Here is a 57,671-nt window from a genome sequence, read left to right on the forward strand (position 1 = left end):
GCTGGAGATCTCCACCGGCAAGGACGGCGGCGTCATTTTTAAGAAGTATTCCCTGATGGGCGGCCTGGGGGATTTCTCCGGGCAGATGTGCGAGACCCTGAACAAGACCACCGGCGAGATCGCCGTGATCACCGACCGGGACGCCTGCATTGCCGTGGCCGGCCTGTCCCGGCGGGAGCTGATGGACAAGCGCATCTCCCCCGAGCTGGAGCAGATCATGGAGGGCCGGCAGATCTACCAGTACCAGGGCGGCTCCGCCCCGGTGCCGGTGTGCGACGGTGAGGACAAGTACCTCATCGCCTGCGCCGCCCCCATCCTGTCCGAGGGGGACGTGCTGGGCTGCGTGCTCTTTGTGGGCACCGAGGGCGCCCTGAGCAGCAGCGAGACCGACTACAAGTTGGCTCAGACCATTGCGGGCTTTTTGGGGCGGCACATGGAATCGTGATTCAAATGGAAGGGGGCATCCTTATCAGGATGCCCCCTTCCATTTGAGAAAAGCTGCACGCAGGGCAGGCCTCGATTTCTGGCGAAAAAGTCGGCCTGCCCTGCGTGAGAAGTGTCATTTCCGAGGCACATGTCCCCGGAAATGACGGATTTTGATTTTATTCCGCCGCCTGCGGGCGGCGGAACTCTGTGAGACAGAAGGGGCCCCTGCCGGCTACACGCCGGCAGGGGCCCCTTTTTCGTTTGTCTAGCCGCCCAGGGTCATGCCGCTGCCGCCGGACAGGCCGTCCTTTTCCAGCATCCGCTCCAGCACCTGCACGTCGGTGGCGATGTCCATGGCATCGTCCTGAAACAGGCGGTCCAGCTGCTTTTCGAAGCCCTCCACCACCTTGTCCATCATGCCCTCGATGCGCTCCTTGGCAGAGCGGATGTTCTCACCCTCCACGCCCTGCTCCTCCATGCGGGCATAGGCCTTGAGGATCTTCAGGGTGGTAGGCAGGTAGTAGCTCAAAAAGCTGCGCAGCTGCCCGGCCCGGTTGGGGTTCTGCTTCTGGTAGGCGAAGATCTTGCCGGTGATCTCCCCGATGCGGTCGATCTTCTGGCTCATCATCTCGTCGTCGATGTCGTCGTTGAGCTGCCGGATGGCGGCGAGCACCGCGTCGTCGTCGGTCATATCCAGGGTGTCCTCTTCCTTCTCGGACTCCTCCTCCGGCTCGGGCGCGGGGGGCGCCTCCTCCTGGAGGCCCTCGTCGCTGAGGATCAGCCGGCCGGTGGACATGTCCAGATAGCCCTTCTCCAAAACCCCGCTGTCCAGCATATCCTGGAGATCGTCACAGGCCTTGTGGACGGACACGGGCATGGCCTGGGCCAGGGTGGTGATGGAGATGCTCTCCCGCTTGCCGATGAGGGCCAGGTACTTGCGGAAGCGCTTGGCCTTTTTGGTGCGCTGGGTGCCCGCCCAGATCATGGCCAGGCCGCCGCCGAAAAAGCCGATCACCGGGCTCATGACCGCCAGGGCGTTGAGGAAGCCGCTGCCCATGGCCACCGCCGGGAAGCCGGCGGTGAGGGCGATGCCGAAGACCACCGCCAGCACGATGCCCCAGATGGTCAGGCCCTTGCCCCTGTCCAGGTTCACCGGCTTGCCCTGCCGGGGGCTGCGGCCGGTGTAGGCCTGGCCCGCCGGGGGCGTCTGCCGGCCCATGCCCTGGGTGCCGGGGGCCGCCCCCTCCCGGCGCATGTCGTATGGATGGCGGGAAGTCCGGCGGCGGGAATCCCTGGTGAGCTTGCGGAAGAGCAGAATCAGCCCGACGGGCCAAAATGTCATTAAGAAAATAATCGTGATTATCCAAGAAAGAAGTTCCTTAAAATCAGACCAATTTTCGTCTTGGAAATTCGCCATGGGCCAGTCCCCCTGTTTCGTGATCGGTTCTCCTGTCTGCTATTCTATCACAGAAGTGTTAAAGTTTCGCTGGATAAGTCCTTTAAGAAAGATGAAAAATGATTCTGTCCCCTCAGATCCCGGGCCTTTTTATCATACTGCGAATTTGCCCCGGTGTAAAGCGGTTTCCGCCGGTTTTTCCGGCAAAGGCATCCGGGCCGCGCCGCGCGCGGATGTAACCGTTCTGTAATTGCTTTTTGCGGATGAAAGACCTATAATGAAACTCGGTTATAAACTTCTCACACAGTTGGAGCTGATTGATATGGAAAAGCAAGCGGGCCGGCGTGTGGCGGAGCGCCCTCCCAAGCAAAAGCGGAGCGGGAAGAAGCTCGCTCTGATCGTCCTGTTGGTTGTGGTTCTGGCCCTGGGGGCCGGATATACCGGGCTGTGCGCCGCCGCGGGCGGCGGCACCCTGCTGCCCAACACCAGCATCGCCGGTGTGGACGTGGGCGGCATGGGCCGGGACGCGGCCTCCGCCGCCCTGGAGGAGGCCCTGCCGGGCCTGCTCTCCGGCAGCAGCGCCCAGTTTCTCTGCGACGGGAAAACATACACCGTCCAGGGGGATGATCCCACCGTCCAGGCGGACGCCGCCGCCGCGGTGGACGCCGCTCTGGCGGAGCAGTCCTCCGGCGGCTTCTTCGTCCGGGGCTGGCGGTATCTGTCCGCCCTGCTGGGCGGGCAGCGCCTCCCCCTGACCGTCACCATCACCGGCACGCCGGCGGCGGTGACCCAGGCGGTGGAGGAGTGCGCCGATCCCGAGGCCCAGACCACCTGGGAGGTGACGGACACCGAGCTGGTGCTCCACAAGGGGGTCACCGGCCGCACCATCGACACCGCCGCCCTCATCGACGCGCTGGAGGAGCGGCTGGGCCAGTCGGTCTCCGTCACGGACGCCGACGCCGCGCCCATTGAGGCCCAGGTCACCACCGCGCCCCCCGCCGACCCGGACTTTGACGCCATCCGGGCCGAGATCGCCGTGGAGCCCGCCGACGCCTACTTAGACAAGGAGACCCGGGAGGTCGTCCCCTCGGTCACCGGCGTGGACTTCGACACCGAGGCCGCCAAGGCCGCCCTGGACGCCTCGGACGAGGGCGGAACCGTGGGCGTGCCCCTCACCCTTACCGAGCCCAGCATCACCACCGCCAAGCTGGAAGACAACCTGTTCAAGGACGTGCTGGGCACCGGCACCACCTCCTGCGCCGGCCCGTCCAACCGCTGGTTCAACATCGACCTGGCCGCCGACCGGGTGAACGACACCATCCTCCTGCCCGGGGAGACCTTCTCCTACAACGACACGGCGGGCCCCTACACCCTGGCCAGCGGCTACAAGGCCGCGGGCACCTACCAGAACGGCCAGAGCGTGGACGCCACCGCCGGCGGCATCTGCCAGCTGTCCTCCACCCTGTACTGGGTGACCCTGAAGGCCAATCTGGAGACGGTGGAGCGCCACAAGCACCAGTTCAACGGCGGCTATATGCCCGTCATCGGCACCGACGCCACCGTATGGAGCAATCAGCTGGACTTCCGCTTCAAGAACAGCACTGAGTATCCCATCAAGATCGAGGCCTATCTGGACAGCAGCCACAAGCTCCATGTGACCATCCGGGGCACCGACACCACCGGCATCCACGGGGAGCCCTACAGCGTGGTCATCTCCAGCGTACCCTTCAAGAACACCTACAAGCCCAAGGACAGCATCCCCGTGGGCAGCGAGCCCGTGCGGGACACCAACTACTCCCGGTACAACGGCTACACCGTGGACGTGTACCAGAAGCTGGTGGACGCCAGCGGCAACACCGTGGACACCATCTTCCTCTACCGGAACACCTATAAGGCCTCCGACGCGGTGTACTACTACAACCCCGCCGACGCGGCCCGGCTGGGCATCGACACCTCCACCGGCCTGAAAACCCTGACGCCGGTGACGCCCACGCCGTCCCCCTCCGCCAGCGCGGAGCCGTCGGCCACCCCGTCGGCCACGCCCGGCACATCCCCCTCCGCCCAGCCCACATCCACCCCGACGCCGGAGGCCACGCCGTCGCCCACCCCGGCCGCCACGCCGGAGCCGGCGCCCATGCCCACCCCGGAGTCCGTGCCCAGCGCCGAACCCACGCCGCCGGCGGAGACCTCCTCCGAACCCTCCACCGGCCCCGGCATGATCCCCCTGGAGTAATTTCCGCAGCAGGCCCCCCGTAACCCGGGGGGCCTGCGTTTGACATCGCAGAGAGAAAGAAGGTTTTTCCCGTGTTCCAAGGCTTTCCCCAGTCCGTTGTGGACTTCATGTGGGGCATCCGCTTCAACAACGAGAAGAGCTGGTTTGAACAGCACAAGCAGGAGTATCTGGACACCTTTCAGCGCCCCATGAAGGCCCTGTGCGACGAGGTGTACGAGCGCTTTACCGACCGGCACCCCGATCTGGATCTGATCGCCAAGGTGTCCCGCATCTACCGGGATGCCCGGCGGCTCTTCGGCCGGGGGCCCTACAAGGATCACCTGTGGCTGAGCATCCACCAGCCCCTGGAGCATCCCGGCTCCCTGCCCACCTTCTGGTTTGAGCTGGAGCCGGAGGGCTACTCCTACGGCATGGGCTTCTGGGAGGCCCCGGCCCTCACCATGGCCAAGCTGCGGGCCCGGATGGATCGGGAGCCCAAGCCCATGGAGAAGCTGGCCCGCCGCCTCAACCGGCAGGAGGTCTTTGCCCTCACCGGCACGGACTACAAGCGGCCCAGGCCCGCCCCCTCCAAGCTGCTGGAGCCCTGGTACCGCAAAAAGAACTTTGTCCTGAGCCACGAGGCCGCCCACGAGGAACTGCTCTGGGGCCACGGGCTGGCCGACACCCTGGTGGAGGGCTTTGAGTTCCTGCTGCCCTACTACGAGTACATTCTGGCGGTCAGCGCCGACCCCGATCCCCGGTCGCCGGAGTCCTGACAGAATTTACAGCGAAAGCAAATCCGCCCACCGCGCATACTAGGGCCGAAGGCTCTGGAAAGGCGGTGGGCGGGTTTGTTATATGGAAAGCTGCGGCGGCTGGCGGCGGCCGCGCTGGCGCTGGTTCTCCCCCTGTCCGGCTGCGGCCCGGCGGTGGAGACGGACGCGGCCGCGGAGCTGCCGGAGGGGCAGAAGCTCATCGCCCTCACCTTCGACGACGGGCCCCGCCGCTCCACCACCACCCGCCTGCTGGACGGCCTGGCGGAGCGGGGGGTGAAGGCCACCTTCTTCCTCATCGGGGCCCAGATTGAACACAACGAGGACGTGGTGCGCCGCATGGATGAGGAGGGCCACCAGATCGGCATCCACACCTTTGACCACGTGAAGCTCACCGGTCTGAACCAGACCGACTTCGACAGCCAGGTGGAGGAGTCCCGGGACGTCCTGAAAGCCGTGCTGGGCCACAATGACTTTCTCCTCCGCCCCCCTTACGGCATGCTGGACGAGGGGGTCAAGGCCAGGGCCGGCTGCCCCATCATCCTGTGGTCTATCGATCCGGAGGACTGGCGGGATCAGGACACCGACCGGGTGGCGGCCGAGGTGACCGCCGGGGCCAGGGACGGGGGTATCATCCTCCTGCACGACATCTTCCCCGAGTCGGTGGACGCCGCCCTCCAGATCGTGGACGCCCTCCACCAGCAGGGCTACCTGTTCTGCACCATTGAAGAGCTCTTTGCCGCCCGGGGCATCCCCCTGGAGGCGGGGGAGAGCTACTGGAACGCCTATCCGTAGGGGCGTGCCCCTTCACACCAGATAGCTCCCCGCCAGGAGCAGAAAGAGAGCCAGGAAGCAGAGCATGCCCGGGTTGGCCAGAAAGCACCTCCACGCCTCCCCGGCGGTGAGGCCCTTCCAGCCCGGGGCGGGGGAAAACTCCCGCCTCATGGCCGGCAGGAAGGCCAGCCCCACAAACATGGCCGCCAGCACCAGGAGGGTGAGCAGCCAGTCCCCCGCCTCCCCCAGGCCGGACAGCAGCGGGATCAGCCCCGTGCCCACGAAGTTGATCAGGGCGTGGAGGAGCATTGCCTGCCGGAGCCGGCCGGTTTTCAGCACCACCCCGGCAAAGAGCACGCCGATGGCGCAGGCATAGAAAAACTGGCTGAAATTGCCGTGGAACAGGCCGAAGCACAGGGCGGAGGCCCAGACGGCAAACCGCTCCCCGTAGGGCCGCAGGCGGTTCAGCAGCAGGCCGCGGAACAGGTACTCCTCGCACACCGGGGCGATGACGCACCCCAGCAGCAGGTTGAGAGCCAGCGGGTAATCCGCCATATTGTCCACCGGGTTTTCCACCGTCTGCCCCCGCAGCAGGCCGACGAGGCCCATCAGGGCCAGGGTGGCCAGGTTGACCAGGTACATCAGCCCCAGCCCGGCAAGATAGCTCCGGAAAAACCGCCCCGGCCCCAGGGGCGCCCCCGGCTGGGGCGGCGCCTCCTCGGTGCCCCGGAGCACCAGCCAGGCGGCGGGCACCCCCGCCCCGTAGGCCGAGAGCACCGACACCAGCCACAGGAACACCCCGCTGCCCGCCAGCGCGGGGGCCAGCGCCTGGGCCGCCAGCAGCAGGGCCGTCTGAACGGCCAGCATGGCGGCCATCTGCGCCGCCAGGGCCCACCCCAGGCGGGAGAACCTCTCCCGGTGCCCCCGCAGCCGCAGGGCCCGCTCCGCCCGCTCAGATCGCTCCATTTCGCACCTCCCTAAATTTGTACAAATTATTATACCGATTTTCTATCTCTCCCACAAGCGCCAAAATGTTGACAAGCTGTGACAATGCGGATACAATATCTTGTGTTCAAATACAACTCGGAGGAGAGATTTCATATGCCCATTTCGGAAAACGCCCGCGCCGTGCTGGAGCGGCGCTACCTGGCCAAGGATGAGGCCGGCCAGCCCACCGAGACGGTGGACGGCCTGTTCCACCGGGTGGCCAACGCCATCGCCGAGGGGGATCGCCACTTCGACCCCAAGGCCGACGTGGTGGCCACCGCCAGGGAGTTCTACGACCTGATGGTCAACCTGGACTTCCTGCCCAACTCCCCCACCCTGATGAACGCCGGCCGCCCCCTGGGGCAGCTCTCCGCCTGCTTTGTGCTGCCGGTGGCCGACTCCATGGAGGACATCTTTGATGCCATCAAGAACGCCGCCCTGATCCACAAGAGCGGCGGCGGCACCGGCTTCTCCTTCTCCCAGCTCCGCCCCAAGGGCTCCACCGTCAACTCCACCGGCGGCGTGGCCTCCGGCCCCATCTCCTTCATGAAGGTGTTCAACTCCGCCACCGAGGCGGTGAAGCAGGGCGGCACCCGCCGGGGCGCCAATATGGGCATCCTCCGGGTGGATCACCCCGACATCCTGGAGTTCATCACCTGCAAGAACGACACCAGTGAGATCACCAACTTCAACATCTCCGTGGGCATCACCGAGGCCTTTATGGAGGCGGCCAGCCAGAACAAGCCCTACGACCTGGTGGATCCCGCCACCGGCCGGGTCACCGGCCAGCTCAACGCCAAAGAGGTGTTTGACGCCATCGTCAGCTCCGCCTGGCAGACCGGCGAGCCGGGCATCATCTTCCTTGACCGTCTGAACCGGGACAACGTGGTGCCCTCCCAGGGGGAGATTGAGTCCACCAACCCCTGCGGGGAGCAGCCCCTGCTGCCCTATGAGAGCTGCAACCTGGGCTCCATCAACCTGGTCAACCACATCATGAAGACCCCGGCCGGGTGGGTGCTGGATCGCGCCAAGCTGGAGAAGACCATCCGCACCGCCGTCCACTTCTTGGACAACGTGATCGAGGTCAACCAGTACCCCCTGCCCGAGATCGACCAGATGACCCGCTCCACCCGCAAGATCGGCCTGGGCGTCATGGGTTTCGCGGACATGCTGCTCTACATGGGTGTGCCCTACAACAGCGACGAGGGCGTGGAGCTGGCCCGGGAGATCATGGACACGGTGAACACCATCGGCCACCGGGCCAGTGAGGAGCTGGCCCAGGTCCGGGGCCCCTTCCCCCTGTTCTCCGAGAGCATCTATCAGGACGGCAGGCCCCTGCGCAACGCCACCGTCACCACCATCGCCCCCACCGGCACCCTGTCCATCATCGCCGGGGTGTCCTCCGGCGTGGAGCCGGTGTTCGCCTACGCCTACATCCGCAATGTGATGGACAACACCCACCTCATCGAGACCAACCAGATTTTGAAGGACAAGCTGGTGGAGGCGGGGATCTACTCCGAGGAGCTGATGAAGCAGATCGTGGAGAAGGGCTCCCTGGCCCACGTGGACGGCATCCCGGAGGAGATCAAGCGGGTGTTCGTCTGCGCCCACGACGTGTCCCCCATCTGGCACGTGAAGATGCAGGCCGCCTTCCAGGAGTACACCGACAACGCCGTCAGCAAGACGGTGAACTTCCCCAACTCGGCCACCCGCGAGGAGGTGGCCGAGGTCTACCGGCTGGCCTTCACCCTGGGGTGCAAGGGCACCACCATCTACCGGGACGGCAGCCGGAACGAGCAGGTGCTCAACATCGGCAAGGTCAACGACGGCAAGGAGGCCGCCCCCGCCGGCCGCGTCTGTGAGGAGTGCCAGATCCCCCAGGCCGAGTACGGCCACATCCTGCCCCGGCCCCGCCCGGCGGTGACCAGCGGCTTCACCGAGAAGGTGCGCATCGGCTGCGGCAACCTGTATATCACCGTCAACTACGACGAGAACGGCATCTGCGAGGTGTTCACCAACACCGGCCGGGCCGGCGGCTGCCCCAGCCAGAGCGAGGCCACCGCCCGCCTGGTCAGCGTGGGTATCCGCTCCGGCATGGATCCCAAGGAGATCATCCAGCAGCTCAAGGGCATCCGCTGCCCCTCCTGCCTGCGGCAGCCCGGCGTGCCCGTCATGTCCTGCCCCGACGCCATCGCCAAGGCCCTGGAGAAGGTGCTCAAGGTCTCCCAGGACGGGAATCACCCCGCCGTGCCCCGGCCCCATCAACCCCGCCGCCAGACTTCCGCCCCCATTCCCACCCGGTGACCCCGCCGAGGCCAAGCTGGCCAAGTTCTGCCCCGAGTGCGGCGCCAGGCTGGAGCACGAGGGCGGCTGCGTCACCTGCCGGGACTGCGGCTACTCCAAGTGCGGATAACCGGCATCATCTGAGATCAGATCAGAACCCCCGCATACGGCGCTCTGCCGTATGCGGGGGTTCCGATGTTTGGAGAGATGGGGGCAGGCAGCTGCCGCGCCCGTTTTCCCCGGAAGCACCGATCCGTGGGGCGCGACGCCCCCGGCGCCTCCGACGCGGCGGGCGCACCGCTTTTGTCACTAAAAGCGGGGCCCCGGCCGGGCAGGCCCGCTCCCCGACGAAAAAAAGGCGGGGGCAAGCCCCCGCCCTACGGATTGCTCTCCTCTGTCTGCGGCGCATCCTCCTCCTGGAGATCCGCCGTGGTGAGGGCCATCAGCTCCTCCTTGCCGGGGTTCTCCAGGGCGGCCACCCGGTCGGACTGGCGGGCCACCGCCCGCTCGAACACGTTGCGCACGTCCCGGGCGTTGCCGAAGTTTTCGTCCCGCTCCTCGTAGAGCTCTTTGAAATACGTTTTGGCATATTCCGCCGCTTTATCATCCAGCGTATATCCGTTTTTCTCACACATGGACTGGAAGATCTCCATGAGCTGCTCCCCACTGTAGTCCTCGAAGTAGAAATACTTGTTGAACCGGCTCTCCAGGCCGGGGTTGGCGTGGATGAAGTTGCCCATCAGCTCGGTGTACCCCGCCACGATGACGATCAGGTTGTCCCGGTGATCCTCCATGCCCTTGAGCAGGGTCTCGATGGCCTCCCGGCCGAAGTCGTTGGGGGCGTCCTGGTTGGCCAGGGCATAGGCCTCGTCGATGAAGAGCACGCCCCCCAGGGCCTTCTGGATCACCTCATTGGTCTTGATGGCGGTCTGGCCCACGAAGCCGGCCACCAAACCGGAGCGATCCACCTCCACCAGCTGGCCCTTGGACAGCACGCCGATGGCGTGGTAGATCCTGGCCAGCAGCCGGGCCACGGTGGTCTTGCCGGTGCCCGGGTTGCCCATGAACACCAGGTGGAGGGACATGGGGGGCACGGGCAGGCCGTGCTCCTGCCGCAGCCTGCGCACCTTTACCAGGTTGATCAGGCTCTTCACGTCGGCCTTCACCTTGTCCAGGCCGCACAGGCCGTCCAACTGGGCCAGCAGCTCCTCCAGGCTGGGGGCGGGCTGGGCCTCCTCCTGGGGCTTTTCCTCCCCCCTGGCCTGCCCCGCCGGGGCGGGAGCCGCCTCCTCCGGCCCGGGGGCGGGGGCTTCCGCCCTGGGCTTTTTGGTGACGAAGTCCTTCACGTCCAGGGGGGCCTTCTCCCCCTCGAGGCCGTCCCGGTCGCACAGGGCGGAGAGGGTGTCGGCGCAGGTGTTGACAAACCCGGCCTCCTCCTCGCTGACCGCGTCATCCACGGCGGCGAAGAGGAGCACCATCAGGGTCACCAGATCGATGAACCGCCGGGCCAGGCGGGTGCCCGCCACCTTGTCGCAGGCCCGCATCCGGGCGAAGAAGTCGGGCACCCGGAAGCCGGGGTACTCGCTGACGGCGGTGGACAGCTCCCAGAACAAAATGGAGGGCACCGGGTTGCCCTTGGTGTAGATGGCGTTATAGTATTCCACATAGCGGGGGGTGGGGGAGGCCCCGTCCCGCTGCCACACCCCCAGGGCGCAGGCCCGCATGAAGGTGTCCACCTCCTGGGTGAATTTCACCCGCAGGGTGGCGTCGGAGATCTGGCGGCGGAAGGCTGTGATCCCGTCGCTGTACTGTTTATGCACCTCGGCGGCGCTGAGAGAACCTTTCAAAGCTGCAACACCTCGTTTTTCGGTTAGCCCTATTATATCCGAATCGCCTCCAGGGCGCAAGGGCTCCGTTCAGTTGACATAAATATTAAAAAAGCTTTACATTTCGCCCTTCGCCGTTGACGCAGGGCCGTGGTTCGTTGTAAAATAGAGCCAAGAATGTCGACCGGAGGGATTGCCATGGCAAAGCGCGTCCGCAGCAGCCAGCCCGAAATGATCCACTGCCCCTACTGCGGGGAGGATTATTCTTCCACATATAAGCACTGCCCCTTCTGCGACGAGGTGGAACAGCCCGTCGTGGAGGAGGATCTTGACGAGTCCGGCGAGGGCTCCCGCTCCAGGGGCGGCAAGCGCCTGGCCACCAACACCCGGGGGGGCGGCTACGGCCGCGGCCCCTCGCCCCTGAGCATCATCACCCGCGTGATCTCCCTGGGCCTGATCATCGCGGCGGTGATCATCGTGATCACCATCATCATGCCCCTGGTTTCCAAGGGGAACGTGGGCGGCCCTGGAGAGAACAGCGCTCCGGCCCAGACGGAGAGTGTCAGCCCCGATCCCAATGAGACGGGCACGGTGGACGAGACCACCCCGCCCGCCACGGAGGAGCCCGGCACCGAGACCATCCCGGCGGAGCAGACGGCCACCGGCTTCTCCCTGAGCCAGACGGAGTTCTCCTTCAGCAACACCTATCCCTACCCGGTGACCCTCCAGGTCACCTTCACCCCCGCCGGCACCACCGGCACCATCACCTGGACGAGCAGCAATCCGGACATCGCCTCGGTGGATGACAGCGGCGTGGTCTACCACGGCACCCAGACCGGCACCGCCACCATCACCGCCTCCATGCCCGGCGCGGCCGACGTGACGGTCACGGTCTACAACTCCGCCACCAGCAGCGAAGGGCTGGCCCCCTCCGGCACCGGCTCCGGCTCCGGTTCGGGCACCACCTCCGCCTCCCTGTCCCTGAACCACACCGACTTCACCTTCAGCGGCATGGACAATCCGTCGGTGCAGATGCAGGTCAGCGGAACCTCCTCCACTCCCACGTGGAGCGTCAGCGACACGTCGGTGGCCACCATCTCCGCCGACGGCGTGGTTCGCCCGGCGGGCCCCGGCACCGCCACCATCACCTGCACCGTGGACGGCCAGGCCCTCACCTGCATCGTGCGCTGCAACTTCTGAGACTTTCAAAAAAGTGGCATAAGCCACTTTTTTGAGAAGGACTGCATGGCGGAAGAGGCTCGATTTCTTGCGAAATTGTCGCCCCTTCCGCCATGAGAAGTGTCATTTCCGAGGCGCATGTCCCCGGAAATGACAGATTTTGATTTTATTCCTGCGGCTGCGGCCGCAGGAACTCTGCGAGGCCTCCCCTCGGGAAAGGTCTTTTGACAAGCTGAGAACCGGCATGGCCTTGCGGCCATGCCGGTTCTCTTTTTCTACCGCTCCTGTTCCGGTTCCACCGGGATCGCCCAGGGCTGGAGCAGGCCGTCCAACTCCTGGTAATCTAATCCCCATCCGGCGGAATGCTCCTGACTGGGCAGGGTGCCCCGGGGGAAAGTAATGTCCAGTCTGTCGGAATGGAAGGTGATGTACTCAGGCCGGAGGGCCGCCTGCATCTCCATCCGGAGAACCGAATCCCCGTCTGCCATCCTGTCCACCAGAGCCGCCCGGGCCTCCTCCTCCGGAACCGCGAACAGGAACCAGATGTCCAGCTTCTCCCCAGTCTCCCGGTCAAAGGCGGCGTTCTGCTCATACTGCTCGATGGCAGGGCCGCCCTCTTCCCCGCTGAAAAAGGGGATCATGACACTGGTCTGGAAGTACAGCACCCGCGGGCTGGCCGCCGTCAGGTCGGTCTCCTGATTGACCAGATAATGGCGTTCCCCCGCATCGACCCCTTCGGTCGCCCAGATGCGCTCCAACTCCTCCTCCACGTCGTAGAGCGTCCCCTGCTCCCGGTACCAGACTGCCACCGTTCGACGGACATCATAGGGCAGGCTCTTGAAAACCCTCCCGCCGCCATATATGTCCCACGGGCCCACCGTGGGCTCCTCCCGCAGCAACTCCGTGCCGTCGGACAGCCGATAGCTGTTGTCTCCACCGTCTGCCCAGATCCCCACCTCCGTCCCGTCGGACAGGGTGATGCTCCCCGTCTGACGCATCCTGCCGTAGACGGTAATCCTCTGCGCAGCATAGACACCTGACCGGACGGAGTACTCCACATTTACCCGGGTCTCTGATACATCTCCCCCCAGAAAGCCGGCCTCGTCCGGGTCATCTGTCCAGGAGATCACATCGGTGTCCTCCGTCAGGTAGAAGATGGTGTCCCCGCCCGTCTCATAATCATGGAGCCCGATGCAGACCAGGTTTCCGTCCTCCACCCGGGCCTCCTGCACTCTGCCGGACATTTCCCCTTTTTCCCCGCCGCACCCGGCCAGCAGGAGTACCAGCGCCAGCGGCAGCCAAAGCATCCGACTCACAACAATGCCTCCCTTCCGTATCCTAAAGCCTCGCAGAGTTCCGTCATCCGCGGATGACGGAATAAAATCAAAATCTGTTTTTCCCAAGGACATGTGCCTTGGGAAAAACACTTCTCAGCCTCCAAGTGCGGCCCTGTGCCGCGCGCAGGAGGCTGTATCCTTTTCAAAGAGGGCGGAGTATGGCGAAGGCCATACTCCGCCCTCTTTGACTCACACTTCCATGATAACAGGCAGGATCATGGGATTGCGCTTGGTTTTCTTGTAGAGGAAGTTGGAGATGGCGTTCTTGATCTCCGACTTGATGGCGGCCCAGTCGTTGAGGGTGTCGGTCTGGCACTCCTCCAGGGCCTTGACGGCAACCTTCCGCAGCTCCTCCATGAGGCCCTCGGACTCCTTGACGTACACGAAGCCCCGGGTGATGATGTCGGGGCCGGACACCACGGAGCCGTCCTCCCCGGACATGGAGACCACCACCACGATCATGCCGTCCTCGGCCAGGTGCTTCCGATCCCGGAGCACCACGCTGCCCACGTCGCCCACGCCGTAGCCGTCCACGAACACCCGCCCGGCGGGCACGGTGCCGTTGATCTTGGCGGAGTTGGGGGTGAGCTCGATGACCTTGCCGATGTCGCTGATGATGATGTTCTTGGGGGGCATGCCCATCTGCTGGGCCAGCTTGGCGTGGGTTTTCAGGTGCCGCTGCTCCCCGTGGACGGGGATAAAGAACTTGGGCTTGACCAGGGCGTGGATGATCTTCAGCTCCTCCTGGCAGGCGTGGCCCGACACGTGGAGGGCGCCCAGCCGCTCGTTGACCACCTCGGCGTCCTTGCGGTAGAGCTCGTTGATCACGTTACCGATGGAGTTCTCGTTGCCGGGGATGGCGGAGGCGGAGATGATCACCCGGTCGCCGGCCTGGATGTCCACCTGCCGGTGGGTGTTGAAGGCCATGCGGGTGAGGGCGGACATGGTCTCGCCCTGGCTTCCGGTGGTGATGATGCAGATCTTGTGCTTGGGCAGGCTCTTGATATGGGCCAGATCCACCAGCACCCCGTCGGGTATGCTCATATAGCCCAGCTCGGTGGACACCTTCATGGCATTCTCCATGGAGCGGCCGGTGACCGCCACCTTGCGGCCGTACCGGGCCGCCACGTCGATGATCTGCTGGATGCGATCCACGTTGGAGGCGAAGGTGGTGACAATGATGCGCTGCTGACAGCCCCGGAACAGGGCGTCAAAGGAGTCGCCCACGCTGCGCTCGCTCTTGGTGAAGCCGGGGCGTTCCACATTGGTGGAGTCGGCCAGCAGGGCCAGCACGCCCTCCTTGCCCAGCTGCCCCAGGCGGCCCAGATCCATCATGCCGCCCTGGATGGGGGTGGGGTCGATCTTGAAGTCGCCGGTGTGCACCACCGTGCCCACCCCGCACTTGATGGCAAAGCCGCAGGCGTCGGCGATGGAGTGGTTCACGTGGATGAACTCCACGGTGAACTTGCCCGCCTTCACCACCTCGCCGGCCTCGCAGGTGATCAGCTTGGTCTTGTTCAGCAGGCGGTGCTCCTCCAGCTTCAGCTTCACCAGCCCGGCGGTCATGCGGGTGGCGTAGATGGGCACGTTCACATCCCGCAGCAGATAGGGGATGGAGCCGATGTGATCCTCGTGGCCGTGGGTGAGGAAGATGCCCCGGATGCGGTCTTTATTCTTGATGAGATAGGTGAAGTCGGGGATCACCACGTCGATGCCGTACATGTCGTCGTCGGGGAAGCCCATGCCCACGTCGATGATGATGATGTCCCCGCCGTACTCGTAGACGGTCAGATTCTTGCCGATCTCGTTGAGTCCGCCCAGGGAGATGATTTTCAGTTTTTCAGCCATAAATGTCTTGAAACACTCCTTCAGTTCTATATCCATAGGGATAGGTATGTAAGGGCACAGGAGTGCGGGCGCACAAAACCAAGGCGGCACAGCATCCCACCCGTTCCGGCCCTGCCTCGCCGGAAAAGGGGGACGCCGCTCCACCGCCTCGCCCGTATGCTCTCTGTGTCCTGCTTATTCAAGCGCGAATCCGCGCATAAAGCCATCATAGGTTTCTACAGTATATCATACTTTTTCCAAAAAGTATACTCCTATTTTTCCGGGCCCGGCCGGGCGGCCTCCTCCGCCTTGCGGGCGCAGAAGTCGCACAGCTCCCGGGCCAGCTCGGCGGTGCGGGCCTCCCCCACCACCCGGAGGGCGGCGGGACTGGCCCGGAGGGACAGGGTGAGCCACCCCTCCCCCTGGCGCAGGCGCAGGCCCTCCCCGGCGGCCCGGGCCCCGGGCAGCTCCCGGAGCAGCCGGGCCAGCACCTCCTCCCCGTCCCGGCGGAGGGGCACCTCCCGCCGGCAGATGGCAAAGCGTGGCAGCTTTCCCGTCAGGCCCCGGAGCCGCTCCCCGGTCATGCCCAGGCGGGCGCAGATGCGACAGGCGGCGAAGATCCCGTCCCGTAACCAGGGCAGCTCCCCGTACCGCGCCTCCGCCTCCGCCCCGTCCCGGCCCAGCCGGAGGGCGCCCCCGTGGTAGCCGGCGGCCAGGGTGTCGATGGCCGCCGGGGCGGCGGCGGGCACCGCCACCCGCCCCCCGCCGTTCTCGTACTCGATGAGGGCCACGGCGGCCAGCAGCTCCTCCGGGGGGAGCACCTCCCCCTCCTCGTCCACGGCGGTGAGGGCAAAGCCGCCCCGGAGGGTCTGGAAGGCGGGCACGCCGGGACGGCTCTCCCGCCGCACCTGACAGCCCAGGCTCTCCAGGGCCTGGGCCAGCACCCGGTCGGCCGGGGTCTCTCCCGGCACCGACACCTCCAGACGCCGCAGGGGCGCCCGGGTAAGCCGGGCCCGCCGGGCCCCGTCGGCGGCGTAGGAGGCCCCGACGCCGGAGACCGTCTCCCACCGGCCCACCCCCAGGGCGGGCATACGGCCCGGCTGGCCCCGGAGGAGGGCCCCCTCCAGCCTGCGCCGGCGCTCCTGCCCCAGGAGCAGGCCGCGCCGGTCAAAGAGGTGGAGCACCGCCTTCTCCCCCTCCTGCCGGACAAAGAGGACGGCGGGCAGGGCCCACTGCTCCGCCAGCCAGGCGGCGGCGGAGGGGCAGGGGGCGTCGTGGGAGATCACCCTGGCCCCGGCGGCGGCCGCGCCGCTGCCCGCGGCCTGGGCCAGCATCCGGGCCGACGCTCCGCCGGCCCAGCCCAGCCCCAGGGCGCCCTCTCGGCCCAGCAGGGAGCCCAACAGGAGCAGCCGCTCCGCCGTCAGCTCTCCGCCCACGGTGCCGGTCAGGGTTCCCCCCGGCCCGAAGACCAGCGGGAGGGCGCCGCCCCCGTCCCGGAGGGCGGCGGTAAGCCGGGCGCCGTCCGGCACCCGGCGGCGGGGCCACACCGCCACCCCCTCCAGGAGAATGGCGTCCTCCCCGGCCGCCGCGCCGTGGGAGAGCACCGCCCCCTCGTTGAGCACCGAGCCGGCCCCGGCCTTCGCGCCGGGGGCCAGCACCGCGCCGTACAGGGTGGCGCGGCTTCCCGCCTCCGCCCCCAGCAGGGCGGAGCGCTGCACCAGCGCCCGGCGGCCCACGGCGGAGCCCTCCTCCAGCACCGCGTGGGGGCCCAGCAGGCTCCCCTCCCCCACCCGGACATTGGGGCCCAGGTAGCACGGGGGCACCACCTGCACCCCGGCAGGAAGGGGAGAGGCGCTCCACACCCCGGGGGCCGCCCGGGGGACGTCCCAGCACAGGCGGAGCCTGCCGGACAGGGCGTCGGCCAGCGTGTCCAAATAGGAGGCGGAGTCGGTGATCTCCCGCCAGGCCCCCTCCGCGGCCGCGCCGCAGAGGGTCTCCCCCTTCTCCAGCAGGGCGGCAAAGAGGCACTCCAGGGGCCAGTCCGCCCCCTCCGGCAGGGCGTCCAGGGCACGGGGCGTGAGCACGCAGGCACCGGTGTACGCCTGGCTGGACAGCAGCCCGCCGGCCGGGTGGGCCAGCAGCCGCTCCACCCGGCCCTCCTGGTCGGTGAGAACCAGGGGCCGCCCGGAGGCGGGCGGGCGGTGGGCCAGCAGCAGGGTGGCGGCGGAGGGCCGCACCCGGTGGAGGGCCAGGGCCGCACCCAGATCCCCGTCCCACACCGCCCCGCCCGGGAGCACCAGCACGTCCTCCTCGCCGGAGAAGTCCCGGCAGCTGCCCGCCAGGGCGGCGGCGCCCAGGGGCTCCCGCCGGGTGAGCCAGGTGAAGCGCACCCCCAGCTCTCCGCCGTCCCCCAGGGCGTCCGACACCAGCCCGGCCAGCCGGGGCAGCACCACCCCGATCTCCCTCACGCCGCAGCGGCGGAGATGCTCGGCCTGGCGGGCCAGCAGAGGCTTTCCGAACAGGGGGAGCAGGCACCGGGGCTGCTCCAGGGTCAGGGGGGACAGCCCCTCCTCCCGCTCCCCGGCCAAGATGATCGCTTTCAAGGTTGGGAAACATCCTTTCACACACAGTTTCCCCTATTATTGCCTGAAAGGGCCTTCTGTGATACAATGTTGTCCACAAAAGCCCGGAGGAATGAGCCATGAACATCCAGATTTTCGGAAAAAGCAAGTGTTTTGACACCAAAAAGGCGGAGCGGTGGTTCAAGGAGCGGCGCATCAGGTTCCAGTCCATCGACCTGGGGAAGGTGGGCATCAGCCCCGGCGAGCTGAAGAGCGTGCTGAACGCCGTGGGGCTGGAGGCCCTCATCGACCCCAAGCACCCCGACGCCGCCCTGCTCAGCTACCTGGCCTACGACGCGGACAAGGCGGAAAAGCTGCTGGAGGAGCCCCGGCTGCTGAAAACCCCCATCGTCCGCAACGGCAGACAGGCCACCGTGGGCTACCACCCCGAGGTGTGGCAGAGCTGGTCGTGACGCGGGGCTTGACAAGGGGCCGCGCTCCGTGTTATGGTAGGCCCGTGGCAGATGCCGCCACACCCAATTGACCATAAAGGAGCGTTATCTTTTGGAGCTGAGATATGATTCGGTGGTCAGCGCCTAGCCGGGAGGCTGGTGCGCAGTATAAATGACCACCGCCCTCCCGGAAGTATTTCCATCATTACTTTCAGGAGGAAATTCCCATGAACCGGATCAACAAGCGCAAGCAATACGAGCGCGGATATTATCAGACCCACCCCTGCACGGACAGCTTTACCTGCAAACACTGCGGCCGCCCGGTGGTCTCCGCCGGCGCGGGGGCGGACCACCGCAACCACTGCCCCAACTGCCTGACCAGCCTCCACCTGGACGTGGAGCCCGGCGACCGCTCCGCCGACTGCGGCGGATTGATGGACGCCATCGCCGTGTGGGTGCGGAAAAGCGGCGAGTGGGCCATTGTCCACCGCTGCCGCCGGTGCGGTGCCCTGTCGTCCAACCGGGTGGCGGCGGATGACAACCCCATGAAGCTCATGTCCATCGCCATGAAGCCCCTGTCCGCGCCCCCCTTCCCGCTGGAGCGCATTGAGGAGATGACCGCCCTCATGGGCGGCGAGGGCTCCACCGGCCTGTAGGAGCTCGGTTTGCAAGTCAAATAGGGCCCGGAGCGGACGATCCGCTCCGGGCCCCTGTTTTATTGGTACAGCGCCGCCACCGCGGCCAGCTGCCGTCTCATCTCCTCCGCCGCCCAGTCGGGCCTGAGGATGCGCACCCCGTCCCCCAGGCCGAAGATCCAGCCCAGGAACTGGGGGCTCACCACCGCCGGCACCGTGACGGTGAAGTGGTCGGCCCCGTCGGGCACCAGCATGGCCTCCCGGCCGAAGCGATCCAGCACCACCCCCACCAGGCGGTTGGCGCACCGGAGGGTGATCTGCCCCTCCCGGCCGGAGAACATACCGAAGTGCTTTTGGGCATAGGATGCGATATCCAGCTCCCCGTCCACCCCCTCCAGGGGCAGGCAGGTCACCGCCAGCTCCGCCATCTTGTCCACCCGGTAGTGGCGCAGCTCCTCCCTGTGGTGGTCGTAGCCCGCCAGATAGTAGTTCTCATTGTCCCAGATGAGGCCCAGGGGGGAGACGATGTACCGCTTCCCCTCCCGGCGGAAGACCTTTTCCTTCTGAACGTTATACTCAAAGTATTTAAAGGTCACGGCTTTCCGGTTTGCAATCGCGGTGTGGAGCTTGTCGATGGTGTAGTACACGCTCTCGTTCATGCTCTTCACCCGGCGATCCACATACACCTGCCGCTGGAGCTGCCGGGCCTGGTGGACGCTGGCCTGGGACTCCAGCTTGCGGATGAGCTCCCGGCTCTTGCGCTGGGTGATGAACTTGGAGGACTGCACCGCGTCCACCAGCAGCTTCAGCTCCGCCAGCTGGAAGGGCCGCTCCCCCAGGAACCAGCCCGGCGCCTTCCCTTTCCGGTTCTGCACGTCCAGGCCGAAGGTGCGCAGGGCCTCCATGTCGTCGTAGATGCTCTTGCGCTCGGCCCTGATGTCCCAGGCCTCCAGGGCCTGGATCAGCTCCGGCACCGTCAGCGGGTGCTCCTCGTCGGTGCGCTCCCACAGGATCTTGCAAAGGCAGAGCAGCTTCAGCTTCTGATTGGCGCTGCGGGGCATACGCCTCTCCCCCTTTCCTGTCCTCAGAATAGCGGATTTTCTGTCCGATAAAACGGACTTTCTTATAGTATACCAGCTTTTGGAACAGATTGCGAGGGTTTTGTATGGAATTTGTGGTATCCGTCCCTTTATGCCCCCTCTACGCCGCCGCCAGCGCCGGGGCGGAGCGGGTGGACGAGCTGCTGTGCGGCTGGAGCGCGGACATTCTGGAGGAGCTGTCCACCGGCTGGTGCAGGGTGCGCACCGCCTACCGCTATGAGGGCTGGGCCCGGCGGGAGTGCCTGCGCCCCGCCGGCAGCTGGGCGGGGCGGGAGAAGCTGCTGCTCCGCGCCCCCTTTGCCGACGTGCTCTGCGGCCCGGAGGTGGAGCGCCCCGCGGCGGACACCCTGCCCCGGGGCTCCCTGGTGATTCCCGCAGGAGCGCCTGCGGACGGCTGGCAGAAAATAGCCCTCCCGGACGGCCGGGAGGGCTATACGAAACGCAGCCTTCTGACAGAATATTACGAGACGCCGCCAGACTGGCCGGAGGAACGGCTGCGGGAGCGGGCGGTGGAGGCGGCCCGGGCCTACCTGGGCACCCAGTACCGCTGGGGCGGCAAGTCCCCCCTGGGGATTGACTGCTCGGGCCTCACCTTCATGGCCTGGTTCTTCTGCGGAGTGTCCCTCTACCGGGACGCCCGGCTGGTGGAGGGCTTTCCCGCCAAACCCATTCCCTTTGAGGCGCGCAGGCCGGGGGATCTGCTCTACTTCCCCGGCCACATCGCCCTCTGCCTGGGGGGTGACAGGTATATCCACTCCACCGCAAAGGCGGGCAGCGACGGGGTGGTGATCAACAGCCTCAACCCGGCTGATCCGGATTTCCGGGCGGATCTGCGGGAGAAGCTGCTGGCCGTGGGCAGCGTGTTCCCCCTCCTGTAGGGGCGGACAGCATCCGCCCCTACGGCGCGGGCAGGCGGGTCATGGAGGTGACCACGCCCAGCTCCACCGTGAGCTGCAGGGTGGGCTGGCGGATGTCGAGGATATCCGGATATGCCTCGTCCATCTCTGCCGTATATTGGTCAAGGAAATCCTTTACGCTTCCCTCATAGGGGGTGCCGTCCTCGCTGCAGAGGGCGATGTCCTCATATGGGCGGTAGCGGGGCTCCGGCCCGCTGTCATCCAGCCAGGCCAGGCGGAATTCCGCCTCCTGCGTGGTTCGGGTGAACTGCTGGGTCTCCTGATCCATTTGATACAGGCATGCGTCGAAGGCGGCGATGGAGCCGTCCTCCTCCAGGGTGGCGGTGACGGTTCCGATCCGGCCGATGTAATAGACCCCGTCGTACAGCGGCCCGGCCTTCAGCCCAACGACCTGTTCGTCCGCCTGCACGAGCAGGGTGCAGGAAAATCCCCAGCTGCTCAGGGGCGCAACACGGGCCTGGAGCAGTTCCAGATTGACGGCGCTGCTCCGGGGTACGGAGGCGGTGAGCCACTGGCTGTCCGCCCCCACGTTCCCGTCATCCACGGCATAGGTGAGGGTGCCCGCCTCCGGATCCACCCCGTGCACCACCGCCGCCACCTCCACCGCCGTGACCGGAGGTGTCCCCTCGGACAGCTTGGCGTCGTGCCAGGTCATGGCGGTGATCTCCCCGCCGGTCACCTCCACCTCCAGCACCATGGGGTAATAGGAGGAGAGCATCGACCACGTCAAAAAGTTACTGAGTCCGTTGTCCCCGTGATTGCCCAGCTCCACGTCCTCCGCCACCGGGAGGGTCACCGCCTGTCCCCCTTCCAGGTAGCCGCCGGTGATGGTCATGGTGTCCGGATCCAGCTCCACCAGGATCAAACTCAGCTCCGGGCTGTCCTCGCCAGCCGCCCACCAGTTCATGGCGGGCAGGGTGGCCCAGTAGGTGCCGTCGGCCAGCTCGTCAGGGTCTGTGACCTCCCCCAGCGGCGTGCCTGTGGACGGGGTGGTCTCCTCCGGGGCCTCCTGGGGCTGGCAGGCCACCAGAGAGCCCCCCAGCAGGGCGGCGCACAGCACCAGGGCCAGGGCGAGCCGCCCCCGCCGGGCGGGCGCGGCGGTCACCAGGGCCCGGAACCGCTCCTTCAGCCCCCGGACGCCGCCGGCGAACTGACTGGTCAGCGGCGCCGCAGGCCGGGCGGACACGAAGGACAGCAGGGCAGCGCCGTAGCCCTGCCGCCAGCCCTCGTCCCTTCCGGCCAGGGCGGCGGCGTCACAGCAGATCTCCACGTCCCGCTCCGCCGAGCGGCGGAGGGCCCACACCAGGGGGTTGAACCAGTGCAGGGCGCACACCCACAGCAGCAGGGCCTTGTACCACAGGTCGCGGCGTTTGGCGTGGGCGGCCTCGTGGGCCAAGGCGTAGGCCCGCTTCTCCCCGGTGAGGCCCTCGGGCAGCAGGATGCGGGGCCGCGCCAGCCCCACCAGCACCGGGGCGGACAGGAGGGCGCAGATCTGCACCGGGATGCCCTCGTACTCCCCCGCCGGGGCGCTCCACCGGCGGGTATGCCGCCGGAAGGCGGCGTACCGGGCCAGCTGTACCGCCAGCACCCCGGCCGCGCCGGCCAGCCAGACGGCAAAGGCCGCCTCCGCCAGGGTGAGGGAGAACCCGGTGGCGGCGGGGGACGCACCGGCTCCTTCCGCCTGGGATGTGCCGGTTTGCCTGTCGGCGGGCAAGTCCTCCGCCGGACGGGCGGCAAACTCCACCCCCTGGAGGCCCTCCGCCCCCTCGTCCACCCAGGCGGCGGACAGCTCCACCGGCGCGGGGGCCTCCAGCGTCACCGGAGCCTGGGGCAGGGGAATGTTGAGGGGCACCGCCAGCCGCAGGGCCACCAGCAGCCAGGCCCAGTACCGCCACTGGGGCCGGAAGCGGCGCTTCCACACCGGGGAGAGGGCCAGCAGCAGGGCGGTCACCGCCCCCATGGTGAGGCTCACCTCGAACAGGGAGAACAGAAAGTCACGCACCGCCGTCCCCTCCCCTCAGAATGTCCTCCAGCTCCGCCAGATCTTTTTGGGAGATGGCCTTGCTGTCCATCAGCGCGGCCACCAGGCTGGGCAGGGAGCCGCCGTGGAGCTTTTGGAGAAATGCCCGGCTCTCTGCGGCCAGATAGTCCTCCCGGCGCACCAGCGGCGTGTAGCGGTTGCTCCGCCCGTCCTTGTCCCGGCGGACAAAGCCCCGCTCCTCCAGCCGGGAGAGGAGCTTGAGCAGGGTGGGCATCCGCCACCGCTTCCCCGCCAGGGCCTCCATCAGCTCCCCGGAGGCGGCAGGATAGGTTTTCTGCGCCCACAGGGCCTGCATGACCTCCAGCTCCGCGTCGGGCAGCCGCTCCAGCACGTCCATGGTCATCCCCCCAATTAGACATCTGTCTTATTCCTGATTTTATTTTACAATTGTCTAACCAAATTGTCAAGGGAAATCCGCAAAAAGAAGGCCCGCGGCATAGCCGCGGGCCTTCCTGTTTTATTTCCCCTCTTTGTCCCGGACGAAGAAGTAGGTGGCGTTGGGCTGGCTGCCCTGGCGCACATCCACCTCAAACCGGGGCAGAGCCTTTACCAGCTTGCTCAGCTTGGAAAAGCCGAAGTTGCGGGGGTCGAAGTCCCGCTTCTTGCGCACCAGCAGGTTGGCCACCTCCCCCAGCTGGGCGTAGCCGTCCTCGTCGGCCATCATCTCCACCGAGTCGGCAATGAGGGTGACGATGTCCTGGGGCACCTTGGAGGCGGGCTCCGGCTCGGGCTGGGGGGCGGGGGCCTCGCCCGTCTTCTTCCTGGCGGCGGACTTTTTAGGCTTGGCGGCCTGGGCCGCCTTGGCGCTCTCCTCCGCCCGGGCCTGCTCGGCGGCGGAGCGGATGACCTCGATATACACAAACTTGTCACAGGCCACGATGAAGGGGTTGGGGGTCTTTTTCTCCCCCATGCCGTACACCTTCTTCCCCGCCTCCCGCAGGCGGATGGCCAGACGGGTGAAGTCGCTGTCGCTGGACACCAGCACGAAGCCGTCCACCTGGCCGCCGTAGAGGATGTCCATGGCGTCGATGATCATGGCCGAGTCGGTGGAGTTCTTGCCGGTGGTGTAGCTGTACTGCTGCACCGGGGTGATGGCGTTCTCCAGCAGCAGGGGCTTCCAGGAGGCCAGGTTGGGGGTAGTCCAGTCCCCGTAGATGCGCTTGATGGTGGGGGTGCCGTAGACGGCGATCTCCGCCATCACGTCCCCCAGGGCGGAGCGGGGCGCGTTGTCCGCGTCAATGAGCACCGCCAGGCGCAGATCCATTTCCTCCGACATTACCGGCCCTCCCGTCTGCCCACGATTTCCTCCACCTGGCGGAGCTGCTCCACCGTGTTGACCCCCAGCATCTCCTCCGGGGTGCAGGTGGGGCAGGCCCCCACCTTTCCGCCCCTGGACAGGATGTAGGACGGCGCGTCGGTGAGGTAGTATTCCCCCTGGGCGTTGTTGGGCTGGAGCTGGTCGATGGCCTCCCACAGAGGCCCGGCCTCGAACACGTACACGCCCACGTTCAGCTCCCGGATGGCCTTCTCCTCCGGGGTGCAGTCCTTGTCCTCCACGATGTGGGAGAAGGCGCCGTCGGCCCTGCGCACGATGCGGCCGTAGGGCAGTTCCTCGTCGGACACGGCGGACAGGAGGGTGCAGTCGTTGCCCTCTTTTCTGTGGGTGGCGATCAGGGACTCATAGGTCTCCCGCCGCAGCAGGGGCATGTCGCCGTAGCACACCAGGACGCTGCCGGCAAAGCCGGCCAGGGCCTCCCGGGCGCACTGGACGGCGTGGCCGGTGCCCCGCTGGGGCTCCTGCACGGCGTGGAGATAGTCGGGGTAGGCGGCCGTCACCTTCTCCCGCTCGTAGCCCACCACCAGCACGATGTCCTCCCGGGGCAGGAAGGACAGCTCGGAGAGCACATAGTCCAGCAGGGCCCTCCCCCTCGCCTGCCGCAGCACCTTGGGGAGATCCACCCCCTCCGTGCGCAGGCGGGTGCCCTTCCCCGCCGCCAGAACCACCGCTTTGATGCCTGTCTCCATGGATGTCAGCCTCGCTTCCTCGATTTTTCACAGATTTCTGTTACAATGAGTATACCATAATTCCCGGGGCCGTGACAATGCGGCCGGATATTTTTTCTCCGGCGGCGCAGCATTTGGCCCCGCCAAAGCGTTTATAGGGGTGAAAGGGGGCGGAGAGATGACAGACCCCGACCGGCTGGAAGAAGTGATCACCGCATATGAAACCACCCTGTACCGCGCCGCCCTGGCCGTCCTGGGGGACGCCCACGAGGCGGAGGACGCGGTGCAGGACGCCTTCCTGCGCTATTGGGAAAAGGCCCCGGACTTCCCGGACGCCGCCCATGAGCGGGCCTGGCTGCTGGCGGTGACGGTGAACGGCTGCAAAAGCCGCCTGCGGTCTCCCTGGCGGCGGCGCACCGCCCCCCTGCTGGACACCTACCCCGCCGCCGACCGGGAGGAGCGGGAACTGCTGGAGGCCGTCCAGGCCCTGCCGCCCAGGGATCGGGCAGTGATCCACCTGTACTACTACGAGGGCTATCAGACCGCCGAGATCGCCGCCATGACCGGCCAGCGGGAGGGCACCGTCCGCTCCCGCCTGTCCCGGGCCAGGGACAAGCTGCGCAGGCTGCTGAAAGGAGAACCGGAATGAACCGCTATCGTTCCTATATGAACCGCATCCACGCCCCGTCCGGCCTGCGGTACCGGGTGCTGGAGGCGGCGGAGCGGGGCCAGCGCCCCCGCCGCCCCGCCCGCCGCTGGATCGGGGCCGGGGCCCTGGCCGCCTGCTTCGCTCTGGCCTTCTTCGGCGGCTGGCAGGCGTGGCGGTACGCCGCACATTATCAGCCCGACCCCACCGCCGGGGTGGCCGACCCGCCCGCTGTGATCACCCCCGCCCCGGCGGAGACGGAGCACACTCTGGTGGTGGAGGATCCCTTCGACGGCCAGCCCCACGGCTTTTTTGACGTGCCGGCGCTGGAGTTTGCCGACGTCACCGACTGTTCTCCTTACCTGATCGACTGGGACTGGAAAGGGGATGCCTCCGTTTTGCCCCTGACACCCCAGGAGATCATCACCGTCCTGGGGGGCACGGACGAGGTGCCCTGGTCTCTGCTCTGGTCGGGCTTCGGCCTGGACGGCACGGCCTGGTACAGCGGCGAGTCCCTCGACGGGGGACAAAGCCTCATGGTCTCCATCACCGGCGAAAATGGGGATACCTCCTTCACCCTGGAGCTCTCCCCCGGGCAGCTCCCACCCGGCGGCGAGTCCTATCCCGACGCCGCCGTCCAGGACTATGACGGCGTGGCCGTCACCGCCTGGTACACCCGTCCTGACGGGGACGGCGGGCCGAACTACACCTACTGCGTGGAACTCCTGAGCGGGGACATGGGCGTGCGCTTTACCTGCGACAGCCCCGACCAGGAGACCGTCAGCTGGCTGTCCTGTGTGCTGGTGCGGTATGCCGCCCAGGCGGACGGCGGCTTCACCACGGAGCACCTGACTCCCGGCGAGATTCCAGCGGCTGGCGAAGAGCTGACTTTGGCGGATGTCCGGGACAATGATCTGAATTCCTGGCTGCCGCCGGCGGACGCCCTGCCGGCTGGGTTTACCTTTGAGGGCGGACGAGCGGAGCAGAACTGGGGGGAGCAGTCCCTTTTATCCGCCATTTGGAACCGGGGGGAGGACAGCATTGCCGTCACTGTCTGTCGATCCGCCGGAGACGGTGATTACCCAGAGGCCGATCTGGCTCTGGAGGACGTGACAGCGAGTGCCCTGCAAGGGCTGGGGCGGCAGTATGCGGGGGACGACGCTCTCTGGCAATGGAGTTCCCTGGCAGTGGATTGGGGAGACGGCGTGCTGGTGGAGTACAGCCTTCGCGGCCTCACGCTGGAGGAGGCGTTGGGGCTGATTTTGGGCACGCCGGGGCGCGCCTCCACATCCGTTGTTGAGTTCCCCGCGACGGAAAAAGATCCCTGGACAGTGCCCAACCCCATGCCCGATCCTTCCCCCTGGCAGGTGCTCCCCCTCCAGTGAGGGCGGCCCCGCCCGAAAGAAAACACACGGCCCCCGCGCTTTTCAGCGCGGGGGCCTCTCTGTTCTTTTTACGCGGGCGGCCTGCTGTAACAGCGGCTGATCTCAAACTTGCCGGTGCTCAGGTTGTCCTTTGCCAGATTCCTGGCGTTCCAGTCGTTGAAGTGCCACCACTCCGACTCCAGCGGGCTCATGCCCGCGCCGGTGAAGTAGCCCCGCAGGGCGATGGCCGGGTCGTTCATGGTGTCGGTAAGGGTGTCGCTCCCCGGCGCCAGGGTGGAGGCGGCGGCCATGCTCAGCTCGTGAATGGCGGTGGGCATGTCGTACTCGATGTAGTCGGTGACCGCCAGGTACTCCCGGCCGCCGGTGGTGCGCACCTGGGTCTGCTTCACCTTCACCAGGCCCACGTCCACGGCGAAGCCCCGCTGGTGGTTGGAGTAGCCGGTGTTGATGAAGTAGGTCATGCTCCAGGGCGGGGTGGTGATCCCCGCCTTCACCTCCGGATCCTCCTCCGCCAGGGCGGTGAGGCCGTCAATCACCGCCAGCTGGGTGGAGCGGGGGCGGAAGGCCTCATAGAGCTTGAGGCAGTTGCCTTGGGCCAGGGCGGCGTGCTGGGCGGCGCACACCTTTTTGGCGGCGGCGTACAGTATGGGCATCATGAACTCCTCCCGATCCAGCCGGGGATTGTAGGAGGCCCCGGGGTAGAAGCTCTCCCCGGTGACGCCGGGGATCTCCTTCCCCGAGCTGACGTAGACCGCCCCGTAGGAATTCACCGCGTCGTAGAGCATGGACGGGATCACGTCGGGCAGGTTGATCAGGCAGTAGCGGTGATCCACCCACCCCACGCCTGCGGCGGCCTCCACCTTCCACCAGTGGCCCTGCTCGGAGAGGATGGTGAAGCCCTCCCCCGGCTCCAGCACGTCCAGGGCCCCTGCAAAGGGATCCGGGGTGGGCGTGGGCTCCGGCGTCGGTGTGGGCGCTGGCGTTGGAGTTGGGGTTGGCGAAGGGGTGGGGCTCGGTGTGGGCGGCGGCGTGAGGGCGGGCGAAGCCGCCGGGGCGGCGCTCTCCGGGTTTCCGCTCTCCGGGGGGAGGGGCTCCGTCTCCCCAGCCGGGGCGCTCTCCGCCGGCAGGGTTGTCCGCCGCCGGGGGCGGACAGGGCACAGGCGCCGGCGTGGGCACGGCGGGGACGGGCGTGGGCTTGGGGTAGCCGCGGGCGTCGCCGCAGGGTGGGGGTCGGGCTGGGCTCCGGCCACAGGCCCAGTTCCACCGAGGCGTAGCCGGTGGCCCGTTCACCGGCAGCTCCAGCCCCGCCGCCGTCAGCCCGGCGGCCCCGATCCAGCGTGATCCTCGTCCCACCGCCGTCTCCGGGGTGGGCGACGGGTTGGGGTCGGTCAGGGTGGGGCTGCTCTCCGGCGTGGGGGTGACGGCGGAGGTGGGCTCCGGCGCGGGGAGCCGAGGGCTCCGGCCCGGCTGCCGCAGGAAGCCAGGGCCAGCAGCAGCGCCAGGGCGCAGCACAGGGACAGCACTCGTTTCATGGCGGGCGGATTCTCCTCCTCAAAGTGTCGGCGCGGTGTCTCTATGCCAGCTCCAGCACCCGGCTCACCACCTGGGCGGCCTCGGCCCGGGTGGCGGAGGCGCTGGGGAACAGGCGGCCGCCGCTGCCGCCGAACAGGCCGGCGGCGGTGGTGCGGGCGGCGGCCTCCAGGGCCCAGAGGGCGATGTCGCCGTCGTCGTCAAAGCCCAGGCCGTTGGCCTCGGGCAGCTCCACAAAGTTGTCCACCAGCACCATCATGTCCTGGCGGGTGAGGGCGGAGTCGGGGTTGAAGCGGCCGTACTGGTCGCCCTCCACCAGTCCCAGGGCGGCGGCCTCCTCGATGTACGCCTGGGCCCAGTGGCCGTCGATATCGGCGAACGGGGGCTCCGGCTCGGGGGCAGGCTGCTCCGGCTCCCCGGCGGTATCCTCCGGCGGGGCGGTCTCCGCGGGCTGGGTGCTCTCCTCCGGCCCGGGCAGCGGGGGCAGCTGGCCGTCCGCCGCCAGGGCGCTGTACAGCATGGCGGTGAACTCCGCCCGGGTGACGGCCTGCTCGGGGCGGAACTGCTCCCCGCTGGGGTGGAGCTCCGCCCCCAGCGCGTCCAGCTCCTCCACCGCCTGCCACGACCAGTGGAAGGCGGTGTCGGTGTAGGGGGCGTCGGCGGCCAGCCTGGCAAAGCCGTAGTCCAGCAGGGCGGTGCTGTCGGTGTGGCGGGTGGTGTTGTTGTCCGAGTGCATCACCACGCTGATGATCCGCCGCCCGTCCCGCTTGGCGGTGGCGCTGAGGCAGTAGCCGGCGGCGTTGATGGTGCCGGTCTTGAAGCCGTCGGCCCCCTCATACTCGAAGGCCAGGCCGGGCAGCAGCTGGTTGGTGTTGGGGTAGGTCGTCCCGTTGAAGGTGGCAGAGGTGGCGGAGGTGTAGTCCAGGATCTGGGGGAAGCGGCGGATAAACTCCCGCACCAGAATGGCCTGGGAACGGGCGGTGAGGTAGTGGACGTGGGCCCCGTGGCAGTTCTGGTACTGGGCGGTCATGCCCAGGCGCTGGGCGGTGGCGTTCATCCGCTGGACAAAGGCCGCCTCGGTGCCGGAGATGTACTCGGCCATGGCCACGCAGCTGGCGGAGGCCGACGGGATCAGGATCAGCCTGAGCAGGGTGTCCACCGTCAGGCTGCCGCCGTAGGGCAGGGGCACGGCGGTGGGGTAGCGGGCCTGGTTGCGGGAGATCTGGGCGGCAAAATCGCTGATGGGCACCAGGGTGTCCAGGGTCAGGTTGCCGGCCTCCAGCTCCTCAAAGATGATGTAGGCGGTCATCACCTTGGTCATGGAGGCGGGGACGCGCATGGTGTCCGCGTCCTTTTCATACAGGGTCTCGCCGGTGTCGTAGTCGATGACGATGGCGCTGTCGGCGGCGATACGGGGCTCAGCGGGCTGGGGCGCGGCGGCGGAGGCCGCGGGCAGCAGACCCGCCAGGAGTGCCAGGGTCAGCAGCAGGGCGGTGAGGCGAGGGGCGTGCTTCATACGGGACAACTCCTTCTCTCAAAAAATATCTCCCTGTATTATGCCACATCCGCCCTTCCTTGTCAATTTTTAACAGGCCCGTCCGGGTTTTCAAAAAATTTTTTGTCTTTTTCTCCTCTGCCGGTGACAGATGCCGCCGCCGGGGCGTATTCTTAGCAGGAAGGGCCCATTCCAAACGGGAAAAAGGGGGGATCGCCCATGAACGCCCGGGAGACCCGGGGTGAGGAGATGGTGGACAGGTACGCCAACCTGGTCTACCGCCTGGCCTTCGCCCGCACCCGCAGCCGGGACGCGGCGGACGAGATTTTTCAGGAGGTATTCCTCCGCTATGTGAGCCGGCAGCCCGCCTTTGACAGTGAGGCGCACGCAAAGGCCTGGTTCTGCCGGGTAACCGTCAACTGCGCCAACTCATACTGGCGCAATCCGTTCCGCCGGAGAACCGAGCCTCTGGACGCGGCGGCGGAGCTGGCCGCGCCGGAGCCGGAGGAGGCCCGGCTGGACGGGTATCTGGACAAGCTGCCCCCGGAGCTGCGGGCGGCCGTCCACCTCTACTATTATGAGGGCTACTCCACCCTGGAGATCGCTGAACTGGTTGGAAAAAGCGAGTCCGCCGTGCGCATGCGCCTCATGCGGGCCCGGCGGCTGCTGCGGGGCTATCTGGAGGACGAAGAAGGAGGGACAAGCCATGTTTCAAGATGACTACCGGCGCCGCATGGACGCCGTCATCCCCGACCCGGAACTGCTGGCGCGCACCAAGAGCCGGATGGAGGCCGTCGGGAGCGGGGCGCGGCCGCCCCGCCGCCTGACCCGCCGGGGCGCGGCCGCTCTGGTTGTGTGCGCGGCCCTGGTGGTCTCCGCCGCCGCGGCGGGGCCCACCATCTGGCAGGCCATCCGGAGCGACCTGGGGGGCCGCGCCCCCTACGCCGTGGAGGTGGAGGCCGTCTGTGAGGATCAGGGCATCCGCATCGAGGCCCAGGTCGCCCTGGCGGACAGCCGGCTGGTGCGCATCTACTTCACCGCCCGGGATCTGGAGGGGAACCGGCTGGACGAAAACACCGAGGTGACCTATTCCCTGTCCCTGGCGGACAGGGGTACGTGGCCCTATCGAAATTATCGTGTGACGCAGCTCTCCTACGACCCGGAAACAGGAAGGGCCCTGTTTGTGATCACCGCCACCGGGCGGGAGGGGGTGTCGGACGGCGATACGTTCCGTCTGAATATAGAGAAGCTGCTGGGCGGGCACCGTCCGGTGCTCCACTGGAGCGCCGCCCCGTCCTCCAATACGGACACCATCACTCGGATACCGGTGGGCATCGGCGAGGACGGCACCCTTGACTGGGCGGCCAGCGGGGAGGCGCTGACCACTCCGGCCGAGGGGTTCCCGATCACCGGGGAACTTCTGCCCAGCACCTGGACGGAGGACGGCGCCGCCGTCCTGCTGCCCCAGCCGGAGCGGGAGCAGGCCATCGACTCCGGCGGGGACTACTCCATCGTGGCGGCGGGGTTCGCCGCCGACGGGAATCTCCACGTGCGGGTGCGGCCCGCCCCAGATGCGGTGTGGGAGGATGTGGAGGTCAGCGCCATGATCCTCAAGGACGACGGCGCGGCGGTGGGCCGCCCTCTGGAAAAGGTCACCCCTGTGGACGGAGATCTGGACTACTGCCTGGAGGGCTTCGGGCCGGCGGAGCTGCCTCTGCTGACAGAGATCACGGTCATGGGCGACTACTCCACCCTGACTGACCCGGTCGAAGGGGACTGGACGCTGGAGATCCCTCTCCAGGCCGTGGAGGGAAAGACCATCCCCCTCTCTCTGGAGCTGCCCGCCGCTCAGGCATCGGACGGCTTCATCACGGCGGAGCGGCTGGAGCTCTCCCCCCTGAGCCTCACCCTGGTCTGCGACCAGGACTCCATGTATCCGGAGGACGGAAAGACCCTCCGCTCCACCGCGCTGGAGGAGCTCACCCCCTCCGTCACCCTCACCGACGGCACCGTTCTCACCCCCTCCTATGCCGACTCGGACAGCTGGTGGGCCTGCTGGATCTTTGACCGGCCCATCGACCCGGAGGACGTGGAATTGGTGTCCATCAACGGGGAGACCGTGCCCCTCTCCTGACCGTCCGGACATTCCAAATGCCCCGCCGCTGACGCGGCGGGGCATTTTGCGCGGTTTTTCTAAAATTTCAGTTGTAAGTCGCTTCGATTTAATGTATAATGAACAACAGCAGTGCTGTTGATCGTTTTGGGCCGCTGCTGACGATCTCAAATGTAAGGAGAGGAAACAAAGTTATGAGCTATTCCGTACAAAATATCCGCAACGTCTGCCTGCTGGGCCACGGCGGGAACGGCAAGACCTCCCTGGCCGAGAGCATGCTGTATTTGACCGGTGGCACCGTCCGGCTGGGCAACCCCGTGGACGGCAACACCGTTTGTGATTACGACCCCGAGGAGACCCGCCGTCAGATTTCCATCTCCACCGCGGTGGCCCCCATTGAGTATAACGGCTGTAAGATCAACGTGCTGGACACCCCGGGCTACTTCGACTTCGTGGGCGAGGTGATCGAGGCCCTCCAGGTGTCTGATGCGGCCATCATCGTCTGCTCCGCCAAGGCGGGCATGAGCGTGGGCGCCGAGAAGGCGTGGAAGCTGTGCGAGCAGCGCAAGCTGCCCCGGCTGCTCTATATCTCCAAGACCGACGAGGACAACTCCGACTACAACGCCGCCTTTGAGACCCTGCGGGAGCGGTTCGGCAAGAACATCGCCCCTGTGGTGGCCCCCATCTGGGACGCGGACAAGAAGGTCATCGGCTTCATCGATGTGCTCCACAAGCGGGCCTTCGAGGCCGGCCCCAAGGGCGAGCGCATTGAGATCGACGTGCCCGACGACAAGAAGCCCGTGCTGGACGAGCTGTACGACGCCCTGAAGGAGTCCGTGGCCGAGACCAGCGAGGAGCTGATGGACAAGTACTTCTCCGGCGAGGACTTCACCTACGCCGAGATGATCCAGGGCCTGCGGGCCGGCGTGAAGGATCTGTCCCTGTTCCCCGTGGTGTGCGGCTCCGCCGTCACCGGCCTGGGCACCCGCATGCTGCTGGACATCATTGTGGAGCTGCTCCCCTCCCCCCTGGAGGGCCGGCCCCTCATGGGCGAGAACGAGAAGGGCGAGCTGGACGAGTTCGTGCCCTCCCCCGGCGCCCTGCCCGTGGCCTACGTGTGGAAGACCGTCTCCGACCAGTACGGCAAGTACTCCTATGTGAAGGTCATGTCGGGCAACATCAAGCCGGATATGCAGATGATCAACGCCCGCACCGGCGCCACCGAGAAGCTGGGCCGCCTGTACGTCATGAAGGGCAAGAAGGCCGAGGAGGTCAAGGAGCTGGAGTGCGGCGACATCGGCGCCATCGGCAAGATGGACAAGGTGAAGACCGGCGACTCCCTGTCCGACCCCCGCAAGGTGGTCAAGCTGGAGGCCATCCCCTTCCCCGAGCCCTGCTACTCCGTTGCCATCACCCCCAAGACCAAGGGCCAGGAGGACAAGATCGCCGCCGGCCTCACCCGCCTGAATGAGGAGGATCTGACCTTCAACTGGGTCAACAACGCTGAGACCCACCAGATGGTGGTCTCCGGCACCGGCGACATGCAGATGGACGTGATCCTCTCCCGCCTGAAGAGCCGCTTCGGCGTGGACGCGGAGCTCTCCGAGCCCCGTGTGGCCTACCGGGAGAAGATCCGCAAGAAGGTGGAGGTGCAGGGCCGCCACAAGAAGCAGACCGGCGGCCACGGCCAGTTCGGCGACGTATGGATGCGCTTCGAGCCCGGCGACACCGAGGAGCTCCAGTTCTGCGAGGAGGTCGTGGGCGGCGCCGTGCCCAAGAACTACTTCCCCGCCGTGGAGAAGGGCATGCGGGAGGCCGTGCAGCACGGCGTGCTGGCCGGCTACCCGGTAGTGTACCTGAAGGCCACCCTGTTCGACGGCTCCTACCACCCGGTGGACTCCTCCGAAATGGCGTTCAAGACCGCCGTGCAGCTGGCCTACAAGGCCGGTATGCCCCAGGCCAGCCCCGTGCTGCTGGAGCCCATTGGCGAGCTGAAGGTCACCATCCCCGACAGCTACATGGGCGACGTCATCGGCGATCTGAACAAGCGCCGGGGCCGTGTCATGGGTATGAACCCAGACGGCGAGGGCAACCAGATCGTGGAGGCCGAGGTGCCCATGGCCGAGATGGGCCGCTACGCCATCGACCTGCGCTCCATGACCCAGGGCCGCGGCTCCTTCACCTTCCACTTCGTCCGCTACGAGGACGCGCCGCCCGCCGCCCAGGAGAAGGCCATCGAGGCCGCCAAGGCGATGCAGGAGGAAGCTGACTAACCCAATATGCACACGGGCCGGGCTGTTTTCAGCCCGGCCCGTGCTTTCCCGGCGGCAGTCGGCGTGTCCTCGGGGGCCCATTCAATGGGGCCCCCACACAAGCCCAGCACAGCGGGTTGTGTGGGGAGAGGAGGAGCAAGGAAGCGTGTTTCATTTCCACCCGTCGGCGGAAATGAAACAAAGCGGACTTTGCGACGACGATGGGGCGGCGCTTCGCGCCGTACAAGCGATTTGGGCCTCTGGCCCAAATCCTTGATGCCGGGGCAATTCATTTGCCCCGAGCAGATAAAATCCCGCCTGGAGGGCTCCCGGCGCGGCCCGCCGCGCCGGGAACTGGACGCGCCGCCTGCCGCCCAGGAGAAGGCCATCGGGTATACGGGGCCCCCAACCGAGCCCAGCACAGCGGGTCGGTTGGGGAGCGGAGGAGCAAGGAAGCGTTTGAGGAATGGCCGCCAGGCCGTTCCGAAAACAGCGGACTTTGCGACGACGCGGCGGTGCAGGACGAGGCCGACTAACCCAATACGCACAAGGGCCGGGCTGTTTTCAGCCCGGCCCTTGCATGTGCCCGTATCTGTTTACTTATTGTGCTCCTTGGCCGCGCGGACAAAGTCCCGGAAGAGGGGGTGGGCCCGGTTGGGCCTGCTCTTGAACTCCGGGTGGAACTGGACGCCCACGAACCAGGGGTGCTCCGGCAGATCCACAATCTCCACCAGCCGGCCGTCGGGGGACAGGCCCGCCAGGCGGAGGCCCGCGGCCTCCAGGGTCTCCCGGTACTGGTTGTTGAACTCGTAGCGGTGGCGGTGGCGCTCGGAGATCTCCGGCCCGCCGTAGGCGGCGGCCACCGGGCCCTCGGCCTCGGTGATGCGGCAGGGATAGGCACCCAGGCGCATGGTGCCCCCCTTGGCGGTGACATCCCGCTGGTCGGGCATCAGGTCGATCACCGGATAGGGGGTGTCGGCCAGCTCACTGGAGTGGGCGCCGGCCAGCCCCGCCCCGTGGCGGGCGAACTCCACCACCGCCATCTGCATGCCCAGGCAGACGCCGAAGAAGGGCACCCGGTTCTCCCGGGCCCAGCGGATGGCGGAAATCATGCCCTCCACCCCCCGGCCGCCGAAGCCGCCGGGGACGATCACGCCGCCGCAGCCGGACAGGATCTCCCCGGCGTTGTCGTCGGTGAGCTGCTCCGAGTCCACCCAGCGGATGTCCACCTGCACCCGGTTGGCGATGCCGCCGTGGGTCAGGGCCTCCACCACCGACAGGTAGGCGTCGTGGAGCCCCACGTACTTGCCCACCAGGGCGATCTCCACCCGCCCCTCCGGGTGCTTGGCCCGGTGAACCATGGTGGCCCATTCCGTCAGGTCGGGGGCGTGGCAGATCAGCCCCAGCCGCCGCACCACCGCGTCGGCCAGGCCCGCCTTCTCCAGCAGAAGGGGCACCTCATAGAGGATAGAGGCGGTGAGGTTGGGGATGGCGCACTCCCGGGGGATGTTGCAGAACAGGGAAATCTTGTCCAGGATCTCGCCGGGCACGGGGGCGTCGGAGCGGCAGAGGATCACGTCGGGCTGGATGCCCAGGCTCAAAAGCTCCTTGGCCGAGTGCTGGGTGGGCTTGCTCTTCAGCTCCCCGGAGCCGGGGATGGCTACGATGAGGGACACGTGGACGAACATGACGTTGTGACGGCCCCGCTCGGCGGCCACCTGGCGGATGGCCTCCAGGAAGGGCTGGGACTCGATGTCGCCCACGGTGCCGCCGATCTCCACAATGGCCACGTCGGTGTCCTCGGTATCCAGCTGGTAGATGTTCCGCTTGATCTCGCCGGTGATGTGGGGAATGATCTGCACCGTGCCCCCCAGGTAGTCCCCCGCCCGCTCCTGGTTGAGCACGTTCCAGTACACCCGGCCGGAGGACACGGAGGAGTGGACGGTGAGATTCTCGTCAATGAACCGCTCGTAGTGGCCCAGATCCAGGTCGGTCTCCGCCCCGTCGTCGGTGACGAACACCTCCCCGTGCTGGTAGGGGTTCATGGTGCCCGGATCCACGTTCAGATAGGGATCCAGCTTCTGTACCTTCACCTTCAGGCCCCGCTGCTTGAGCAGGCGGCCCAGGGACGCCGCCGCGATGCCCTTGCCCAGGCCGGACACCACGCCGCCGGTGACGAAAATAAACTTTGCCATACGGATACCTCCCATTTTCGGACGCCCTTGTCCCGGAGCCCCCTTGCCCCGTTTCCTAAAATCAAATCCGATTTATTGTACCCCTCTGTCCCCGCCCCGTCAAGGCATTTTGCAAGCAGTACGCTCAATTCCTGCATATTGCACAAAAGGCCCGTCCGCAGACGCGGACGGGCCTTTGGGTCACTTGTGGTAGAGCTTGTTGGTCTCATACTGGGGCTCGCAGGTGAGGCGGAGCCCCAGGCGGCTGTAGGTGCCGGTATCCGCCGGGGAGAGGATCACGGTGGAGTGGGCCTCACACCCCCGCAGGGTGGAGAGCTGCTCCAGGGCCCGGCGTGCCAGGGGGTTGGTGGTGGCGGAGATGGCCAGGGCGATGAGAATCTCGTCGGAGTGGAGCCGGGGGTTGACGGAGCCCAGGTGGTTGACCTTCACGGCCTGGATGGGCTCAATGGCCTCCCGGGAGATGAGATGGTGCTCATGGTCGATGCCCGCCAGGCGCTTGAGGGCGTTGAGCAGGGTGGAGGAGGAGGCGCCCATGAGATCGGTGGTCTTGCCGGTGACCACCTCCCCGTCGGGCAGCTCGATGGCCCCGGCGGGCTTGCCGGTGGCCTCGGCCACCTGGGCGGCGGCGGCCACCACCGGGCGGATGGACACGTCCACGTGGGCCTGCTGCATCACCAGCTCCAGCTTGTTCACCAGCTCGTCCCCGGCGGCGCCCATGCGGCGGTCGCACAGGGCGGTGTAGTACCGGCGGACGATCTCCTGCCGGGCGGCGGCGCACACCGCCTCGTCGTCCACGATGCAGTTGCCCGCCATGTTCACCCCCATGTCGGTGGGGGACTTATAGGGACACTCCCCCATGATCTTCTCAAACATGGCGGAGAGCACCGGGAAGATCTCCACGTCCCGGTTGTAGTTCACCGTGGTCTCCCCGTAGGCGGCCAGGTGGAAGGGGTCGATCATGTTCACGTCCCCCAGATCGGCGGTGGCGGCCTCGTAGGCCAGGTTCACCGGGTGCTGGAGGGGCAGGTTCCAGATGGGGAAGGTCTCAAACTTGGCGTAGCCCGCCTTCACCCCCCGCTTGTACTCGTGGTAGAGCTGGGACAGGCAGACGGCCATCTTGCCGCTGCCCGGGCCGGGGGCGGTGACCACCACCAGGGGGCGGCTGGTCTCGATATAGTCGTTTTTGCCGTAGCCCTCGTCGCTGACGATGAGGCTTGTATTGTGGGGATAGCCGGCGATGGGGTAATGCCGGCAGGTTTTGACTCCCAGGCTCTCCATCCGGCGCTGGAAGGCGTCGGCGGCGGGCTGGCCGGCGTACTGGGTGACCACCACGCCGCCCACCAGCAGGCCCTCCCCCCGGAAGGCGTCGATCAGGCGGAGCACATCCACATCGTAGGTGATGCCCAGGTCGCCCCGGATCTTGTTCTTCTCGATGTCGCTGGCACAGATGGCGATGACGATCTCCACCGAGTCCCGCAGCTCCTTGAGCATGCGGATCTTGCTGTCCGGCTCGAACCCGGGCAGCACCCGGGAGGCGTGGTAGTCGTCAAAGAGCTTGCCGCCGAATTCCAGATAGAGCTTGTTGCCGAACTGGCCGATGCGCTCCCGGATATGGGCGGACTGGAGCTCCAGGTATTTCTGATTGTCAAAGCCGATCCTGTCCATGCTTTCCTTCCTCTCCTGTGGCAAATTCACTCAACGGATATTCTACCACATTCCGGCCCGCCCTCAAAGGCTTTTTTCCCATTTTGGCAAATTTCACGGCGTCCCTTGACAGAAATGTCCTACAGGTGTAGGATCTTCTTGTAGATGCGACAACTGTAGGAGTGGTTCTCATGAAGCTGAGCGACAAGGAGTGGCGGGTGCTGGACGCCCTGTGGGCGGCCGGGGACGACGGGCTGTCCCTGGGGGCGGCGGTGGACGCCCTGCGGCCGTCCACCGGCTGGAGCCGCAGCACCGTGCTCACCTACCTCACCCGTATGGAGGCCAAGGGCCTGGTCACCATCGACAAAGGCGCCTCCCCCCACCGCTACCGCCCGGCGGTGCGCCGGGAGGACTGGGCCGCCGCCGAGCGGCAGGGCCTGCTGGATCGGGTGTATCAGGGCTCGGCGGGCAAGCTGGTGGCCGCCTTTGTGCGGGACGGCGCCCTCACCGCCCAGGAGCGGGAGGAGCTGCGCCGCCTGCTGGACGAGATGGAGGTGTGAGGCGTGGACAACCTCTGGTCGTTCCTCTACCAGACCCTGGCCGTGTCGGTGGCGGCGGCGGTGCTGCTGATTGCCAAGCGGCTCTTTCTGGACAAGCTCTCCCCCCGGTGGCAGTATGGGGTGTGGGCCATTCTGGCCCTGCGGGCCCTGCTCCCCGCCGGTCTGCTGGGCCGCACCCTGGTACCCGGCGGGCAGGTGGTTCTGGAGGCGGCCCGGATGGCCGCGGAGGGGCGCCTCTCCTCCGCCCTCACCGATCTTTACACCCCGGCGGCAGTGACGGCCCCGGTGCCCCTCTTTCCCCATGGCCTGCCCGCGCCGGGGGGCGTCACCGATGTGCTTTTTTATCTCTACGCCGTCGGGGTGCTTCTGCTGGCCCTGTGGTTTTTCCTGTCCTATCTGCGCCTGCGCGCCGCCCTCCGGCGGGGCGCGGCCCCCGCGCCGGAGACGCTGGGGCAAGTGGAGGGGGTGGCGGCCCGGTACGGGCTGAAGGCTCCCCGGCGGGTGGTGGTGCTGCCCGGGCTGGAAAGCGCCTTCGTCTGCGGCCCCCTGGCTCCGGTGCTGGTGCTCCCCGACCGGGAGGTGGACGACAAGGTGCTCCTCCACGAGCTGCTCCACCTCCACCACGGCGACGTGTGGGCCGGGGTGGGTGTGTGTGCCCTCCGGTGCCTGCACTGGTGCAACCCCCTGGTGTGGATCTGCTGCGACCGGATGCAGAACGACTGTGAAGCCCTGTGTGACCAGCGGGTGCTGGAGCGGCTGGAGGGGGAGGAGCGGCGGGCCTACGGCGTGATCCTCCTGTCCATGGCCGACGACCGGCACGCCCGCGCCCCCGGCACCTCCTCCATGGCCAACGGCGGGCAGAACATCAAGCGGCGGATCGCCGCCATCGCCCGGTTCAAGCGCTACCCCTCCGGCATGGCCCTGGCCTCCGTGGGGGTGGCGGTGGTGCTGGCCGTCACCTGCCTGGGGGGCGTCAGCGGCGCGGTGGAGGTGCCCGGCGGAACCGACCGGGGCGCGCTCGCCCTGGCCCGGGCCCAGCTCAACCGGCCCACCACCGCGGCCGGAGCCCTGGACACCTACGCCAAGGCCATTTTGTGCGGCAGCCCGGTCTACCTCTCCATGGTGCTGCCGGAGGGGGCGCGGGAGGACGCCTGGCAGGCCGGACTGGCCCCCCACGATGAGGCAGAGCTGGAGGATGCGCTGGACGCGTCTCCCTTCAACGAGCTGGGCTACCGCTGGCACCGTCCCGCCTGGCAGGCGGAGTGGTCGGTAATGAACCTCCTGCCTGACGGGGCGGGGGGCTATACCGGGACGCTGTTCTTCTCCCCCCTGTCGGAGGACGACACCTATGGCATCGTGTACCAGCAGGTGGCGGTACAGCCCGACGGGGACTTCTGGACGGTGGAGCCGCTGGGGGAGCTGAGCGTACGGCCGGATCCCAACCAGGAGGGAATCTGGCTCTGCCCCAGCTCGGAGGCGCCCTACACCACCTATGTGACGGAGACCGCAAACCTCCGGCTCGAGGTGGACGTCCAGTGCCGCCTGGGGGTGGACAGCACCGCATCCCCAACCACTTCCGGCTTGTTCTCCTGGGCTGCCTCCAACACGCTGGATCCTGTGCCCCGGCCCCACACCGGCTTTACCTGGATGCGGGATGGGTACGGCCTGCGGCTGCGCTCCGTTGACACTGGGGAGTCCTTCGCCCTGGATGTGAGCATCGCCCCCATGGACGCGGACAGTGACCCCGCCCAAGCTCTGGCCGAGGGCTATCGTGTCACCCTGGAGCCCGGCGGCCTGGATGATGACCCAGTCAAGTTCAGCACAGGAACGTATCACGGAGAGGCGCTCAGCCTGACCGCCATGCCCGCCGCCCTGGCGGTCTCCTTCAACGACGGCGGCCAGGTCTATACCTGCACCGCCTATCCCACGGAGGTGACGCCGTGAATAACCAAAATATCCGCCATGCCCTGAGCAAGATCGCCTGGGCCTATCTGCTCATCCTGCTGAATTTCCGCATCAACGACCTGGATCTGCTGCCCAACTGGGCGGGCTATCTGCTGATTTTCCTCGCCATCGGGCAGCTCTCCGGGGAGCTGCGGAACCTGCCCCTGCTCAAGCCCTTCTGCATCCTGCTGGGGATTGCGGCCGGGGTGGACTGGCTGGCCCTCCCCCTCTCCGGCGCCGAGCTCACCGGGCGGTTCTTCCTGCTCTCCGCCCTGGTCGCCTGCGTGGCACTCTACTTCCACTTCCAGCTGCTCACCGACCTGGCCCTGCTGGCCGACGGGCCGGGGAATGCCCCGGTGCTGGCCCGCCGCCTGCGGGTGTGCCGCAACATTGACGCGGTGCTGCAGATTGCGGTCACCCTGCTGTCCATTCTCCCCCTGCCGGCGGAGGAGGCATGGGTGCAGCTGCCGGCCGTCCTGCTGCTCCTGTTCTGGCTGGGGGCGCGGGTGGTGATCGCCGTCAGCCTCTTTGTCCTGCGGGGCTTCTTCCCCCCGGAGGGGGCGGAGGACGCGTGAGGCCGCATGGGGGCGGCGAGATTCCCCTTGACAACCGGCGGGATCCTGGTTATGATAGATTCAGCAATTCTTTTTCCTATCCAAATGCAAAAAATGCAGAATAGGGACAGAAAATAGAATGCACTGATGTGATATATTATTTGGGCGCTTTTATATCACGGAGCAAGTAGCGCAACCGGTCTATTGAGGATGGCAGCACATGGCTGCCGTCCGGCAATAGGCCGGTTTTTGCTATGCAAAAGCATAGCAAAATCGGCCATGTGCCGCTTTCAGCGGCACGGACATGAAATCAAAAGCGCGTGGGCCGGGACGGCCCACATGCGCAAAAACTTCATGCACTCCGACTTTTGCCTGTGTCCCTGGTGCGCCCCAAGCGCATGACGTTTTATCTCCTGCCCGATGAGGGCCCGCACGGCGGGCGGGCAGAAAAGGGAGGCTGCAATGAACGAGGTTCTGCGCCAGGAGAAAAAATATGCCATCAATCTTTCGGACGGCGCGGTTCTGCGCAGGCGCCTGGGGGCCGTCATGCACGGGGACGCCCACAACGGGCCCCAGGGCTATACGATCCGCTCCCTGTACTTCGACACGCCGGATGACCAGGATTTTCACGACAAGCTGGACGGACTGGAGCTGCGGCGGAAGCTCCGGCTGCGCACCTACAGCCCCCGGTCGGACTTCGCCATGCTGGAGATGAAGCAGAAGGAGGGGCCGTATCAGCGCAAGCGGTCTCTGCGCCTGGGGCGGGAGGAGGCGCAGCGGCTCTGCCTGGGGGACTACCGGCCCCTGCTGGCCCACGATGACCCCTTTGCGGCGGAGTGCTACGGCCTGATGCACTGCCGGTGCTACCAGCCCCGGGCGGTGGTGGAATACCACCGGCAGGCGTACGTGGCCCGGGAGAACCACATCCGCATCACGCTGGACAGCCGGATCATCGCCACGGAATCCAGCTTCAGCCTGTTTTCCGGGCAGCTGCCCATGTATCCCGTCCTGGATCCCTTTCATATGGTATTGGAGGTCAAGTACAACGGCTTCCTGCTCAGTTACATCAAAGACCTGCTCAATCTCGTGGAGCGCTCCGAGCTTTCGGTCAGCAAATACTGCCTGGCCCGCAGCGTCTCCCTGAGCATGCAGGACTAGCCGGGGCTCGCTTGAGACATGTCACCATGGCCCCATCGACGGGCCTTTTGCCCCCTGGACGGCGCAATTTTGAATTGCAAATCCGCCGGGATTCCCGCGAAAAAATTGCTTGCCAGCGGCCCAAAATCCCTCGCCGCCGGGCACATCGCCCAGTTTCACACAAGCCCTAAGAGGAAAAGGAGAAGAGCAAAGCATGAGAGAGTATCTGTTTCAGCTGCTGGAGAGCGGCGGGGGCGAGCTGACCGGGGAGGTCATCCTGCTCCGGCTGGCGGTGTCCGCGGTGATTGCGGGCTTTCTGTTCCTGTCCTACCGCCTGAGCCACAGCGGCAGCATCTACAGCGCCAAATTCAACGTGTCCCTGGTGGCCCTGACAGTGATTACCACCACGGTCATGATCGTCATCGGCAACAACCTGGCCCTGTCCCTCGGCATGGTGGGCGCGCTGTCCATCGTCCGCTTCCGCACGGCCATCAAGGACTCCCGGGATACCATCTACATCTTCTGGGCCATCGTGGTGGGCATCTGCTGCGGCGCGGGGGACTACCTGGTGGCCGCGGCGGGCAGCGCCGTGGTGTTCCTGCTCCTGCTCCTCTTCGGCCGTATCCGGACGGACAACCGGGCCCTGCTGATCCTGCGCACCGCACGGGTGAACGAGTCCCGGGTGGAGTCGCTGTTCTTCCAGTACTACAACCGGAAGGCGGTTCTGCGGGCCAAGAACACCACGGACGAGAGCACGGAGTACATCTATGAGCTCAACGGGAAATACCTGCGCAAGCCGGCCGGGGAAAAGGCGGCGGGCCGGAGCATCACCGACGCCGTCTACGAGATCGGCGGCATCGAATATTTCAACATTGTGATGCAGAACGACGAGATCAGCGGCTGACGGGCCGGACGGCGGAAAGGGGCTGAAATGGGTGAAATACAAGGTGTTCGGCATAGCCATGGCGGTGCTGATGCTCGTCTGCGCGCTGGCGGCCACCGCCGCCGAGGCCAAGGAGGGCCCCTACCGGGTTCACCAGCACCTGACCGCCCGCCAGCCCGATGCCGGCTGTGACTGCGGCGGCACGGAGCTGTGCACCCACCTGCCCCTGGTCATCATCGACACCGGCGGGGAGGAGATTCCGGGGATACCGCTGGGGGAAGACGGAGTGCCTTTGGGGCAGAATGACACAAAGTACGAATATACGGATGTAAGTCTGGCAGAAGACGGGAGTAAAACCATCTCCTGTCAGGTTACTGTAATCGATAATACAGAGCGCAACAACCACCCCAGTGACGGAGCCACTGTTGAAAGCGCCGCCCAGATCCGCATCCGTGGGAATACCTCCAGGATGTTTGATAAGAAGGGATACCTGCTTCGGACAACCAAGGACGATGGGATTACCAACCGGGATGTGGAAATGCTCGGAATGGATGCCCATCACGAATGGGCACTCCACGGTCCTTATCTGGACAAGACGCTGATTCGCAACTACATGTGGTACAATATCGCCGGGGAGATCATGGACTACGCCCCCAACGCGCGGTTCTGCGAGGTCATCATCAATGGGGAATACCAAGGACTGTACTTGATGGTAGAGACCATTACCAGCGGAGAGGGAGCCCGCCTAGACTTGACGGAGCCAGAGAGCGACTACCAGACGGAGATCAGCTATGTCGTTCGTCTGGACCGCGGCAGCAGTACAGAGATCAAAAATATCGAAACATTTACCCAATACGCTCTGCGTAATCTGCAGATCATTGATATCGTGTACCCCGGTCTGGGCAATTTAACCAGAGAACGGGTGGAGTGGATCGAACAGGATCTCTCTGACTTTGAGAAAAGCCTGTATTCCTACGACTATAATACCGAGCCGTATGCATGGTGGAATGATGCAGATGTGGACTCTTTTGCGGAATATTTTATCATCAACGAGTTCACCTGCAATTACGATGTGGGCGCTCGGTCCACCTATCTCTACAAGGATATCCGCGGCAAATACAAGATGTGTATCTGGGACATGAACTCTTGCTGCAACAACTTCCATGATTCCCAGATTATGCCCCAGCACTTCCAGATGCAGAATATCACCTGGTTCTATATGATGATGAAAGATGAAAATTTTGTGGAACGGATTATCGAGCGTTACTGGGAGCTTCGGGAGACCTTTCTGAGTGAGGAATACCTGTCACAGTATATTGATCAGACAATAGAATATCTTGGCCCAGCGATTGGCCGCAACTTCGAGGTATGGGGCTATTCCTTTGAGGAATACCGTCCCCTTGCCCCGGACAGCCGCAACCCGGATGACTATGCAGATGCGGTTGACCAGCTGAAGGACTTTTGCAGGGACCGCGGATACTGGATGGATGAAAATATTGATACCCTGCTCCAATTCTGCCATCCGTCCAAAAACAAGCGTTTTAATCACTAAACAGGTTTGCTGGGAGGGGCGCGATGAAAAAATTTATTTTGGCGGTCTCTATTGCGGTCGTGATCCTCTTTGCCGGCTATTATGCATACTACCACATGGGCGTCTATGTCAATGTCCACTCCGACGCGCCGGTGACCACTTTCATGAAGACCGACGAGGATACCATTTACATGGAGCGGGACGGGGTGTATGAGCCCTTTGAAATTCGGGGAGTCAACATGGGCGTGGGTATCCCTGGAAAGTGGGCCACCGACTACGCCATCGACAAGGAGACCTACCTCCGCTGGTTCCAATGGATTCAGGAGTTGGGCGCCAACACCATCCGGGTCTATACCATCCTGCACGATGATTTCTACAATGCCTTCTATGAGTATAATTCCGCCCGGGAGGAGGCAGGGCTGGAGCCGCTGTGGCTCATCCATGGGGTATGGGTGAACGACTATGTGCAGAACTCCCACCGGGACGCCTACGACGACGATTTTCTTCAGGCTCTGCTGGACGACAGCAAAACACTGGTGGACATCCTCCATGGAAACCGGAGCCTTTCCCTGGGCCGCGGACTGGGTTCCGGCAGCTACCGCAAGGATGTGTCCCGATGGGTGATCGGCTATATCCTGGGCGTGGAATGGGAAGACGTAACGGTGGCCTATACGGACAACAAGTACCCGGAACGGAACAGCTACTCCGGCACTTACATGTACACCACCGAGGACGCCACCCCCTTCGAGGCCATGCTGGCCCAGGCCGGGGACAGCATCATTGAGTATGAGACCCAGAGGTACCGGCAGCAGCGGCTGGTGGCCTTCTCCAATTGGCCTACCACTGATCCATTTACTTATCCCAACGCTATCCGCTACTTTTTCCTAAAGTGCGCCGCAGTGAATGTGGAGCATATCAAGACCACCGATGCGTTTCTCTCCGGCTCCTTCGCCTCCTATCACGTCTATCCCTACTATCCGGATTATTTAAATTATGTGCTCAATCCAGTTGAATTTGAGGATGAGGAGCCGCTTTGGCAGAAGGTCATAGACGGGTTCGAGCATACGGAGGACGATGTTCTTATTGAGGATGTGCTGACCGGGAACCAGAACACAGACTTTTACGACGAAAGCGGCCAGCCTAACACCTATTACGCCTATATCAAGATGCTCAACAATTACCACACCATCCCTGTGGTAATCTCCGAGTATGGGGTCTCCACCGGTCGGGGCATGGCCCAGCGGGATATCAACACCGGGCGCAATCAGGGACATATGACCGAGCAGGAACAGGGCCAGGCCATCATCGACTGTTATGAGGATATCATGGCTGCCGGAAGTGCGGGCAGCTGCGTGTTCACCTGGCAGGACGAGTGGTTCAAGCGCACCTGGAACACCATGGCAAACGTGGATCTGGACAATACCCCCTATTGGAGCGATTACCAGACCAACGAGCAATACTTTGGCCTCCTGGCCTTTGACCCCGGCGTGGAGGAAAGCATTTCCTATGTGGACGGAGATACCTCTGAGTGGACAGAGGATGATGTAATCCTCTCCACAGAAGAGGGCAGCCTGTCCATGAAGTATGACGAAAAGTTCCTCTATTTTTACGCTCAGTGGGAGAATTTTGACCCAGAGCACGACGTGCTCTATATCCCGATTGACACCACACCCAAATCCGGCAGCACTTATTGCAGGAATTACGACATCTCCTTTGAGCGGGCGTGCGACTTTGTGATCTGTATTGATGGGACGGACAACAGCAGGGTGATGGTGCAGGAGCGGTATGAGGTGCTGAGGGCCATGTTTCTCCGGGAGACGGCGGACATGGATGCATTTGTAGATCCGCCTGAGCTGGACTCGCCGCGTTTCAAAATTATTAGCCTGATGCTCCAGACTGCAACTCCGCTGCTGACCGGGAACTGGTCGGCCAGCGCGGAGACCTACGAGACCGGAGTGCTCCGCCATGGCAACGCCAATCCGGATTCGGAGGACTTTGACTCCCTGGCCGACTTCATGTTCACAGAGGACGGCGTGGAGATCCGTATCCCCTGGCAGCTGCTGAACTTCGCCAACCCGTCGGAGATGATGATCCACGACGACTACTACGAGAACTTCGGCGTGGAGTACATCCACATCGACGAGATGTATGTGGGTATGGCAGCGGGGAACGCCACAGAATACCGCATCCCCATGGCGTCCCTCCCTCTGGAGGGCTGGGGCAAGACGGTGACCTATCACGAACGGCTGAAGGAATCCTATTACATTCTGCAGGAGTACTGGGCCGGCCTGGACAGTTGAGTCGGTACGACTGAACTGAAGAGAGGAGGTGCCGCCGGTGGGCGCTGAAATTCTGCTATACGGCTATGGGCTGGTGTGCCTGAGCATGCTGGTGTTCAATCTGCTCTACAGCCTGCACCTGCGCTCCGGCGACCGTCGGCTCACCCTGCGGGCGGACGCGCTCCGCCGCCAGGTGACGGAGCAGTTGCGCCGGATAGGGGAGCACCCGGACGGGCTCTCCCGGCCGGTGCAGGCCGGCCACCTGCGCTGGATGCGCCGCCGCCTCTCCCGTGTCAGCTATCTGGTGGCCTTCGACCGGCTGCTGGACGAGCTGGAGGGGCAGGATGCGGCCTATCCGGCCTACATCCAGCAGCTGCAGCCCGTGTCCCTCTACCTGTCCCTCGTCTACCGGAAGCGGGAGAACACGCAGGCCGCCTACTACTGCCACTTTCTGGCCAAGCACAAGCTGCGCCGGTATATGGAGATGGATCAGACCCAGCAGGTCATCCTCTCCTATCTGCGCAAGGACAGCCTGTACTGCAAAATCAACGCCCTCAAGGCGCTGTGCAGCTTCGGCAGCCCCTCGGTGCTGGTGGATGCGCTGCGGGTGCTGGGGGACGGGCCGGAGAGCCAGCTGCACGAAAAGGTGGTCACGGAGGCGCTGCTCTCCTATACGGGGGACACCCGGGCCCTGATCCAGCTGCTCTGGTCTCGCCTGGATGACTTCTCCCTGCAGATCCAGCGGGCCGTGCTGGATTACATACGCTTCCAGGGCGGGGATTCCTGCGCCCCCATGCTGGAAATCCTGCGGGACGACGGTCGGGACAGGGAGCTGCGGTTTGCGGCAATCCGGTATTTCGGCCGCTACCCCTATCCGCCCGCCCGGCCGCTGCTGCTGGATTTTCTCCGGGACAGCGAGCCGACGCACTGGGAGTTTTCCGCCATCAGCGCCTCCGCCCTGGCCGGATATCCCGGACAGGATGTGGTGGACGCGCTGCTGCGGGCCATGAACAGCGCCAACTGGTATATCCGCAGCAACGCCTCCGCCAGCCTGGAGGCCCACGGCCTCACCTATGAGGAGATGTTCCGGGTGCTGGACGGGGAGGATCGCTACGCCCGGGAGATGCTGACCTACCGGCTGGAGCTCCGGCGGCTGACGGGAGAAGCCGCAGCGGAGCCGGATGCAAAACCCGTTCAGGAGGAGGTGCCCGCAGGCGTATGAGAGATTTTATCCAGACCTTCCTGCTCTGCGTGGAGGCCTTTTTCCTGCTCTATATGGTTCTCTACTCCAGCTTCCTCTTCCTGTCCGTCACCGTAGGCTCCTCCGACCTCTACGCGGCCAGAAGGCGCAACCGGCTGAAAAACGAGCTGTCCAACGACTACTATCTCCCCGTCTCGATTCTGGTGCCCGCGTACAATGAGGAGGTCACCATAGAGGCCACGATCCGCTCCCTGCTGGCGCTGGAGTACAAGCTCTACGAGATCATCATCGTGGACGACGGCTCCACAGACCGCACCGCCCAGGTGCTGAAGGACGCCTTCCACATGTGGAAAATCGAGCGCCCTATCCAGCGGCGGATTCCCTGCCAGCCGGAGGAGGAGATCTACGAGACCCGGGCCTACAAGGTTCCCATCACCCTGGTGCGGAAGAAGAACGGCGGCAAGGCGGACGCGCTCAACATGGGCATCAATGTCTCCACATACCCCTATTTTCTCTGCATGGACGCCGACTCCGTCCTCCAGTACGACTCCCTGGAAAAAATCGTGCGCCCGGTGCTGGAGGACTCCAGCGTGGTGGCGGTGGGCGGCACGGTACGCCCCTGCAACGGCGCGGAAATTTCAAACGGCCGGGTGGTGCGCTACCGGATGCCCAGAAAGCTGCTGCCCTGCATGCAGGTGCTGGAGTACGACCGCTCCTTCCTGGCCTCCCGCATCCTGTTTGACCGGTTCAACGGCAACATCATCATCTCGGGCGCCTTCGGCCTGTTCCTCAAGAGTGTTGTCATCGCCGCCGGCGGCTATGACAACACCACGGTGGGCGAGGATATGGAGCTGGCGGTCAAGCTCCACGTCTACTGCCGGGAAAACGGCCGGCGCTACCGCATCCGCTATGCCGCGGACGCGGTGTGCTGGACTCAGGTGCCGGAGCGGCTGGGGGATCTGTGCCGGCAGCGCCGGCGGTGGCACATCGGCCTGTTTCAGAGCATGATGAAGTACAGATCCATCCTGGCCAATCCCAAGTACGGCGCGGTGAGCTTTGTCTCCTACTTCTATTTCCTGCTGTATGAGCTGTTCTCCCCCTATATCGAGATCTTCGGGGTGCTCACCACCCTGCTGGCCTTCGCGGTGAGGCTCATCAACGTGCCGTTTATGGTGCTCTTCTTCGGCATCTATGTGGTCTATACCGCCGTCCTGTCCCTGACGGCGTTTTTCGCCCGGATCCACACCATTGATCTGAAGCTGTACCCGTCGGATCTTCTCAAGGCGGTGGGCCTGTGCGCGGTGGAGGTGTCCTGCCTGCGGTTCGTCATGGCCTGGGTGCGGATGACCGCCCTGGTGGGATACCGCAGCAAAAAGCATACCTGGGGCAAGATTGAGCGCCAGAAAATTTCGATTGATTGACATGGAGGTGCGGTAGAGATGCGTCTGGAATCACTGAAAAAGGGCTTTTGGGGCTATAAACGGGACGCGGTGTTTCAATACATCACCGAGCAGGAGGAGCTGTTCTCGCAGAAAATGGCGGAAAAGGATGCCCAGCTGGATCGGGCCGGCCAGCAGGCCCAGACCCGCATCCAGGAGCTGGAGCAGGAAAACCGCAGCCTGCGGGAGGAGCTGACCCGCCTGCGGGCGCAGCAGGATCAGATCTCCCAGGCCATCCTGGACGCCCGCTCCAGCGCGGAGGCGCTGAAGGCGGAGAGCCGGGCCAGGGAGGAGGCCGCCAGGGAGACGATTCGGCAGGCGCTGGATCGGGAGCTGCTGGAGCTGGCCCGCTACCGGGAGAAGGTGGCCGCGCTGCGGGAGACGATCCAGGCCACCCTGACCGGGCTGGAGCAGCACGCCGAGGAGCTGGAGCAGCAGGCGGAGGAGTTGTATGAGGCGGCGCCCACGGGAAACCTGACGCTGTTTCAATAGGAAAAGAGGGGCGCGGTTTGCAGGCAGACGGAGCGAGCATCTATGTGGCCGGGAATCCGGAACTCTATCCAATGGAATACTACGACCCGGAGAGCGGAACCTATCAGGGCGCCATCCCCGATTTTCTCCGCGCATTCGCCCGGGACTGCGGCTATGAGCTGCGCTATCTGCAGCCCGGCCCGGCCGACCGCAGGGCGGAGCTGGCGGAGCGCCAGCAGGTGGATCTCATCTCCGGCTGCGCGGACGGCAGCCGCTATGCCCATACCGACGGGGAGCCGGTGATCCTTTTTGTCAGCGGGGCCGAAGGGGAGGAGACCGCCGTTCAGCTCTGGTTCACCCAGGTATCCCCGGGCCGGTTTCAGGCCGATCTCCGCGGGTATGCCGCCCGGATCTCCCAGGAGGAGTGGATCGGCTCCATCCTGCGCTCCGCCGGGGATGTGCCGCCCCGGCAGCTGCCCATGGGGCTCCTGTGGGGCGGGGGGCTGCTTCTCCTCGCGCTGGCGGCGGCGGTGGCGGTCTGTCTGTACCGGCTCCGGCGGGCGCGGCGGCGGCGCATCCAGGCCGTGCAGGCCGATCCGGAGACCGGACTGGGCACCGAAGAGGTGCTCCGGCAGGCCTTTCACAGCCTGGGGCGGAACCCGGGGCGGAGCGCCCTCTGTTTGATCTGCTTCCGCCTGGATCTGGATCGGGCGGGCTACCTGTGGGGCCGGGAGCAGGCCCATGCCCTGCTCCTCCACGGCGCCCGTGTGCTCCGGGAGGCGGCGGGGCAGGCCGACGTGCTCATCCGCACCGGACGGGATGATCTGATTGTCCTGAAGCGGTTCCCGAACCGGCAGGATGCGGAGGAGTGGACACGCTCCGCCGTGGAGAAGCTCCGGGGCTTCACCGCCAACGGGGCCACCCTGCGGCGGCGGGACGCGTCCGCAGGCATCTGCCCTCTGGGCCCGGAGTATCATGAGCTGGGACAGGCCCTGTTCCACGCCCGGCAGTGCGCCCTGGCGGCCGGCCTGGAGGAGTCCGACTTCCGCCTGTGCGGGACGGCGCAGTGCGGCAGCTGCCAGGAGCGCTGGAGGCTGCTGTCCGACTTCAGCGGCAGCCTTCAGCAGGGCGATTTCCTGCTCTATATCCAGTTTTTTGTGGATGCCCATTCTTTCCGGATCGTGGGCGGCGAGGCCCTGTCCCGGTGGCGCCACCCCCGCCTGGGCTTCCTCAGCCCGAACCGCTACATCCCCCTTCTGGAGGGGGACGGCCGCATCCGGGAGCTGGACTGCTGCGGCCTGGAGCAGGCCTGCGGCTTTCTGGAGGCGCTGTGCCGTCACCCGGTGCAGGATTTCTTCCTGTCCTGCAACTTCTCCCGGTCGACCTTCGCCGCACCCGGCTTTGTGGAGCGGTGCACCCGGATCATGGATCGCTACGCCTTTCCCCGCAAGCTGCTGATCCTGGAGGTGACGGAGACCCCCCACCTCGATCCGGAGGGGGCGCGGCAGATGCTCCGGAACATCGTGGCCCTCCGGGAATACGGTGTGCGGGTGATCTTTGACGACTTCGGCATGGGCTTCTCCTCCTTCCACGATCTTCAGGACTACCCCATGGACGGGCTGAAGCTGGACAAGGAGCTGGTGGACAACATGCAGACAGAGCGGGGCCGGATCCTGCTCAACGCGCTGGTGGAGACAGGACACCGCCTGGGGCTGACCATCCTCGCGGAGGGGGTGGAGGAGGACTACCAGATCGAGACGCTGCAGCGGCTCCACTGCGATGTGCTGCAGGGCTTCCGCTTCTGCGTCCCCCTCCCGGCCGCGGAGGCCGGGCGGCGGATTCTGGAGCAGGCGCAGCCCGGCGCCTGCTCGGACAGTCAGGAGGGGTGAAGACAATGATGCATCCGAACGGGGATCAGGGCCCGCTGCGCGAGACGCTGCTGATCGTGGATGACGACGCGATCAACCGGGCGATCCTGGAACAGATTTTTTCCCCCGACTACCACATTCAGGAGGCGGAGAACGGGCGTGACGGCCTCCAGGCGATCCTCAGCGGGCCGGAGCGGTTCTGCGCCGTGCTCCTGGATGTGGTCATGCCGGAGATGGACGGCCTGGAGGTTCTGCGCCGTCTGAGCCAGGCCGGCCTGCCGGGCCGCCTGCCCATCTTCCTGATCACCGCCGAGGCCAACGACCGCGTCCTCCACGAGGCATATGGCCTGGGGGTCATGGATGTGATCAGCAAGCCGGTGGTGCCCTATATTGTGCAGCGGCGGGTGCAGTCGGTGATCGAGCTGTACCAGGCCCGCCGGAGCCTGAGCTGCAAGGTGGAGAGCCAGCAGGCGCGGCTCCTCCGCCAGGCCCAGGAGATCATCCGGCTCAACCAGGGCATGGTGGAGGCGCTGGCCACCGCCATCGAGTTCCGCAGCGAGGAGTCCGGGGCGCATGTCCAGCGCATCCACGACATCACCCGGCACCTGCTCTCCCGGACGGAGCTGGGGCAGGGGCTGTCCCCCGGGGAGATTGAGGAGATCGCCCTGGCCTCCATTCTCCACGATGTGGGCAAAATCGCGGTGCCGGACGCCATTCTCAACAAGCCGGGCCGCCTGACGCCCGAGGAGTTCGCGGTGATGAAGACCCACACCGTCCAGGGGGCCCGGCTTCTGGGGCAAATCCCCCAGCTGCGCCGGTACGGGGCGTACCGCTACGCCGCGGACATTGCCCGGCACCACCATGAGCGGTGGGACGGCCGCGGCTACCCGGACGGGCTGAAGGGGGACGAGATCTCCGTTTGGGCCCAGGTGGTGTCCCTGGCGGACGTCTACGACGCCCTCAGCTGCAAGCGGGTCTATAAGGACGCCTTCCCCCGGGAGCGGGTGCTGGAGATGATCCGGGAGGGGGAGTGCGGGGTGTTCAGCCCCAGGCTGCTGGCGTGCTTCTTCTCCGTGGAGGAGGAGCTGTCCCGGCTGTATCGAAAGGAGGAGCAGGCATGAATTTGGAGCAGAGGGCACAGCTGGAGGCCGCCGGCGTGGATGTCGGCCAGGCCCTGGCGCGGATGATGGGCAGCGAGGCGCTGCTGGAGCGGCTTCTGGGCAAGTTCCTGGAGGAGCCGAACTACGCCGCCCTGTGCGCCGCCCTGGAGCGCGGCGAGCCGGAGGCGGCGGCCGCCGCCGCCCACGGGCTGAAGGGGGCCTGCGGGAACCTCTCCATGACCGCGCTGTACGGGCTGTTCACCCGGCAGGTGGACGCCCTGCGGGCGGGGGAGCTGGCGGAGGCGGAGCGGCTCATGGAGGAGATCGCCCCGGCCTACGCCGCCGTGACCGCGGCCATCCGGGGAGGGGCAGATGGAGCGCGCTGAACGCCGGCGCGGCGGTGACTGGCGGTGGCTGCTGCGGCACATGCGCCTTCCGCTGTGCGCCTTTGCGGCCCTGGCCCTGCTGGTTGCGCTGGGGCTGCTGATGCTCCGCGCGGCCCTGCTGAAAAACGCCTATGAGACGGGAACCGCGCTGGCGCGGAGCTACGCCGCCGAGGCGAGCGGGGATCTGAACGTGTACGAGACCCTCCTGGACTTTGGCACCTCGGCTCTGGACAGCCGCCTGATGGGCGGGGAGAGCCGGGAGTCCGTCCTGGACTTTCTGGACATGTATTTCCAGCGGCTGGACACGGTGCTGGGCGAGGGGGCGGTGGATCCCTACGTGGTGCTGGACGGGGAGATCCTGGCGGCCAACCCCTGGGAGGGGGACGCGGATTACGACTACGCCGCGGCCCTCTGGTACCAGCAGGCCGTGGAGGCGGGCGGCCAGGTGGTGTTCACGCCCCTGTATACGGATGCCGTCTACCAGCGCCCGGTGATCACCATCGCCCAGCAGTGCCCCGGCAGCGGCGCCGTGATGGCCTTTGACATCCTCCCGGAGCACCTGCACTTCGAGGCGTCGGAGCTGGCGGAGGGGGACTCCTTCTTCCTCTGCGACAGCACCGGCTCCGCCATTTATCACAAGAGCGGCCTGGAGTTGTCCCGGGAGGAGCTGCAGCACTATCTCACCGGCCTGGTCGCCCGCATCCGCTCCGGCGCCCTGGCGGAGGAGCCCGTGATCCGGGATCTGGACGGGCAGCGCCGGGGGATCTACTACGCCCGGATGTCAAATGGGTGGTACTCCATCATCACCGTGCCCTATCACAACATCCTGGGGGAGCTGCAGGGGGTGGCGTGGGCCCTGTTCCTCATGTTCGGAGTCTCCCTGCTGACGCTGGCCGCGCTGTCCTGGCGGGAGCTGCGCCTGGATCAGCGGGCCCGCCGGGCCAACGAGACCGCCCAGGTGCTCGGCAACACCTACTACGCCCTGTACCGGGTGGACTACGAACGGGAGACCTATGAGATGATCAAGGGCTCCGCCTATGTGCGGGATCGCATCCCCGCCATGGGCCCCTATGACGAACTGCTCCGCACCGCCAGCGAGGTCATTGAGGCGGAGGCCTTCCGGGACTTTACCAAGAGCTTCTCCTGCGGGAACATCAGGGAGCTGGTTCACCAGCAGGTTCGGGACTTCGGCGGCGAGTTTCTCCGCCGCTTCGGCGGGGAATACCGCTGGGTCAGCGTGCGGGTTCTCTTCGACGCGGCCCTGGCCCCGGGAGAGGTGGTTCTCTCCTTCCGGGAAGTGGAGCAGGAAAAGCAGCGCCAGCTGCGGGAGCACCGGCTGCTGGAGGAGTCCCTCCAGCTTGCGCGGCAGAATGAGGAGGCCAAGCAGACCTTCTTCCGGAACATGTCCCACGATATGCGCACCCCCCTCAACGGGATCCTGGGCTCCAGCGAACTCGCCCGGCAGCACCTGGATCAGCGGGAGCGGGTGGCCGACTGCCTGGACAAGATCAACTCCTCCGGCCGTTATCTCCTGGGGCTGATCAACGACATTCTGGAGATGGGCCGCATGGAGCACGGCCAGATCCAGCTCACCTGTCAGCAGTTTGATCTGAACAGCTGCGTGGAGGAATGTCTGGGCGTGTTCCGCATGCAGGCGGAGCGCGAGCGGAAGCACCTCCGGGAGACGCTCCAGATCCAGCGCCCGCTGCTGGTGGGGGACGCCTTCCGCATCCAGCAGATCCTGAACAACCTGCTCTCCAATGCCTTCAAGTTCACGCCGGAGGGGGGAACCATCTCCCTCACCGTGCAGCAGCTGGACGGCGGAGAGCACCCGAAATACAAATTTGTCATCTCCGACACCGGCATCGGCATGTCCCCGGAATTTCTGGAGCGGATTTTTGAGCCCTACGCCCGGGAGATGCGGTTCAGCGACCGGCAGGCGTCGGGGACGGGCCTGGGGATGTCCATCACCAAGAACCTGGTCTCCCAGATGGGCGGCGAAATCCAGGTGGAGAGCACCCCGGGTTCCGGCAGCACCTTCACGGTGATCCTCCCCCTGGCCCCGGCAGAGGAGGCACTGCCCGGGGCAGCGGCCCCGGACGGGCAGGGCAGCCCGTTCTCCCTGTCCGGCCTCCGCCTGCTTCTGGCCGAGGACAATGAGATCAATATGGAGCTCACCACGGAGCTGCTGCGCATGCAGGGCGTCCAGGTGACGCAGGCCTGGAACGGGGCCGAAGCGGCAGCATGCTTCCGGGACTCGGAGCCCTTCTCGCTGGACGCCGTGCTGATGGATATGCAGATGCCGGAGATGGACGGCTGCGAGGCGGCAAGGCGGATCCGCGCCATGAACCGGCCGGACGCCGGTGTCGTCCCCATCATTGCCGTTACCGCCAACGCCTTTGCCGAGGATATTGCCGTCACCACCGCCGCGGGCATGAATGCCCATATCTCCAAGCCGATCGACTTCGACGTGCTCCGGGATACCCTGGCGCGGCTGATCACCCCGGCAGACAGCACCTGACAGCTGCAGAGGACGCAAAAGGCGGCAAAGCTGCGGGCCTTCTCAGCGTGTCGAAAAAGTCTTTTCGACACGCTGACGAACTTTTTGAAACTTCAAAAAAGTTTCAAAAAGTTATTTGATCCAACGCAAAAGGGAACCCTGACGGTTCCCTTTCACACTATCCCTCCCTCCGAATCCTTCGGCTGAAAGGTTTATCGACAGCCCGGGAATTGCCCCATCTCCGCGCCAGGAGCCGCCGCAAGCGGCGGTTGGCCTCGAAACGCGCCTGCGGGCGCAGTGCGCCGCCCCATCTGCGATGGGGCCCTGAAGGAGCGCAAGCAAAATGCCGCCCATATGGGCGGCATTTTGATAAATCCGGCAGATAAATCAGCGCTTGCTGAACTTCAAGAGCTTGGTGTTGCCCCTGCCAAACATCCGGTGATTCCTTCGCTTTCCTCCTGATTTTTGGCTTAATACTGCGGTTTTTCCGCACATCATGTTCTAATTTTTATCCTCGTGCATGACGCACGAAAAGCAAGTTTTGCTCCTTATGTGTGCCTTGCGTATTGCTGCCCAGGGCGACGCAGGACAACAGTAGGGAAAGAAACTTGGTTGCTGTTCTCGTCATCACCTCAAAATCAAATTCACACACGGAGGACAGCATAATGGAAAAATACATTTTCGATCAAACCAACGGCCTTTGGTATGAACTCCAAGGCGACTACTATATCCCCTGCTTAGTGCTGGATGAAGCGGGGACATCTCCTATTGGTATGTGGGGCAGAAAGCACCAGCAATACCTTAAAGAGCATCATCCTATGCTCTATTCCGACCTTGTTCTCAGCGGAAAGTTGTACAGCTATCTGGCTGGCATTGACACTCAGGCACGAAACAAACTCCATCTGCTCATAACACAGCTGGCAGAGAAGGGGGTATCAATGAGCAGCTGAAAGCGCAGGATCAGATGGCATGGGTGGGAGCTATGAATAACATCCGAAACCGGGCAGAGGAAATTATCAATATGGAAATAGTTTTAGCGTAATCCATTATCAGCCGGATAGTAGTTAGCTATCCGGCTGGTTCTCTGGTTGTAAGAAATGTCGTAACACTATATGTCATAATACTATTTGCCACTGAAAAGTAAAAATATTTTTACTTTTAGTTAATATATATTGACTATCCGCGGGTTAGTATGTTATATTAGTCAAGCAAGGAGGATTTGCTTATGAATACATTACCTATTAATACTATCATCAATGGTGAGTGCGTATCCGAAATGAAGAAATTGCCGGACTCTTGCATTGATTTAATTATTGCAGATCCGCCTTATAATCTTTCTAAGGGCGGAGAATGGAAGTGGGATAATAGTGTAGAGTTACAGGGTATGGGTGGTAACTGGAACAAAGTCATGCAAGAATGGGACAACTTTACACTGGAATCCTACATGACATTTACTAAAGCATGGCTTACTGAAGCCAAGAGAATACTTAAGCCGACTGGCTCTATGTGGATTTTCGGTACATATCATAATATGGGTGTTATTAATGTCACCTGTCAAATGCTTGGTATTGAAATCATCAACGAGGTTATCTGGTATAAAAGAAACGCCTTTCCTAACTTGGCTGGGAGAAGATTAACCGCAAGCCATGAAACAATTCTATGGTGTAACAAAGGAGGAAAGAAAAGAGAATATTTTTTTGATTATGAATATTCGAAAGATGGCGATTTCTCTTATGATAGCTTAAAGTCTTCCGGGAAGCAAATGCGAACGGTATGGGATATATCTAATAACAAAGAAAAAAGCGAACTCATGTACGGTAAACACCCG

At 65.1% G+C, this 57,671-nt stretch carries 45 protein-coding genes, 1 pseudogene and 1 riboswitch (1 of these 47 running past the window's edge); of the genes and pseudogenes, 30 read left to right on the forward strand and 16 right to left on the reverse strand.

The window, feature by feature from the left end:
• Nucleotide 1 precedes the first annotated feature (1 nt).
• Nucleotides 2–445, forward strand: coding sequence for a stage V sporulation T C-terminal domain-containing protein (locus tag B5E42_RS05415; RefSeq protein ID WP_242967030.1), 444 nt, complete (start codon nt 2–4; stop codon nt 443–445).
• Nucleotides 446–691: 246 nt separating this feature from the next.
• Here B5E42_RS05415 and B5E42_RS05420 read toward each other — a convergent pair whose 3' ends face one another.
• Nucleotides 692–1,768 (reverse strand): 5-bromo-4-chloroindolyl phosphate hydrolysis family protein, encoded by a 1,077-nt coding sequence (locus B5E42_RS05420; protein ID WP_242967031.1) that lies wholly within the window; start codon nt 1,766–1,768, stop codon nt 692–694.
• 376 nt (nt 1,769–2,144) lie between these two features.
• Between B5E42_RS05420 and B5E42_RS05425 the strand changes: the two genes are divergently transcribed.
• The 3 genes from B5E42_RS05425 (at nt 2,145) to B5E42_RS05435 (ending at nt 5,602) form a co-directional block, all read left to right on the forward strand.
• Entirely contained in the window at nt 2,145–4,055 is a 1,911-nt protein-coding gene (locus B5E42_RS05425; protein WP_087237462.1) for a VanW family protein, read from the forward strand.
• A 71-nt stretch (nt 4,056–4,126) separates the two neighbouring features.
• Entirely contained in the window at nt 4,127–4,810 is a 684-nt protein-coding gene (locus B5E42_RS05430; protein WP_087237464.1) for a DUF2461 domain-containing protein, read from the forward strand.
• Nucleotides 4,811–4,885: 75 nt separating this feature from the next.
• Nucleotides 4,886–5,602 (forward strand): polysaccharide deacetylase family protein, encoded by a 717-nt coding sequence (locus B5E42_RS05435; protein ID WP_242967032.1) that lies wholly within the window; start codon nt 4,886–4,888, stop codon nt 5,600–5,602.
• A 12-nt stretch (nt 5,603–5,614) separates the two neighbouring features.
• On the opposite strand, the gene B5E42_RS05440 is transcribed toward B5E42_RS05435, so the two are convergent.
• Complete coding sequence (locus tag B5E42_RS05440) at nt 5,615–6,547, reverse strand: CPBP family intramembrane glutamic endopeptidase (protein WP_087237468.1); 933 nt, start codon at nt 6,545–6,547, stop codon at nt 5,615–5,617.
• A gap of 135 nt (nt 6,548–6,682) precedes the next feature.
• Here B5E42_RS05440 and B5E42_RS05445 point away from each other — a divergent pair, with 135 nt between their 5' ends.
• Complete coding sequence (locus tag B5E42_RS05445; protein WP_242967033.1) at nt 6,683–8,872, forward strand: vitamin B12-dependent ribonucleotide reductase; 2,190 nt, start codon at nt 6,683–6,685, stop codon at nt 8,870–8,872.
• A gap of 356 nt (nt 8,873–9,228) precedes the next feature.
• Here the strand turns inward: B5E42_RS05445 and B5E42_RS05450 are convergent, their stop codons facing one another.
• The gene (locus tag B5E42_RS05450) at nt 9,229–10,698 is read right to left on the reverse strand and encodes an AAA family ATPase (protein WP_087237470.1); all 1,470 of its coding nucleotides are present in this window, start codon (nt 10,696–10,698) and stop codon (nt 9,229–9,231) included.
• Between the two features lie 177 nt (nt 10,699–10,875).
• On the opposite strand from B5E42_RS05450, the gene B5E42_RS05455 reads away from it, so the two are divergent.
• Nucleotides 10,876–11,877, forward strand: coding sequence for an Ig-like domain-containing protein (locus B5E42_RS05455; protein WP_087237472.1), 1,002 nt, complete (start codon nt 10,876–10,878; stop codon nt 11,875–11,877).
• Between the two features lie 254 nt (nt 11,878–12,131).
• On the opposite strand, the gene B5E42_RS05460 is transcribed toward B5E42_RS05455, so the two are convergent.
• The 3 genes from B5E42_RS05460 to B5E42_RS19945 form a co-directional block, all read right to left on the reverse strand.
• Nucleotides 12,132–13,172: a hypothetical protein gene (locus B5E42_RS05460; protein WP_141242465.1), complete on the reverse strand. Its 1,041-nt coding sequence runs from the start codon at nt 13,170–13,172 to the stop codon at nt 12,132–12,134.
• A 210-nt stretch (nt 13,173–13,382) separates the two neighbouring features.
• A complete protein-coding gene (locus B5E42_RS05465) occupies nt 13,383–15,041 on the reverse strand; it encodes a ribonuclease J (protein ID WP_087237476.1) in 1,659 nt (552 codons plus the stop codon).
• Between the two features lie 251 nt (nt 15,042–15,292).
• Entirely contained in the window at nt 15,293–17,623 is a 2,331-nt protein-coding gene (locus tag B5E42_RS19945; protein WP_141242466.1) for a sugar phosphate nucleotidyltransferase, read from the reverse strand.
• Between the two features lie 98 nt (nt 17,624–17,721).
• On the opposite strand from B5E42_RS19945, the gene B5E42_RS05475 reads away from it, so the two are divergent.
• On the forward strand, nt 17,722–18,054 hold the full coding sequence (locus B5E42_RS05475) for an ArsC/Spx/MgsR family protein (protein WP_087237480.1): 333 nt from the start codon (nt 17,722–17,724) through the stop codon (nt 18,052–18,054).
• A 206-nt stretch (nt 18,055–18,260) separates the two neighbouring features.
• Nucleotides 18,261–18,689 (forward strand): RNHCP domain-containing protein, encoded by a 429-nt coding sequence (locus tag B5E42_RS05480; protein WP_087237482.1) that lies wholly within the window; start codon nt 18,261–18,263, stop codon nt 18,687–18,689.
• Between the two features lie 59 nt (nt 18,690–18,748).
• Here B5E42_RS05480 and B5E42_RS05485 read toward each other — a convergent pair whose 3' ends face one another.
• Nucleotides 18,749–19,729, reverse strand: a complete 981-nt coding sequence (locus B5E42_RS05485) for a WYL domain-containing protein (RefSeq protein WP_087237484.1) — start codon at nt 19,727–19,729, stop codon at nt 18,749–18,751.
• A gap of 104 nt (nt 19,730–19,833) precedes the next feature.
• On the opposite strand from B5E42_RS05485, the gene B5E42_RS05490 reads away from it, so the two are divergent.
• Nucleotides 19,834–20,646 carry an SH3 domain-containing C40 family peptidase gene (locus B5E42_RS05490; RefSeq protein WP_087237486.1) on the forward strand — a complete coding sequence of 271 codons (813 nt, stop codon included), beginning with the start codon at nt 19,834–19,836 and terminating at the stop codon, nt 20,644–20,646.
• Between the two features lie 19 nt (nt 20,647–20,665).
• Here B5E42_RS05490 and B5E42_RS05495 read toward each other — a convergent pair whose 3' ends face one another.
• The 4 genes from B5E42_RS05495 to B5E42_RS05510 form a co-directional block, all read right to left on the reverse strand.
• The gene (locus tag B5E42_RS05495) at nt 20,666–22,687 is read right to left on the reverse strand and encodes a M56 family metallopeptidase (protein WP_087237489.1); all 2,022 of its coding nucleotides are present in this window, start codon (nt 22,685–22,687) and stop codon (nt 20,666–20,668) included.
• The gene (locus B5E42_RS05500; RefSeq protein ID WP_087238247.1) at nt 22,680–23,063 is read right to left on the reverse strand and encodes a BlaI/MecI/CopY family transcriptional regulator; all 384 of its coding nucleotides are present in this window, start codon (nt 23,061–23,063) and stop codon (nt 22,680–22,682) included. The genes B5E42_RS05495 and B5E42_RS05500 overlap by 8 nt, the downstream gene beginning before the upstream one ends.
• A gap of 120 nt (nt 23,064–23,183) precedes the next feature.
• Entirely contained in the window at nt 23,184–24,002 is an 819-nt protein-coding gene (locus B5E42_RS05505) for an NYN domain-containing protein (RefSeq protein WP_087237491.1), read from the reverse strand.
• A complete protein-coding gene (locus B5E42_RS05510) occupies nt 24,002–24,751 on the reverse strand; it encodes an NTP transferase domain-containing protein (RefSeq protein ID WP_087237493.1) in 750 nt (249 codons plus the stop codon). The genes B5E42_RS05505 and B5E42_RS05510 overlap by 1 nt, the downstream gene beginning before the upstream one ends.
• 157 nt (nt 24,752–24,908) lie before the next feature.
• Here B5E42_RS05510 and B5E42_RS05515 point away from each other — a divergent pair, with 157 nt between their 5' ends.
• Nucleotides 24,909–25,379 (forward strand): RNA polymerase sigma factor, encoded by a 471-nt coding sequence (locus B5E42_RS05515; protein ID WP_087237495.1) that lies wholly within the window; start codon nt 24,909–24,911, stop codon nt 25,377–25,379.
• Nucleotides 25,376–26,761, forward strand: coding sequence for a hypothetical protein (locus tag B5E42_RS05520; RefSeq protein WP_087237497.1), 1,386 nt, complete (start codon nt 25,376–25,378; stop codon nt 26,759–26,761). The genes B5E42_RS05515 and B5E42_RS05520 overlap by 4 nt, the downstream gene beginning before the upstream one ends.
• Before the next feature lie 68 nt (nt 26,762–26,829).
• Here B5E42_RS05520 and B5E42_RS05525 read toward each other — a convergent pair whose 3' ends face one another.
• The 3 genes from B5E42_RS05525 to B5E42_RS05530 all read right to left on the reverse strand — a co-directional run bounded on the left by B5E42_RS05525 (nt 26,830) and on the right by B5E42_RS05530 (nt 29,807).
• Nucleotides 26,830–27,678, reverse strand: coding sequence for a M15 family metallopeptidase (locus B5E42_RS05525; protein WP_087237499.1), 849 nt, complete (start codon nt 27,676–27,678; stop codon nt 26,830–26,832).
• Between the two features lie 471 nt (nt 27,679–28,149).
• A complete protein-coding gene (locus tag B5E42_RS19125; protein ID WP_162613915.1) occupies nt 28,150–28,293 on the reverse strand; it encodes a hypothetical protein in 144 nt (47 codons plus the stop codon).
• A gap of 41 nt (nt 28,294–28,334) precedes the next feature.
• Nucleotides 28,335–29,807: an S-layer homology domain-containing protein gene (locus B5E42_RS05530; RefSeq protein WP_087237501.1), complete on the reverse strand. Its 1,473-nt coding sequence runs from the start codon at nt 29,805–29,807 to the stop codon at nt 28,335–28,337.
• A gap of 198 nt (nt 29,808–30,005) precedes the next feature.
• Between B5E42_RS05530 and B5E42_RS05535 the strand changes: the two genes are divergently transcribed.
• The 3 genes from B5E42_RS05535 to B5E42_RS05545 all read left to right on the forward strand — a co-directional run bounded on the left by B5E42_RS05535 (nt 30,006) and on the right by B5E42_RS05545 (nt 34,172).
• Nucleotides 30,006–30,506 carry an RNA polymerase sigma factor gene (locus tag B5E42_RS05535; RefSeq protein WP_087237502.1) on the forward strand — a complete coding sequence of 167 codons (501 nt, stop codon included), beginning with the start codon at nt 30,006–30,008 and terminating at the stop codon, nt 30,504–30,506.
• Nucleotides 30,493–31,920, forward strand: a complete 1,428-nt coding sequence (locus tag B5E42_RS05540; protein ID WP_087237504.1) for a hypothetical protein — start codon at nt 30,493–30,495, stop codon at nt 31,918–31,920. Before B5E42_RS05535 ends, B5E42_RS05540 begins: the two co-directional genes overlap by 14 nt.
• Before the next feature lie 173 nt (nt 31,921–32,093).
• Nucleotides 32,094–34,172, forward strand: coding sequence for an elongation factor G (locus B5E42_RS05545; protein WP_087237507.1), 2,079 nt, complete (start codon nt 32,094–32,096; stop codon nt 34,170–34,172).
• A gap of 575 nt (nt 34,173–34,747) precedes the next feature.
• Here the strand turns inward: B5E42_RS05545 and B5E42_RS05550 are convergent.
• Together B5E42_RS05550 and B5E42_RS05555 are read right to left on the reverse strand one after the other, a co-directional pair.
• On the reverse strand, nt 34,748–36,346 hold the full coding sequence (locus B5E42_RS05550; protein WP_087237509.1) for a CTP synthase: 1,599 nt from the start codon (nt 36,344–36,346) through the stop codon (nt 34,748–34,750).
• A gap of 180 nt (nt 36,347–36,526) precedes the next feature.
• Entirely contained in the window at nt 36,527–38,011 is a 1,485-nt protein-coding gene (locus B5E42_RS05555; protein WP_087237511.1) for a DUF1846 domain-containing protein, read from the reverse strand.
• A 170-nt stretch (nt 38,012–38,181) separates the two neighbouring features.
• Here B5E42_RS05555 and B5E42_RS05560 point away from each other — a divergent pair, with 170 nt between their 5' ends.
• The 16 genes and pseudogenes from B5E42_RS05560 to B5E42_RS05635 form a co-directional block, all read left to right on the forward strand.
• Entirely contained in the window at nt 38,182–38,550 is a 369-nt protein-coding gene (locus B5E42_RS05560) for a BlaI/MecI/CopY family transcriptional regulator (protein ID WP_087237513.1), read from the forward strand.
• Nucleotides 38,551–38,553: 3 nt separating this feature from the next.
• Nucleotides 38,554–40,494, forward strand: coding sequence for a M56 family metallopeptidase (locus B5E42_RS05565; protein ID WP_087237515.1), 1,941 nt, complete (start codon nt 38,554–38,556; stop codon nt 40,492–40,494).
• A complete protein-coding gene (locus B5E42_RS05570) occupies nt 40,491–41,069 on the forward strand; it encodes a hypothetical protein (RefSeq protein WP_087237517.1) in 579 nt (192 codons plus the stop codon). The genes B5E42_RS05565 and B5E42_RS05570 overlap by 4 nt, the downstream gene beginning before the upstream one ends.
• A 107-nt stretch (nt 41,070–41,176) precedes the next feature.
• Nucleotides 41,177–41,259: riboswitch (cyclic di-GMP riboswitch) on the forward strand.
• A 251-nt stretch (nt 41,260–41,510) separates the two neighbouring features.
• On the forward strand, nt 41,511–42,206 hold the full coding sequence (locus B5E42_RS05575) for a polyphosphate polymerase domain-containing protein (protein ID WP_087237519.1): 696 nt from the start codon (nt 41,511–41,513) through the stop codon (nt 42,204–42,206).
• 193 nt (nt 42,207–42,399) lie between these two features.
• Complete coding sequence (locus B5E42_RS05580; protein WP_087237521.1) at nt 42,400–43,089, forward strand: DUF4956 domain-containing protein; 690 nt, start codon at nt 42,400–42,402, stop codon at nt 43,087–43,089.
• Nucleotides 43,090–43,120: 31 nt separating this feature from the next.
• Nucleotides 43,121–44,620: a CotH kinase family protein gene (locus B5E42_RS05585; RefSeq protein ID WP_087237523.1), complete on the forward strand. Its 1,500-nt coding sequence runs from the start codon at nt 43,121–43,123 to the stop codon at nt 44,618–44,620.
• Between the two features lie 23 nt (nt 44,621–44,643).
• Nucleotides 44,644–46,899, forward strand: a complete 2,256-nt coding sequence (locus B5E42_RS05590) for a hypothetical protein (protein ID WP_087237526.1) — start codon at nt 44,644–44,646, stop codon at nt 46,897–46,899.
• 37 nt (nt 46,900–46,936) lie between these two features.
• Nucleotides 46,937–48,100, forward strand: coding sequence for a HEAT repeat domain-containing protein (locus B5E42_RS05595; protein WP_087237528.1), 1,164 nt, complete (start codon nt 46,937–46,939; stop codon nt 48,098–48,100).
• On the forward strand, nt 48,097–49,500 hold the full coding sequence (locus B5E42_RS05600; RefSeq protein ID WP_087237530.1) for a glycosyltransferase family 2 protein: 1,404 nt from the start codon (nt 48,097–48,099) through the stop codon (nt 49,498–49,500). Before B5E42_RS05595 ends, B5E42_RS05600 begins: the two co-directional genes overlap by 4 nt.
• 18 nt (nt 49,501–49,518) lie before the next feature.
• Nucleotides 49,519–50,010 carry a hypothetical protein gene (locus B5E42_RS05605; RefSeq protein ID WP_087237532.1) on the forward strand — a complete coding sequence of 164 codons (492 nt, stop codon included), beginning with the start codon at nt 49,519–49,521 and terminating at the stop codon, nt 50,008–50,010.
• 17 nt (nt 50,011–50,027) lie between these two features.
• Nucleotides 50,028–51,878 carry an EAL domain-containing protein gene (locus B5E42_RS05610; RefSeq protein WP_087237534.1) on the forward strand — a complete coding sequence of 617 codons (1,851 nt, stop codon included), beginning with the start codon at nt 50,028–50,030 and terminating at the stop codon, nt 51,876–51,878.
• Nucleotides 51,879–51,883: 5 nt separating this feature from the next.
• Entirely contained in the window at nt 51,884–52,978 is a 1,095-nt protein-coding gene (locus tag B5E42_RS05615; RefSeq protein WP_087237536.1) for an HD domain-containing phosphohydrolase, read from the forward strand.
• Nucleotides 52,975–53,343 (forward strand): Hpt domain-containing protein, encoded by a 369-nt coding sequence (locus B5E42_RS05620; protein ID WP_087237538.1) that lies wholly within the window; start codon nt 52,975–52,977, stop codon nt 53,341–53,343. Before B5E42_RS05615 ends, B5E42_RS05620 begins: the two co-directional genes overlap by 4 nt.
• On the forward strand, nt 53,330–55,864 hold the full coding sequence (locus tag B5E42_RS05625) for a hybrid sensor histidine kinase/response regulator (RefSeq protein WP_087237540.1): 2,535 nt from the start codon (nt 53,330–53,332) through the stop codon (nt 55,862–55,864). The genes B5E42_RS05620 and B5E42_RS05625 overlap by 14 nt, the downstream gene beginning before the upstream one ends.
• 644 nt (nt 55,865–56,508) lie before the next feature.
• A pseudogene (locus B5E42_RS05630) lies at nt 56,509–56,885 on the forward strand (TnpV protein).
• A gap of 183 nt (nt 56,886–57,068) precedes the next feature.
• Nucleotides 57,069–57,671 carry the 5' portion of a site-specific DNA-methyltransferase gene (locus B5E42_RS05635; RefSeq protein WP_204244380.1) on the forward strand. The gene runs 255 nt beyond the window's last position, so the window shows 603 of its 858 coding nt (coding positions 1–603); its start codon is at nt 57,069–57,071; its stop codon lies beyond the right edge, outside the window.

This window comes from Flavonifractor sp. An10 (assembly GCF_002161215.1).
Taxonomy (GTDB): Bacteria; Bacillota; Clostridia; order Oscillospirales; family Oscillospiraceae; genus Flavonifractor; species Flavonifractor avistercoris.

What these genes read in the sequence shown, in the direction of transcription:
- B5E42_RS05500 (WP_087238247.1), bottom strand. Translation starts at nt 23,063, where the DNA reads ATGGACGTGCTGGAGCGGCTGCCCGACGCGGAGCTGGAGGTCATGCAG.
- B5E42_RS05445 (WP_242967033.1), top strand. Translation starts at nt 6,683, where the DNA reads ATGCCCATTTCGGAAAACGCCCGCGCCGTGCTGGAGCGGCGCTACCTG.
- B5E42_RS05555 (WP_087237511.1), bottom strand. Translation starts at nt 38,011, where the DNA reads ATGGACAGGATCGGCTTTGACAATCAGAAATACCTGGAGCTCCAGTCC.
- B5E42_RS05425 (WP_087237462.1), top strand. Translation starts at nt 2,145, where the DNA reads ATGGAAAAGCAAGCGGGCCGGCGTGTGGCGGAGCGCCCTCCCAAGCAA.
- B5E42_RS05535 (WP_087237502.1), top strand. Translation starts at nt 30,006, where the DNA reads ATGAACGCCCGGGAGACCCGGGGTGAGGAGATGGTGGACAGGTACGCC.
- B5E42_RS19125 (WP_162613915.1), bottom strand. Translation starts at nt 28,293, where the DNA reads ATGAAACGAGTGCTGTCCCTGTGCTGCGCCCTGGCGCTGCTGCTGGCC.
- B5E42_RS05420 (WP_242967031.1), bottom strand. Translation starts at nt 1,768, where the DNA reads ATGACATTTTGGCCCGTCGGGCTGATTCTGCTCTTCCGCAAGCTCACC.
- B5E42_RS05625 (WP_087237540.1), top strand. Translation starts at nt 53,330, where the DNA reads ATGGAGCGCGCTGAACGCCGGCGCGGCGGTGACTGGCGGTGGCTGCTG.
- B5E42_RS05575 (WP_087237519.1), top strand. Translation starts at nt 41,511, where the DNA reads ATGAACGAGGTTCTGCGCCAGGAGAAAAAATATGCCATCAATCTTTCG.
- B5E42_RS05590 (WP_087237526.1), top strand. Translation starts at nt 44,644, where the DNA reads ATGAAAAAATTTATTTTGGCGGTCTCTATTGCGGTCGTGATCCTCTTT.
- B5E42_RS05550 (WP_087237509.1), bottom strand. Translation starts at nt 36,346, where the DNA reads ATGGCAAAGTTTATTTTCGTCACCGGCGGCGTGGTGTCCGGCCTGGGC.
- B5E42_RS05540 (WP_087237504.1), top strand. Translation starts at nt 30,493, where the DNA reads ATGTTTCAAGATGACTACCGGCGCCGCATGGACGCCGTCATCCCCGAC.
- B5E42_RS05515 (WP_087237495.1), top strand. Translation starts at nt 24,909, where the DNA reads ATGACAGACCCCGACCGGCTGGAAGAAGTGATCACCGCATATGAAACC.
- B5E42_RS05530 (WP_087237501.1), bottom strand. Translation starts at nt 29,807, where the DNA reads ATGAAGCACGCCCCTCGCCTCACCGCCCTGCTGCTGACCCTGGCACTC.
- B5E42_RS05440 (WP_087237468.1), bottom strand. Translation starts at nt 6,547, where the DNA reads ATGGAGCGATCTGAGCGGGCGGAGCGGGCCCTGCGGCTGCGGGGGCAC.
- B5E42_RS05490 (WP_087237486.1), top strand. Translation starts at nt 19,834, where the DNA reads ATGGAATTTGTGGTATCCGTCCCTTTATGCCCCCTCTACGCCGCCGCC.
- B5E42_RS05475 (WP_087237480.1), top strand. Translation starts at nt 17,722, where the DNA reads ATGAACATCCAGATTTTCGGAAAAAGCAAGTGTTTTGACACCAAAAAG.
- B5E42_RS05465 (WP_087237476.1), bottom strand. Translation starts at nt 15,041, where the DNA reads ATGGCTGAAAAACTGAAAATCATCTCCCTGGGCGGACTCAACGAGATC.
- B5E42_RS05600 (WP_087237530.1), top strand. Translation starts at nt 48,097, where the DNA reads ATGAGAGATTTTATCCAGACCTTCCTGCTCTGCGTGGAGGCCTTTTTC.
- B5E42_RS05545 (WP_087237507.1), top strand. Translation starts at nt 32,094, where the DNA reads ATGAGCTATTCCGTACAAAATATCCGCAACGTCTGCCTGCTGGGCCAC.
- B5E42_RS05505 (WP_087237491.1), bottom strand. Translation starts at nt 24,002, where the DNA reads ATGTCGGAGGAAATGGATCTGCGCCTGGCGGTGCTCATTGACGCGGAC.
- B5E42_RS05615 (WP_087237536.1), top strand. Translation starts at nt 51,884, where the DNA reads ATGATGCATCCGAACGGGGATCAGGGCCCGCTGCGCGAGACGCTGCTG.
- B5E42_RS05485 (WP_087237484.1), bottom strand. Translation starts at nt 19,729, where the DNA reads ATGCCCCGCAGCGCCAATCAGAAGCTGAAGCTGCTCTGCCTTTGCAAG.
- B5E42_RS05580 (WP_087237521.1), top strand. Translation starts at nt 42,400, where the DNA reads ATGAGAGAGTATCTGTTTCAGCTGCTGGAGAGCGGCGGGGGCGAGCTG.
- B5E42_RS05520 (WP_087237497.1), top strand. Translation starts at nt 25,376, where the DNA reads ATGAACCGCTATCGTTCCTATATGAACCGCATCCACGCCCCGTCCGGC.
- B5E42_RS05605 (WP_087237532.1), top strand. Translation starts at nt 49,519, where the DNA reads ATGCGTCTGGAATCACTGAAAAAGGGCTTTTGGGGCTATAAACGGGAC.
- B5E42_RS05620 (WP_087237538.1), top strand. Translation starts at nt 52,975, where the DNA reads ATGAATTTGGAGCAGAGGGCACAGCTGGAGGCCGCCGGCGTGGATGTC.
- B5E42_RS05455 (WP_087237472.1), top strand. Translation starts at nt 10,876, where the DNA reads ATGGCAAAGCGCGTCCGCAGCAGCCAGCCCGAAATGATCCACTGCCCC.
- B5E42_RS05560 (WP_087237513.1), top strand. Translation starts at nt 38,182, where the DNA reads ATGAAGCTGAGCGACAAGGAGTGGCGGGTGCTGGACGCCCTGTGGGCG.
- B5E42_RS05510 (WP_087237493.1), bottom strand. Translation starts at nt 24,751, where the DNA reads ATGGAGACAGGCATCAAAGCGGTGGTTCTGGCGGCGGGGAAGGGCACC.
- B5E42_RS05480 (WP_087237482.1), top strand. Translation starts at nt 18,261, where the DNA reads ATGAACCGGATCAACAAGCGCAAGCAATACGAGCGCGGATATTATCAG.